Annotated in this window: 45 protein-coding genes (1 of these 45 running past the window's edge); 22 read left to right on the forward strand and 23 right to left on the reverse strand. The window is 49.0% G+C overall.

What is annotated here, in order from left to right; all coding sequences use genetic code 11:
• Positions 1–512 precede the first annotated feature (512 nt).
• Positions 513–812, forward strand: coding sequence for an IS1 family transposase (locus H6F88_RS21315; RefSeq protein WP_190644742.1), 300 nt, complete (start codon positions 513–515; stop codon positions 810–812).
• On the opposite strand, the gene H6F88_RS21320 is transcribed toward H6F88_RS21315, so the two are convergent.
• On the reverse strand, positions 804–1,535 hold the full coding sequence (locus tag H6F88_RS21320; protein WP_190644743.1) for a GntR family transcriptional regulator: 732 nt from the start codon (positions 1,533–1,535) through the stop codon (positions 804–806). The two genes, H6F88_RS21315 and H6F88_RS21320, sit on opposite strands and share 9 nt — an antisense overlap.
• A gap of 834 nt (positions 1,536–2,369) precedes the next feature.
• Here H6F88_RS21320 and H6F88_RS21325 point away from each other — a divergent pair.
• The 4 genes from H6F88_RS21325 (at position 2,370) to H6F88_RS21340 (ending at position 6,764) form a co-directional block, all read left to right on the forward strand.
• Positions 2,370–3,569: an ABC transporter ATP-binding protein gene (locus H6F88_RS21325; RefSeq protein WP_190644744.1), complete on the forward strand. Its 1,200-nt coding sequence runs from the start codon at positions 2,370–2,372 to the stop codon at positions 3,567–3,569.
• A 71-nt stretch (positions 3,570–3,640) separates the two neighbouring features.
• Positions 3,641–4,963, forward strand: a complete 1,323-nt coding sequence (locus H6F88_RS21330; protein WP_190644745.1) for an extracellular solute-binding protein — start codon at positions 3,641–3,643, stop codon at positions 4,961–4,963.
• A 50-nt stretch (positions 4,964–5,013) separates the two neighbouring features.
• Positions 5,014–5,868: an ABC transporter permease gene (locus tag H6F88_RS21335; protein ID WP_190644746.1), complete on the forward strand. Its 855-nt coding sequence runs from the start codon at positions 5,014–5,016 to the stop codon at positions 5,866–5,868.
• A 41-nt stretch (positions 5,869–5,909) separates the two neighbouring features.
• Positions 5,910–6,764 carry an ABC transporter permease gene (locus H6F88_RS21340; RefSeq protein WP_190644747.1) on the forward strand — a complete coding sequence of 285 codons (855 nt, stop codon included), beginning with the start codon at positions 5,910–5,912 and terminating at the stop codon, positions 6,762–6,764.
• A gap of 33 nt (positions 6,765–6,797) precedes the next feature.
• On the opposite strand, the gene H6F88_RS21345 is transcribed toward H6F88_RS21340, so the two are convergent.
• From H6F88_RS21345 to H6F88_RS21380, 8 genes are all read right to left on the reverse strand, one after another.
• Positions 6,798–7,274 (reverse strand): chemotaxis protein CheW, encoded by a 477-nt coding sequence (locus H6F88_RS21345; RefSeq protein WP_190644748.1) that lies wholly within the window; start codon positions 7,272–7,274, stop codon positions 6,798–6,800.
• A gap of 20 nt (positions 7,275–7,294) precedes the next feature.
• Complete coding sequence (locus H6F88_RS21350; protein ID WP_190644749.1) at positions 7,295–11,332, reverse strand: hybrid sensor histidine kinase/response regulator; 4,038 nt, start codon at positions 11,330–11,332, stop codon at positions 7,295–7,297.
• A gap of 82 nt (positions 11,333–11,414) precedes the next feature.
• Positions 11,415–15,362, reverse strand: a complete 3,948-nt coding sequence (locus H6F88_RS21355; protein ID WP_190644750.1) for a GAF domain-containing protein — start codon at positions 15,360–15,362, stop codon at positions 11,415–11,417.
• A gap of 98 nt (positions 15,363–15,460) precedes the next feature.
• On the reverse strand, positions 15,461–16,000 hold the full coding sequence (locus tag H6F88_RS21360) for a chemotaxis protein CheW (RefSeq protein WP_190644751.1): 540 nt from the start codon (positions 15,998–16,000) through the stop codon (positions 15,461–15,463).
• Between the two features lie 16 nt (positions 16,001–16,016).
• Positions 16,017–16,382 (reverse strand): response regulator, encoded by a 366-nt coding sequence (locus H6F88_RS21365; protein ID WP_190644752.1) that lies wholly within the window; start codon positions 16,380–16,382, stop codon positions 16,017–16,019.
• A gap of 144 nt (positions 16,383–16,526) precedes the next feature.
• Positions 16,527–17,837 carry a response regulator gene (locus tag H6F88_RS21370; protein WP_190644753.1) on the reverse strand — a complete coding sequence of 437 codons (1,311 nt, stop codon included), beginning with the start codon at positions 17,835–17,837 and terminating at the stop codon, positions 16,527–16,529.
• Positions 17,838–18,684: 847 nt separating this feature from the next.
• A complete protein-coding gene (locus H6F88_RS21375) occupies positions 18,685–19,452 on the reverse strand; it encodes a proteasome-type protease (protein ID WP_190644754.1) in 768 nt (255 codons plus the stop codon).
• Positions 19,453–19,497: 45 nt separating this feature from the next.
• Positions 19,498–20,400 (reverse strand): alpha/beta hydrolase, encoded by a 903-nt coding sequence (locus H6F88_RS21380; protein ID WP_190644755.1) that lies wholly within the window; start codon positions 20,398–20,400, stop codon positions 19,498–19,500.
• Between the two features lie 161 nt (positions 20,401–20,561).
• On the opposite strand from H6F88_RS21380, the gene H6F88_RS21385 reads away from it, so the two are divergent.
• From H6F88_RS21385 to H6F88_RS21395, 3 genes are all read left to right on the forward strand, one after another.
• Positions 20,562–21,482: an ABC transporter ATP-binding protein gene (locus H6F88_RS21385; protein WP_190644756.1), complete on the forward strand. Its 921-nt coding sequence runs from the start codon at positions 20,562–20,564 to the stop codon at positions 21,480–21,482.
• The gene (locus tag H6F88_RS21390) at positions 21,475–22,248 is read left to right on the forward strand and encodes an ABC transporter permease (protein WP_190644757.1); all 774 of its coding nucleotides are present in this window, start codon (positions 21,475–21,477) and stop codon (positions 22,246–22,248) included. Before H6F88_RS21385 ends, H6F88_RS21390 begins: the two co-directional genes overlap by 8 nt.
• A 1,152-nt stretch (positions 22,249–23,400) precedes the next feature.
• A complete protein-coding gene (locus H6F88_RS21395) occupies positions 23,401–24,051 on the forward strand; it encodes a dienelactone hydrolase family protein (protein ID WP_190644758.1) in 651 nt (216 codons plus the stop codon).
• A 6-nt stretch (positions 24,052–24,057) separates the two neighbouring features.
• Here H6F88_RS21395 and serA read toward each other — a convergent pair whose 3' ends face one another.
• Positions 24,058–25,638 (reverse strand): phosphoglycerate dehydrogenase, encoded by a 1,581-nt coding sequence (gene serA / locus H6F88_RS21400; RefSeq protein WP_190644759.1) that lies wholly within the window; start codon positions 25,636–25,638, stop codon positions 24,058–24,060.
• A gap of 388 nt (positions 25,639–26,026) precedes the next feature.
• Here serA and H6F88_RS21405 point away from each other — a divergent pair, with 388 nt between their 5' ends.
• Both H6F88_RS21405 and H6F88_RS21410 read left to right on the forward strand, forming a co-directional pair.
• Positions 26,027–26,194 (forward strand): hypothetical protein, encoded by a 168-nt coding sequence (locus H6F88_RS21405; protein WP_190644760.1) that lies wholly within the window; start codon positions 26,027–26,029, stop codon positions 26,192–26,194.
• A gap of 323 nt (positions 26,195–26,517) precedes the next feature.
• Complete coding sequence (locus H6F88_RS21410) at positions 26,518–28,731, forward strand: CHASE2 domain-containing protein (RefSeq protein WP_242050648.1); 2,214 nt, start codon at positions 26,518–26,520, stop codon at positions 28,729–28,731.
• 48 nt (positions 28,732–28,779) lie between these two features.
• Here H6F88_RS21410 and H6F88_RS21415 read toward each other — a convergent pair whose 3' ends face one another.
• Positions 28,780–30,240, reverse strand: coding sequence for a peptidoglycan-binding protein (locus H6F88_RS21415; RefSeq protein WP_199333732.1), 1,461 nt, complete (start codon positions 30,238–30,240; stop codon positions 28,780–28,782).
• A 499-nt stretch (positions 30,241–30,739) separates the two neighbouring features.
• Entirely contained in the window at positions 30,740–31,861 is a 1,122-nt protein-coding gene (locus H6F88_RS21420) for a DMT family transporter (RefSeq protein WP_190644761.1), read from the reverse strand.
• Positions 31,862–32,022: 161 nt separating this feature from the next.
• On the opposite strand from H6F88_RS21420, the gene sppA reads away from it, so the two are divergent.
• Together sppA and aroH are read left to right on the forward strand one after the other, a co-directional pair.
• A complete protein-coding gene (sppA, locus tag H6F88_RS21425; protein WP_190644762.1) occupies positions 32,023–32,844 on the forward strand; it encodes a signal peptide peptidase SppA in 822 nt (273 codons plus the stop codon).
• Between the two features lie 182 nt (positions 32,845–33,026).
• Complete coding sequence (gene aroH, locus H6F88_RS21430; protein ID WP_190644763.1) at positions 33,027–33,437, forward strand: chorismate mutase; 411 nt, start codon at positions 33,027–33,029, stop codon at positions 33,435–33,437.
• Here aroH and H6F88_RS21435 read toward each other — a convergent pair.
• Complete coding sequence (locus H6F88_RS21435; protein WP_190644764.1) at positions 33,417–34,364, reverse strand: serine hydrolase; 948 nt, start codon at positions 34,362–34,364, stop codon at positions 33,417–33,419. The genes aroH and H6F88_RS21435 overlap by 21 nt on opposite strands.
• Positions 34,365–34,403: 39 nt before the next feature.
• Here H6F88_RS21435 and H6F88_RS21440 point away from each other — a divergent pair, with 39 nt between their 5' ends.
• The 4 genes from H6F88_RS21440 to H6F88_RS21455 all read left to right on the forward strand — a co-directional run bounded on the left by H6F88_RS21440 (position 34,404) and on the right by H6F88_RS21455 (position 38,820).
• The gene (locus H6F88_RS21440) at positions 34,404–35,162 is read left to right on the forward strand and encodes a C40 family peptidase (protein ID WP_190644765.1); all 759 of its coding nucleotides are present in this window, start codon (positions 34,404–34,406) and stop codon (positions 35,160–35,162) included.
• A 245-nt stretch (positions 35,163–35,407) separates the two neighbouring features.
• Positions 35,408–36,322, forward strand: a complete 915-nt coding sequence (locus H6F88_RS21445; protein WP_190644766.1) for a YbhN family protein — start codon at positions 35,408–35,410, stop codon at positions 36,320–36,322.
• Between the two features lie 81 nt (positions 36,323–36,403).
• The gene (locus tag H6F88_RS21450) at positions 36,404–37,426 is read left to right on the forward strand and encodes a glycosyltransferase family 2 protein (protein WP_190644767.1); all 1,023 of its coding nucleotides are present in this window, start codon (positions 36,404–36,406) and stop codon (positions 37,424–37,426) included.
• Between the two features lie 443 nt (positions 37,427–37,869).
• Positions 37,870–38,820 (forward strand): hypothetical protein, encoded by a 951-nt coding sequence (locus H6F88_RS21455; protein WP_190644768.1) that lies wholly within the window; start codon positions 37,870–37,872, stop codon positions 38,818–38,820.
• A 93-nt stretch (positions 38,821–38,913) separates the two neighbouring features.
• Here the strand turns inward: H6F88_RS21455 and proB are convergent, their stop codons facing one another.
• The 8 genes from proB to H6F88_RS21495 form a co-directional block, all read right to left on the reverse strand.
• Entirely contained in the window at positions 38,914–40,032 is a 1,119-nt protein-coding gene (gene proB / locus H6F88_RS21460) for a glutamate 5-kinase (protein ID WP_190644769.1), read from the reverse strand.
• Positions 40,033–40,330: 298 nt separating this feature from the next.
• A complete protein-coding gene (locus H6F88_RS21465) occupies positions 40,331–40,876 on the reverse strand; it encodes a YqeG family HAD IIIA-type phosphatase (RefSeq protein WP_190644770.1) in 546 nt (181 codons plus the stop codon).
• A gap of 146 nt (positions 40,877–41,022) precedes the next feature.
• Entirely contained in the window at positions 41,023–42,183 is a 1,161-nt protein-coding gene (gene mltG, locus H6F88_RS21470; RefSeq protein ID WP_190644771.1) for an endolytic transglycosylase MltG, read from the reverse strand.
• A 192-nt stretch (positions 42,184–42,375) separates the two neighbouring features.
• A complete protein-coding gene (locus H6F88_RS21475) occupies positions 42,376–42,975 on the reverse strand; it encodes a DUF3727 domain-containing protein (RefSeq protein ID WP_190644772.1) in 600 nt (199 codons plus the stop codon).
• 274 nt (positions 42,976–43,249) lie between these two features.
• Positions 43,250–43,900, reverse strand: coding sequence for a DJ-1/PfpI family protein (locus H6F88_RS21480; protein ID WP_190644773.1), 651 nt, complete (start codon positions 43,898–43,900; stop codon positions 43,250–43,252).
• A 49-nt stretch (positions 43,901–43,949) separates the two neighbouring features.
• The gene (gene ruvX / locus H6F88_RS21485; protein WP_190644774.1) at positions 43,950–44,372 is read right to left on the reverse strand and encodes a Holliday junction resolvase RuvX; all 423 of its coding nucleotides are present in this window, start codon (positions 44,370–44,372) and stop codon (positions 43,950–43,952) included.
• Complete coding sequence (locus H6F88_RS21490) at positions 44,369–45,625, reverse strand: GNAT family N-acetyltransferase (RefSeq protein ID WP_199333733.1); 1,257 nt, start codon at positions 45,623–45,625, stop codon at positions 44,369–44,371. Before H6F88_RS21490 ends, ruvX begins: the two co-directional genes overlap by 4 nt.
• A gap of 147 nt (positions 45,626–45,772) precedes the next feature.
• Positions 45,773–46,993 (reverse strand): F420-0:Gamma-glutamyl ligase, encoded by a 1,221-nt coding sequence (locus tag H6F88_RS21495; protein WP_190644775.1) that lies wholly within the window; start codon positions 46,991–46,993, stop codon positions 45,773–45,775.
• A 281-nt stretch (positions 46,994–47,274) separates the two neighbouring features.
• On the opposite strand from H6F88_RS21495, the gene cruF reads away from it, so the two are divergent.
• From cruF to H6F88_RS21525, 6 genes are all read left to right on the forward strand, one after another.
• Positions 47,275–48,228, forward strand: a complete 954-nt coding sequence (cruF, locus tag H6F88_RS21500) for a gamma-carotene 1'-hydroxylase CruF (protein WP_190644776.1) — start codon at positions 47,275–47,277, stop codon at positions 48,226–48,228.
• Complete coding sequence (gene cruG / locus H6F88_RS21505) at positions 48,228–49,436, forward strand: 2'-O-glycosyltransferase CruG (protein ID WP_190644856.1); 1,209 nt, start codon at positions 48,228–48,230, stop codon at positions 49,434–49,436. Before cruF ends, cruG begins: the two co-directional genes overlap by 1 nt.
• A gap of 11 nt (positions 49,437–49,447) precedes the next feature.
• Positions 49,448–50,230: a ZIP family metal transporter gene (locus H6F88_RS21510; RefSeq protein WP_190644777.1), complete on the forward strand. Its 783-nt coding sequence runs from the start codon at positions 49,448–49,450 to the stop codon at positions 50,228–50,230.
• A 440-nt stretch (positions 50,231–50,670) separates the two neighbouring features.
• On the forward strand, positions 50,671–51,966 hold the full coding sequence (locus H6F88_RS21515) for an HhoA/HhoB/HtrA family serine endopeptidase (RefSeq protein WP_190644778.1): 1,296 nt from the start codon (positions 50,671–50,673) through the stop codon (positions 51,964–51,966).
• A gap of 168 nt (positions 51,967–52,134) precedes the next feature.
• Entirely contained in the window at positions 52,135–53,103 is a 969-nt protein-coding gene (locus tag H6F88_RS21520) for a LysR family transcriptional regulator (RefSeq protein WP_190644779.1), read from the forward strand.
• Between the two features lie 6 nt (positions 53,104–53,109).
• Positions 53,110–53,946: a GNAT family N-acetyltransferase gene (locus tag H6F88_RS21525; protein ID WP_190644780.1), complete on the forward strand. Its 837-nt coding sequence runs from the start codon at positions 53,110–53,112 to the stop codon at positions 53,944–53,946.
• Between the two features lie 104 nt (positions 53,947–54,050).
• On the opposite strand, the gene recF is transcribed toward H6F88_RS21525, so the two are convergent.
• Positions 54,051–55,250, reverse strand: a complete 1,200-nt coding sequence (recF, locus tag H6F88_RS21530; protein ID WP_190644781.1) for a DNA replication/repair protein RecF — start codon at positions 55,248–55,250, stop codon at positions 54,051–54,053.
• 22 nt (positions 55,251–55,272) lie between these two features.
• Positions 55,273–57,671 carry the 3' portion of a cation-translocating P-type ATPase gene (locus tag H6F88_RS21535; RefSeq protein WP_190644782.1) on the reverse strand. 430 nt of this gene lie beyond the right edge of the window, so only the last 2,399 of its 2,829 coding nucleotides appear in the window; its start codon lies off the right edge, out of view; it ends in the stop codon at positions 55,273–55,275.

Genomic DNA, 57,671 nt, shown 5'->3' on the forward strand with positions numbered 1-57,671 from the left:
CAGGAGGAATTGGCTCAAATGCTAGGGACATCGCAATTCACCTTTCAAGACTCAAAGGAAATTGCTCTTTAGGATAACCAATGTGATCCCAGTCAGGGTTCGCCAACAGTATCACTACCTTTGTTTTACACTACTGCCTCCGTATTGTCCGTAAGTACAAGTTTTTTGGGCGAGCGCAACCTAAACACTCTCAAAGTAGCAATTGGGGAATGAAGACGAATCAAAAGTCGCTCACTCCTTTGATGAAGCAAAACGTAACACTTAACACAGATTCTGCATACAAGCTTTGTATACAATCCTAGTAGACAAAAAACGTATACAAATTGAGGTAGTCTCAACTCCTAAAAATCTTGAGCTGAATTTAACTTTTTTCCAAAATTTAGCTTGAAGCCCTAATTCAACAACTGTTTAACTCTTGTCTGTAAATGCAGGGGTTAAAGGTTTACTGTATTCACGGAATTGTACAACTAATGGTTTTATCTCAGTGCATCCTTGAATCAAAGCCGATTTCAATGAAATGCCCTCACTGTGGGTCAGAGCAATCTCAAAAAAATGGACATCGACGGGGTAAACAAAACTATCGATGCAAAAATTGTAGTCGCCAATTTATCGAGACTTATGTGCATCGGGGCTACTCTGACGACACCAGGCAAATTTGTACTCGCATGTATCACTCTGGGTTAACTCTGCGTGAAATTGAGGGACTAACGGGAATTAGCCACAGCACAATCTATAACTGGGCAAAACAGGAAGGACTTTTACCCAACGTGCCCAAAGAAAATCTCACTTCTGACGATTCAGATTCAGGATAGTGAGGGCACTCTCAATTTCAACTTATCCACGAGAGACGCTTGTTGATCGAGAGAGGCTTGGGCATTCAGTGCCGCTTCAATGCCATCCAGATGTCGTTTAGCCGCAGCAACGGCAGCTTCCTCATCACCGGACTCGATTAGATCAAGAATTTCACCATGTTCATCCTTCATGCAGACTGGCATCTTTTTCACTTCATAGAAGTAAGCCAGTGCGGTCTGAGGAATTAACTCTTTGAGGAAACGACTAAGGAATTGATTACTACATAAGTTAGCCAGTTGCGTGTGAAACTGCATCGACAAGCGGGTTAGCAAAGGATAATCTTCTGCGTCACAGGCTTTTCGCTCGGCTGTAATGAGTTTTCGTAGAGATGCGATCTGCTCTGGCGTGATGGTTTTAACGACTTCACGAATAATGGCTGCTTCTACTAATCGCCACGCTTCATAAATTTGCTGTGCTTCTTTCAACGTGAGATGGGCTACGAATGCTCCCCGATTGGGTTCTAGTTTGACCAGGCGATCGCCCGCCAATCTTTGTAACACCTGTCGAATAATGGTGCGGCTCACGCCATAATGTTCTGCCAACATCGCTTCTCCTAATTTGGTTTTGGGAAGCAACTGTCGTTCACAAATAGTGTTATAAAGCTCAGTGTAAATAAACTCTTCGGTTGGCTTCTCAATTGCTTTTGACTGGGATGTTTGAGCCGCTTTGGAGGTACGAACCATGGTCAGAAATCTTTGGCTATGAAAGCATTTGTGAGAATACTGGGTGATTGCAGGACAATTTACCAGTAGAGTTTAATCGGTCAGGGAAGAGCAATATTTCTCATGCAATGTTTTCTGGATAATGCCCCGAGATTTATGTATACAGGTATTGTATACAAGCTTAGTGCGTTTGTGTAGCGATCGCCCTTTCCCTAGAGAGTGTTGCTGATTTGATGTATGAATTTCGTAGGGTCATGGCATTGCCATGACCCTACAGAGGGGCTTGAAATCCGTAAATCATACCCGCATCCATCAACGCTCCTAAATTAATGGGATTAAATGATGTTGCCTGTTAATTCCATACATCGAGGCGGTTCAACACGCAATCTTACAATTTTACAAATCCTTACATTTATTTTGCGAACTAGCACAATTCATTTTGTGTAATGTTGGGATGAATATATTTCAGGTCAGGTGTAAGAATTTTTCCTCTACTTCTCTAGATAACAATCTACTGCTCGACTTATCTAAAATCATCTCTTTGATCAACAAGTATGCGATCGCTCCCACCCTGCTACCCCTAATACCCTAGAGGTATCTAAACAAAACTGTTTTCAGTAATACAAATTTGCTTGAGATGAAACGATTAACTAAACTCAATTGTTTTTTCTTAGCAGCAGCTAAACCGCTGTTGCTATTGGTGAATTTTTTGAAAAAAGATAGGAACTGTTTGCTTTCCTCGCACTTAAAGTGTTGCCCTGAGGTTCTCACAATTAAAGCATGAACGGGTTAATCCTCCAGCAGGTTAATGCGGCAGCTTCTTGTGTCTATCTTATTGTTTTGTAGGAGAAGGCTATGACGATCGACGCACGAAAGACCCTGGTTAATGGAGCCACCGCATTACAGGCAACTGATATTCAACACGCTTTAGCTAATGCGGCTGCAGGGGTGTCACTTCGACAGGTAACTAAAAAATACGGCCCTGTAACGGCAGTTGAAAACGTCACGCTAGACATTCCGGCAGGCTCTTACTGTTGTTTGCTAGGTCCAAGCGGCTGTGGCAAAACAACGGTATTGCGGATGATCGCCGGACATGAGGAGATTACCAGTGGAGATGTTTTAATTGGCGATCGCCGAGTCAACAACATTCCTGCCGCCAAGCGCAATACATCCATGATGTTTCAAAGCTATGCGCTGTTTCCCCATATGACGGTTTGGCAGAACATTGAGTTTGGCTTGGAAATGCAAAACATTTCAGCACAGGAGCGCAAAGCCCGTGTCGGCGAAATGCTGGAGTTGGTGGGGCTAAGTCATTTGGGCGATCGCAAATCTAGCCAACTGAGCGGCGGGCAACAACAGCGAATTGCTTTGGCGCGATCGCTAGTCACTCGTCCACAAGTGTTGATGCTAGACGAACCCCTGAGCGCACTGGATGAAAACCTGCGAGTCCAAATGCGAACCGAACTGCGCCGGATTCAAAAGCAATTTGGCATGACCTTTGTGCAAGTCACACACCATACCGAAGAAGCATTCTCCCTCTCAGATAGGGTTGTGGTCATGAGTCAGGGACGGTTAGATCAAGTGGCAACTCCAGCAGAAATGTTTAGATTGCCTGCCTCTCAGTTTGTCGCAAAATTTATGGGCGACAACAACATCTTTCAGGGCAAAGTCCTTCACTGCGCTCCCGATCCAGGTACCGGTATGGATGTGATTGAGCTAGGCGTAGAAGGCATTGGCTCACTTTATTCTCGTGGATATGCGGTTCCAGTGGGTTCAATGGCAGCTTGCTCGATTCGTCCTGATTTGATGCAAATCGAACCTTACCCTAATGCAGCCAGTGAAAAACCCACTCCTCGTGCAAATCACATTACTGCTCGAATTGTCTCCATTGAGATGACAGGCTACGTTACACGGGTTGTTCTGATGGAAGAAAAGACAGGCAAAGAACTGCTCTACAAATCTCCTACCACAGCTTGGGAAACAGGTTCCTACGCTGAAGGACAACTGGTGACATTGCGTTGGTCAGAAGGAAATTGTGTATTTCTTCCCCACTAATTTGTTATGAACTCGTCATTTGCTTGTCATATCGGTCAATTACTAATCACCCATTATCAAGCACCCACTCCATGTCTAAGATTAATCGACGCACCTTCATTCAAGGAGGATTAGCGACGGGAGCCGCATTAGCAGCTGCACGCTGTTCGTCTCCCCAAGCTCAGGCTCCCAGCGGCACACCTAACAACCCAGCGCAAGGCCCGACCATCAATACTAATCAGATCAAAGATGTCATCTTACGTTTGATTGGTACAGGAGCCGCACAAATCAATGATATCCGGGTCAAAGCTGAAGAAGACTTAGGATTTAAGATTCAAATGCGGGCGCTGAGTACGGCAGAAAATGTACAAATTGCCGTGACTCAACCAAAACAGTACGACATTTATGATGGTGAGTATTTTAGTTTGCCGCTGGTGGTGCCGTCTGGAAACCTTCAGCCGATTGAGGTGAGCCGCATTCAAGAATTTGATGCAATTACCCCAATTTTTACCACCGGAGAACTGTATTCTGGTGCGAGAGTAAACACCTCTCAAGGCACGGCTCCCCGTAAGGTGATGTATGTCACCGGACAAGATTCTACAGAATTTGCTCCAGAGCCTACCAACTGGGCAACGATGATTCCTTTTCAGTACAACGCTGACACGCTGGGCTACCGTCCTGATCTGGTAGGTCGAAAAATTGAGTCCTGGGCAGAGCTGTTTAACCCAGAATTTAGAGGGAAAACATCACTGTTGGATATTCCCTCCATTGGCATTATGGATGCGGCAATGGTGCTTGAGGCACAGGGGTTGATGACCTTTGAAGATAAAGGCAACATGACTCCAGAAGAATTGAATCAAGTCACCAAACTCTTGATTGAGCAAAAGCGAGCAGGGCAATTCCGTGCTTTCTGGAAGAGTTTTGATGAGTCGGTTAACTTCATGACCTCCGGTGAAGTCGTGCTGCAATCGATGTGGTCGCCTGCGGTCACGGCTGTGAAAGCGAGAGGATTTGAATGCATCTATGCTCCTTTGAAGGAGGGCTATCGCGGTTGGGGGGGTGGTTTAGGATTATCCAAAAATCTCTCTGGCATTGCCTTAGATGCAGCTTACGACTACCTCAACTGGATGCTAGATGGCTGGGTAGGCGGATTCTTGAGTCGACAGGGGTATTACAGTGCCGCGCCTGAGAAAGCTCGCAACTTTATGCAACCTGAAGAATGGGATTTTTGGTATGAAGGAAAACCAGCGGCGATCGACATGATTGATCCCTTCGGTAAAAAGATTGAATCAGCGGGTGCCGTGCGTGATGGCGGTTCCTTCACCGAACGAATGGGCAACGTCGTCTGCTGGAACTCATTTATGCAGCAACAGGAATATCTCGTCTACAAGTGGACAGAATTCATCGTCGCCTAATCCTCATCGCCTACTCCTCATCCCTCATCCCTCATCCCTTCATCCTTCCCATGACTCAATCAAAAGCCTTACGCCCCTACCTCCTGGCGGCACCCCAAACCCTGGTCTTTTTGTTTGGATTGGTGCTACCCATTGCCGTTATTTTGATCGTGAGTTTTTGGAACTTTAACGGCATTGCCACTACTCCCGGTTTCACACTGAGGCATTACATCGGAATTTTTACCTCTCCAGCGTATTTATCGACCTACGTTAACACTCTCAAGTTTGCGTTTCTGGTGTGGCTGGTCTGCGTTTTAATTAGTTATCCGGTTGCCTATTACCTGGCATTTCGGATCAAGAGTACAAAGTGGCAAACGATCTTGTTTCTGATTTGTACAGTTCCGTTTCTCACTTCCAACATCATTCGCATGATCTCCTGGATTCCTTTTCTAGGAAGAGAAGGCTTGATCAACAAAGCACTCATGGGTTTACAGATTGTCGATCGCCCTGTTGAGATGTTCCTTTTCTCTGATTTTGCGGTGATTTTGGCGATGGTGCATCTCTATTGTTTGTTTATGATCGCTCCCATTTTCAACAGCATGATGAAGATCGATCGCGCTCTGATTTCAGCCGCAGAAGATTTAGGTGCCTCTGCTTTTAATATCCAAAAGCGAATTATTTTACCTTTATCAGCTCCCGGAATTGCGATCGGTACCATCTTTGTGGTGACGCTAGTGATGGGAGAGTTTGCCACGATGCGGCTCATGAGTGGCGGCAAATCTTCCTCAGTGGGTTACTTGATTAAAAACCAAATTGATAGCTTGCAGTATCCTGCTGCTGCCGCCAATGCGATCGTGCTATTAACGCTGACCCTGCTCATCGTGTTTGCAATTTTGCGAGTTGTAGATATTCGTAAGCAGCTTTAAGTAGCCACTTTATCCCTCATCCTTCACCCCTCATCCTTCCTATGGCACAAGCAACTCAATCCCTCTCTTCAAGCTCAGAAAAGAAGAAGCGATCGCTCTCTGATTACTTACTTCCAGGCTTCTTTGGACTGTTTGTTTTGTTTCTCTACGGACCCATGTTTGCAGTATTTCTGCTATCGTTTCAGGGCCCAGAGGGACAGCTTTTCTTCCCTATGCGTGGATTTAGCTTTCACTGGATTATGGCGGTGTTTGGTCCGCAGCGAGTGGGTGATTTTGTCACCGCTTTTCAGCGATCGCTTCTGCTGGGGTTATCCATCATGGTAATCACAGTTGTGTTTAGCGTCATGGCAGGACTAGCCTTTCGCTACCGATTTAGAGGATCAAATCTGATTTTTTATCTCACCATATCGAGTCTGATCGTTCCCAGCATTTTGGTTTCCCTCGGTTTAGGAATTGTATTCAACTTATTGAATCTGCCGATTCAATGGTATTCCTCAGCACTGGTCGGACATCTGACCTGGACATTGCCTTTCGCCTTCCTAATCATGTTGGGTATCTTTGGACGCTTTAACCCTGCCTATGAAGAAGCTGCACGAGACTTGGGAGCAAGCGATCGCACAACCTTTTGGCGAGTTGTTTTTCCGTTGATTGCCTCCAGTGTGATTGGCGTTGGATTACTTGGCTTTACCCTTTCCTACGACGAATTTACCCGCACCTCTCTCATCTCTGGAGAAACTAACACGCTGCCTCTAGAGATCTTTGGAATGACCACAAACGTTACATCCCCAGCCCTGTACGCGCTAGGAACTCTAACAACAATTTTCTCCTTTGTCTTGATTGGGGTCGCTCTGTTTGCCATGCAGAAGCTTGAACAGAAGCAAAAGCAAGCAAAGTAGCCTTTATGATAGAGATGACAAGGGAAGGCTAGCTCAAGCTATAGATGCACCTAGTAGTTTTTGTGTTGAGTCAGCTAGCACTTGATACAGATCAAGCAAAAGGATAGATAGGGTTTCGTCCGTTTGCTTGACGACAGCAGTATGGCTGACTACTTTGAGCAACGGGGATGTGGTAGAAGTCCATTCGAGCGGCTGTAGTGCCTCAATAGAAATTTCAATCACATCGGGTGGAGCGGAGACTGGAATGCCACACAGTTCTTGATCTATCCCTCGAACTAACATCAGAAATGGCAAAGACTGGGCATCAGGGGTTTCGAGCTGAAGCTGCTGAGATAAATTCACTGCTCTAATCGTGTGGCGACCGCATTGAATCAACCCGATTTTTTCGAGTGATTTGCTTGTATCAAGGGGATAGTTGATTACCCGCAGCACTTGATCAATGGGCAGCGCTAGATCATAGTTGGCGATCGCAAAAACAATCAGCTTCTCTAATTTTGAATCGTCATGCATAGTTCTGCTCAGTAATGAACTCAGTCCGCGGCCACTTCTATCTCTTTTGGTTCAAACAGGTCTGCCACCATTCCTAGCAGCTTGTGCTCGATGTAGGGTTTTGTGATGTAAGCCGTTGCACCCAGTTCCATTGCCAACAGACGATGCTTTTCGCCACTGCGCGAGGTTAAAACAATCACGGGAATTTTTGCCATCGCCGGAAACTGCTGTCGCTGTTTAAGAAATTCAAAGCCATTCATTCGAGGCATTTCCAGATCGCAAAACATTAACCGAACATTATTGGGTTGTTGCAGTTGCTCGATCGCTTCTTGTCCATCTTTGGCTTGTAACACTTGATAGCCTGCTTTTTGTAGCGTTAGGGTGAGTGTTTGTCGCACTGTGATCGAGTCTTCTGCAATCAAAATTGTTTTATCATCCTCCCACTCCTTAGAGTTAGAGGTGGGAATGAGAGTAGCCGTTGTTTGTAGTGGAGGTTGCTCCATGATTGGAGAACTCATGGGAGCAACGCTTGAAGAACGAGGGGCTAGCGGTTGATTGAGGACTTGCCGTAATAATGTCCCTCCATCCACGACTAAAGTGAGCCGTCCATCGGCTAAAACACTTGCCCCTTGGACATAATTGGGCGAGTCCAGTCTGGTTCCCAACGGACGAATCACCAGTTCTTGCTCTCCAATCAGGTGATCGACTTCCAAGCCGATGAGTTCTCCCTGATGGCGAATCAAGAGGACGTGTTTGTCTGAGGGTGAAGTGACAGATGCGGGTTGAGGTGATAAAGACGTAATGGATGAACGGTAGTTTAGCAGTTTTGCAATGGAATGAATCCGGATTAGTTGTGAAGTGCCTGCTTTCTGCCAGTGCAAGATTTTGCGACCTTGCCGCTCTTGAATCTGTTCAGATGTGGGAATTAGAATCTGCTCGATCGCGTCGGTGGTGAGTGCGTAAGTTCCAGTACCCGCCTGACAAATCAACAGTTTGGCGATCGCCAAACTCAGCGGAATCTGAAGTGTAAAAGTAGTTCCCTGATTGATCGCCGATTGTACGCTGACTGCCCCCTGCAATCCCAGAATTTGCTCTCGCACAACATCTAGACCCACTCCTCGTCCTGAAGTGGTGTTGACCTGGGTAACCGTGGAAAAGCCTGGTTCAAACAGGAAATCGATTAGCTGAGACTGAGTAAGAGTACTTGCCTGGTTGGATGAAACCAATTGACGCTCAACCAGTCGCTGCCGAATTCGCTCATAGTCCAATCCTTTGCCATCATCTCGCACCGCAATAATCAAATATTTGCCCTGGTGATAGGCGCTAATTCCAATTTGCCCGACATCTGGCTTGCCCTGTTGGCGGCGAATTACAACTGGCTCAATGGCATGATCAAACGCATTGCGAATTAGGTGCAGCAACGGCTCGTAGAGTTTCTCGGCGATCGCCTTGTCAACCAATACTTCCGTTCCGTGCAGTTCCAGGTGAGCTTGCTTGTCGCTTGAGGTTTTTAACTTTTGCAAAACACGTGGAATACGGTTGAATACCTCACTCAAGGGCAGCATTCTAGCTTGCATCAATGCATCACGAGTTCCGGCTAACAGTCGCTGCTGTTTCTCGAAAATTTGATTAGACTCTTGAGAGAATAGGTCAATCGCTTCAGCCGCTTCAGCAATTTGCATCGTGTCATCTAGCAAAGATTGAACCAGCAAATGAGAATCACTATAGCGAGACAGTTCTAAAGTATCGAAGCGATCGCCAAACGTTGAAGGCAAAGCCTGAAGGGGAGACATTGTGCGCTTGGCGGCTACCAGTTTTCGCTCAACAGATAACGATCGCGAAGGCTGGCGATCGACCTGATCTTGAAGCTGGCTCAGCACTTGCTGGTGCTGGTTTAGCCGCTTTAATAGCAGTTTCACTTCCGCTTGCAGGCGTTCATTTTGGAGCGACTGACGATTTTGTTGAGTCAGCAATTCCCCAATTGAATAATTTAGCTGGTCGAGATGTTCTACATTGACCCGCACCTGATTAGATCGAAAATGTTTTTTGGAAGCGATTGAGTCGGCTACTTTAGACGTAGTTTGAGATCTAGTTTGAGATTGGGATTGCAGGGAAGGCGAATCTTCTTCTTGCAGGGGCCATAACTGAAATGGTTCCCTAGTTGTGGTTATCGAAGAGCCGGGAGCGAGTGATTGGGAGAGTGTAGAAGGTGAATCGGCGATCGCCCCCTCTGGCTGGACGATGAGTTCATCCAGGACAAAGGGTGCCCAGACGGTTTCCATCAATAAAGCGGCAGATTGTTCATGCTGCGTTTCTGCTGGGGCAACCTTTTGATCTTCCGCTTTTAGATTTACCTTTTTTGAGGGTATTTCTTTGGGGCTTACCTCTTTTGGATCTGCTTCCTCTAATGGTTGCTCAGCAGAACTTTGCATTAGAGTCGCAGTTGCAGGAACCTCTGCTGAGTCTCCGATTTGCTCAGAAAACTGGTTGTCGGGGTGCAGTCCAGCTTGAATCAGGAAGGAATCTCGAATCCATTGAAATACCTTACACAATCCTCGATGTTTTTGATGGTGAGTTTTTAGGGAAGGAGTAGAGTGCTCAATATCATTGGTGGCTGTAGTTTCCGTTGTATTGGCGATCGCTTCAACAGTGGATTGATCGGAAGCATGAATAACCTCATGGGTTGTATTGCGATCGCCACTCGTGTCTTCTAATAGAGAATCTGACGAAGCAATTGAAACAACAGGCTCCTCTAACGTGTCCGTTGTATCCGTGATGGAATCAGGCGAAGTCTGGGTCGCTGTAGAATGGTTGGTTTCTATTTCATGGTAGTTAATAGGGGCAATATCAATGTCATTTGTAATGTCTCTTGTAATGTCTCCTGTTGTAATGTCTTCTATAAAGTTATTTGTAATGTCATCTGTAATAGTTTCTGTAGCGGCTTCAATCGTTGCCTCAGTATCCGCTTCAAGCTCGGTTTCAGTATCTGGAAGAATGACTGCCGAGTCTTCTGGGAAGCCGATTGGGTAGATTGGGGCTTCTAGGGGAAGCTCCAATTCAACTGGGATGAATTCATCCTTAACCCTTGTTTCTAACTCAGAAGAGCGGATTGTAGGATCTTCCAAGTCTTCCAGATTTTCTAAAACTACATCTGTTAAGGCTGCATCAGATGTAGTTTCTAAATTGAGTTCGTCGCTCCACTCCTGCTGCTGAAGTTCCTGTGCGCAAGCGTTGTCAAATTCGGTTAACCAGTCCGGTTGCAACGTCTCCGTCACATTAGCTGGAATAATTTGCGCTGGCTCTATAAACTGTTGCAGGGCAAGGGAGGGATGTCCTCCTTGAGTGCGATCGCCTGCTAGCACGGCCGCGCATCCTGCCTGAAAATCAGCTAAAGCTAATTGAGCGATGGTGACAGCCTGATCAGGATGTTGGTCTAGGGCTGCAAGTGTAATTGCGGCGATCGCTCCAAATCCGTGCAAGCCCAAGGATTCGGCCAAACCAAAAAACACTTCGGCATGAATTTGGAGAGTCGCCGCAACTTTATGAGGAGGAGCCTGGGCAACTGTTTGATCCAGGTCGTTTAACCGTTGGGTAACGCCCACTTCAAACATGGACTGTGTGATATCAAACCCTAGCTCCTCTGAGGTAGGCAGGTAATCCTCTTGGTTAAAACAGTCTCCTAACCGGGCCTCAAGCTGAGCAAAAATGGCAGCCGAGCGGTCAAGAATTTCGGCAGTATTGATCGAGCTACCTGTAATTTCAGCCCTTAGCGGTCGTGCCAGACAGTCGTATCCTTCAAACAACAAAGCCGCTACATCTGGATCGATGATGACTTCAGGTCTGCAAAGCACCTTAAAGATATCTTCTAAAGAGTGGGCAATGTTGGCGATCGTTTCTAGCCCCACACTTGCTGCTGCCCCTTTGAGCGTGTGGGTCGTTCGCATCAAAGCATTAATTTGATTGATGCTGCAACCGTCTTGCAAATCCAGCAAACCTTGTTCCAGAGCTTGCAACAGTTCTGGTGCCTCTTGCAAAAAGTAGGGATAGGTTTCCTCGCGAATGTCCGGATCTAAGGGCATGGTGGGTGGGTGTGAATGCTACGAAGTAAACATGAGGTAGGGGCAAACATCCGTTCGCCCCTAACAGAAAAATGAGTGAAGCTTACTTGACTTTGAACTGATTGGCTTGAACTTGCAGGTCTTGAGACATCGCCAACAGCTCCTTAAATGATTGCGAGATTTCGACAGAATCTTTTGAGGTTTTCTGAGCAATCTCTGCGACCTCAGCAACGGTCAGCTTCATCGATTTAAACTGCTGCGTTTGTTCTTGTGTTGCGCCAGTGATGCTAGCCACAAGCTGACTGATTTGGTCGGTGGCTGCAACGATCGCATTCAGGTTTTGACGGGCCTCGCTGACCACGGTGGTTCCTGATGCAACTTGTTGAATGCCTGTCTCCATTGCGGTGGATACTTCGGCTGTATTTGCCTGAATTTCCTGCACCAGTTGCTCGATTTCGGTTGCCGCGTTGGCAGACTGACGGGCCAGCGATCGCACCTCATCGGCGACTACTACAAAGCCGCGTCCATATTCCCCGGCTCTCGTCGCTTCAATCGAAGCGTTTAGCGCTAACAGTTGGGTTTGAGTGGTGAAATTGCTAATCAGACTCACCACTTTAGAAATCTTCTGTGAAGATTCGCTCAGTCGCTTCAGTCGCTTATTCGTTTCTGCCACCGTCTCACGAATGTTTTGCATCTCATCTACGGTGCGATCCATTGCAGCATCACCTGCGAGAACAATTTGATTAGCCTGCTGTACAGCAACCTCTACCTGTTGGGCGCTTGCCTCCACTGCTTCTGTGGAACTGGCCACAAGCTGTACCCGCTCTAAAGTTTGACTCAGCGTTTGAAACTGGTGTTTTGCCTGGTTAGTCAGACTGGCGATCGAGGACTCACTGATCTGAGAAGTTTGGGCAACTTGTTGAGAGGCAATCTGCATTTGAGTCACAATCTGTCGCAGACTGCCCAGCGTGTTGTTGTAAGCATCGGCGATCGTGCCCACTTCATCCTCGGTCATGGGAGCCCGAACCGTCAGATCGCCATCCAACGCCGGACGAACTGCCGACAACAGTTGCATTACTTCTTGCTGAAGCTGCTCCTTTGCCATTTTTTCTCGCTGGGCGGCAGTGGCAAGCTGTTCTGTCTTTTGCTGCAATTGTTCCAGGTACTCCCCTTGCTGAATGGCGACGTTGAGCTGAGCCGCAATTCGTTTTGCAAAGTCGATTTCAGAGTCTTGCCATTCTCGTGGGCCGCTGCACTGGTGAATGCAGAATAGACCCCATAGTTCTTCTCCTTTGAGCAAAGGCACCACTAAATTTGCCCTGACCTGAAATTGAGAAAGGACTTCAATGTAACAGTCTGCTAGTCCTGCCTCGTAAATATCTGAAACTTTGCTTACCCAACCCTGCTTATACTTCCGTCCGAAGTTTTCGGTAAAACAATGATCGGTAACTTTAACAGAGAGTGCAGCGGTGTAAGCAGAACGAACGTCTTCTGCAACGGTTTTGCCATCCCGGCCGCCTGGGTCAAATTTGAAAATAGCGACTCGATCAGCGTTTAAGAAATTGCGGATTTCTCTAGCGGTTGTTTTAAAGGCTTGCTGAGTGTCGAGTGATTGCCGAATGCGATCCACAATTTTGGTGACTAGCTGCTCTTGTTCGGCAACCTTTGCTAATTGCTCAGACTTTTGCTGCACTTGCTCCAGGTATTCCCCTTGCTGAATCGCGACGTTTAGCTGAGCTGCGATTCGCTTGGCAAATTCAATTTCAGAGTCTTGCCACTCTCGTGGTCCGCTGCACTGGTGAATGGAGAACAATCCCCATAGTTCCTCTCCTTTGAGTAAGGGCACGACTAGATTTGCTCTGACCTGAAATTGGGAAAGAACTTCAATGTAACAGTCTGCTAGACCTGCCTGATAGATATCTGGAATGGTGCTCACCCAGCCCTGTTTATACTTTCGTCCAAAGTTTTCGCTAAAACAATGATCGGTGACTTTAACAGAAAGTGCAGCCGTGTAGGCAGAATTAACATCTTCTGCAACGGTTCTGCCATCTCGACCATCTGGGTCAAACTTGAAGATGGCAACCCGATCAGCCTTTAAGAAATTGCGGATTTCTCGGGTGGTTGTTTTAAAGGCTTGCTGCATGTCAAGCGATCGCCGGATGCGGTTAACAACTTCTGTAATCAACCGCTCCTGCTCTGCAACCTTGCTTAATTGCTCTGATCGCTGCTGTAACTGCTCCAAATATTCTCCCTGTTGGAGTGCTAGCCCAATCTGTACACCTACTTGAGATAAAAGATTTACGTCCAGTTCATTCCAATGCCGAGAGTGGCTGTTTTGATAGGCTCCGATCAGCCCCCACAGTTTTTTACCCTGGAAGATGGGAGCGATCGCATAAGCTTTCACCTCAAATTGCTCCAGCACCTCGATGTGGCATTCTGCGTGTCCCGCTTGATAAATGTCATCTACCGCAAAGGTTTCATTGTTGCGATATCGTCCCCCCTGGGTTTCTTGAAGGTAACTATCTTCCCAAATGGTATTCATTTCTGGAGTTACCAATCTTACCCAGCCTTCAGCAACCGATTCCGCCACAAACTCACCGCCCCAATCTGGGTAGAAGCGATAAACAGCAACGCGATCGCTCTTTAACTGTTTGCGAAGCTCTCTCACCACAAAGTCTAAAAGACTGTCAGGCGAGTATTTTTCTTGAACTAGAGCCAGTCCAATTCTGGAAATGAGTTTGTTGTGGGCTACTCCTTGCTCTACCGATTCTGTAAGCTGTTGAGATTGGATTTGGAGCTGGTCTGTTTTTTCTTGCAGTCGCGCTAGATATTTCAACTGCGTCAACATCATGCTCAGCCGCTCACCTAAGACTAACAACAGTGCAGCTTCCTGCTCCTGCCATTGCCGAGGTGCAGTGTTTTGATAGATGGCGAGCAGTCCCCAAAGTTCGTTGCCTTCATAGATAGGAGCAATAAGATAGGCTTTAGCCTGATATTTTTCCAGCGTGTCTAGGTAGCAAGCGGAGAAACCAGCCTTGGAGATATCGTTGACTTGCTTCACATCCATCCGTTTTACATAGCTGCCGCCCTGAGTATCTTTGAGGATTTTGATATTGTCATTGGGCTGGGGGGGAGAACCCATCCGCTTTGTAGTGCAGCGATCGTGGTTGATGATATCGGCTGATCTGAGACTAGGATCTATTTCCTGTTCTTGAATCACCGAAATCCAGCCGGCCCCAACTGACTCAGCCACAAACTCACCGCTCCAGTCAGAATGAAATCGGTAAACGACTGCTCGATCGGCTCGGTAAAACAGTCTTAACTCCTGGCACAAGTTTGCAAGTGCTGTGTTGGTATCTGAGGAGGGCTGCGTTCTCTCTAGAATTTGGGCGAAAGCATCCTCTACCTTAACTTGTCGCCGTTGCTGTGCGTGTAGCGCTAAAGGCTGAAGGTGTAATTGAAGTTCAGTCCTGACTTGATGCAACACCAGCTTTTCGGTTTCACTCCAGGGGCGCAGAATCGCACATCGTTGGGCGACCAGCAGACCCCATACGCCGCCCCGTAGCAAAACAGGAAGGCTGAGGCTGCTCGCGACCTGAAACCGATCTAACAGTTGGCGCTGATGAGGCGTGAGATATTTTGCGCCGTTTTCGATCGCAATCATCTGCTGCTGCTGATAAAGGGTTGAGTGAGCTGCTCCAAAGGCGATCGCTGGCAACGCTTCATTAATAGTGGGAGTAAAACCTGAGACAATGGCTTCCGCCAAAACAGCACCATTGTTCTCATTGTGAAACTGGTAAACCAAAACCCGATCTAGCTGGAAGTATCGTTGAACTTCTGTCACCACGGTCATTAACAGAAGATCAATGGTTTCTGTTTGGCTCATCTGATTGGACAGGTTGAGCAGCCATTGAAGTACATCTTCTTCAGTCGTGTTAGTCATGGTGCCATTCACAACAGAGTTAGAAGTAGAACCAGATGCTGAGTTGGGGGGTAGCCCATTTGAAGGGTGAGCATCTAGAAATTGTTGAAATTGATCAAGTTTTTGCACGACTGGTTCTCCTTGCTGACTGGTGCGGATGATCTAAGATTGAGCTGCTAGCTTTTAACGAATAACTCATTGAGTTATTCAATGAGTTACTCAGTGAGTTATTCAAAGTGATGCTGAGCGATCGCCAAAACATCTAAAACAGGAGTGCCACTATTTGGCAAAACCCCTAACACAAATGGCATTAACCCCGGCGAAAGCAAGCCTAATGTGGGTGCCTGGAGGTTTTCTAAGGAATGGAACTCAACCTCTTCAACCTGCATCACTAGCAGTCCTAATGCCTGTTCATCACTTTCAGTTACAACTACAAAGGGTGTTGCCGTCCCTTGTTTTCGCCAGGATAGGGGAGAAAGCCCCACCAAATGACTCACGTCAATTAGCCAAAGCATTTCTCCTCGCCAGTTACAAATGCCTAAGACACAATCAGGCATTTCAGGAATGGGCAAAATATCCTCTCCATTTACCCTGATTACTTCTGTTGTGTGTTTCAGCGGTAATAAGGCGCTATCTTGTAAACTCAAATGTACGCGGAGTAACCGCTCCCGGTTGTCCGGTGGCGGCAATTCGGGCGATAGAAAATCAAGACTCGCCGCTGCCAGCATTGAACTCACTGGCAGCTTTGGATCAAGTGAAGTTGCCATAAAATTTTGTTCTACGTCACACTGTCATTAACCGCTTTACGGTATGGATTAATTCATCTTGCTCAACAGGTTTAGGCATATAGGCATCTGCCCCAAGCAGCAAGCCCCAAAGTTTATCGACTTCAGTTCCTTTGGTTGAACAAATTACAACTGGAATTCCTTGCGTGTTGGCATTGGTTTTTAACTCGCGACAGAATTCAAACCCGCTTTGTCCTGGCAAAATTACATCAATTAACACCAGATCAGGCTTATACAACTGAAGCTTAAGCCGAGCATCTTCACTAGACGCAACGCTGATTACCTCTAACCCTGCTTGTTTAAGAAATCGAGTAAGCACCTCGGTTTCTGTGCGACTATCTTCAACTAAAAGAACTGTACTCATGTGCCGTGTTTACAAAATAGAACTTATAAGTGGTATCTGCTTTTACCCTTGAATTTGCTTGCTTCTCCGGATACTTTCCTGATTCCGGCTATTGGGCTGTAAAACTCTTCTTGCCATTGACCCAGCAGAGTCTTGTTAGGGAAGTTAGAGTTGCTTTACAGGGCTTCCCAATTTTTTTTGCCAATCAATCAGGTTTCTGTTTAACGTTTGAGGCTGAGGAGAAGGATGATCAGCCTGAACCGTTGGTAGATGCTCCAGCAAAGTTGTGAGTACTTTTTCTGATTCAATCGGCTTAGCAATAAAGCCAGTTGCGTCCACCAGCTTGGCGCGTACTCGATCAACGATTCCATCTCGGCTAGTCACCATGATGATTGGGGTATTTTTAAGTGCCGAGACACGGCGAATCTGGGCACATACCTCATATCCATTGGTGACTGGCATAAGTAAGTCTAAAAAAATGAGATCAGGTTTCTGCTCAATCAGCGTTGGCAATGCCTGTAATGGGTCTTGAATATTGATGAATCGGTAGCCTGCTTTGAGCAAAATCTGTCCCATTGTGATTCGGTCAAAGCGGCTGTCATCAATGTAAACCACTAGAGGTTTTGCTGGCTCTTGCTGATTAGCTGTCGATGTAGAGGGAGCAGCACTAGAGTTAGGTAAGGCTGAAGTGTTAAAGTCCTCAACTTCAATTAGCCCCATGATGCCTCGGTTAACGTAGGGCATGATGGAACGGGTTAAAGATACCAAGGGCTGTTTTAGTCGAATTGCCAAATCTCGTAGAGTGCGATCGCCATCCACTAACGCAGTCACATTCTGATATGCCGCAGGTGAAGTATGTTTGCGTAATTCCTCTTTACTCCAAATAACAGGAGCTAGATTTGGAGAATATTGATCAAAACCCGCCTGCTGCCACAGTTTCCAGTCGTGTGAAGCCTTGAGCCAAACCTGCTGAGTTGAAATGGGAATTTGCAGCAAATCTTGAAATTTAGGAGGAACCCGACGATAACTTAACTGGATCGGCAAGCGCTCAACCTGTTGCTGATCTTGCTGAAAAATATCAAACAAAATCTCAGTGACACAGCCCTCAATCGCACTCTCTAACTGCTTCTGTGGAATTTTTCCCTGCTTCAACAAATTTTGGATGGAGAAATAACTCCATTGCGGTTGGTCTAGCTTGCGCTCATAGGTAGCCTGCTTGAATTGGGGACAAGCTTGAGCCATTTGGCGATACCAGCATCGAACTGAATGCATCTCACTGGCGGCTCCAACCAACTTTCCTGCATAAAAGAACAAACTCCACAGTGAGTTTGAGGCTTCTTTAATATCTAAATCTAGTCGTCCTGTAAACTGTTGCAGTTCACAGGATTGAATATGTTTAATCAATTCGCTGAGGTTTTCTATCTCACAAGTCTTTACAGGAGGTTCCAATGAGCTAATAGATGTTGGAGTAAGCATGGGAATGAGATATCCGATCCGATTGGTGTGCTGCGCGTCTTTGGGCAGATTTTGAAGAGGTTTAACTTAAAAATTGGTAGTTGAAGCAAATCCCTTCACTTCTATTGAGTTGAAGTGTCAGAGGCTGGTTTAAGAAATGATCCTGATCTCTCAATCTGAAAATGTAAGCTTTTGCTTTTAGCGCAATTCCTCAAGATCCCACTTGAGGGCTAAAAGCAGCATTTTGAGTTCAGGCAAGACTGTGTCTACCCTAGCCTGTGTCAAAAGAGAGTAAGGGAGGAGAGTCGTTTGGAGCGTCAAATTAGATGTTGTCAGGCTAACACTGGGTTCCCTTCTTACACGCAAATAAACTTCTACTGGTATTGGTAAAAACTATGCCAACTAGGACACCGCTTGAGACTAAAAAACGGTGCAGCTAAAACTGCGGTAGATAAATCTGTAGGTAGAACGAACTGAAATGAACCTGGTAGATGAAAATCAGTTCGGAAGGACCGCTCTGAACAATCTATAGAAACAGTCCATGCAACAACCTACTCTAATATGCAACACAACCTTGACTTTCTGCAACACAACTCTGACTTTCTGCAACACAGCTTTAATTTTCTGCACCCCTTAGAGCTTGTGCGTCGTTTGCTAGTACGTGTTTTTACTGTAGCTAGCACCTCAGAGCCTCGACGAGTTAGTGACCTTAAGTATTTTCACTGTAATGATCCATGATTGTCTTGCAGATGCAGTCCTGTCAAGCGCATAACTTGAAGTTCACAGAAGCTTATTGGTCAGTCTATATAGTCGTAGATCCAGCTTTTAGGGCAGCTTGAAAATCAGGCAAATCTCTTCACATTAGCCACTAATCTGTGAAAATATCTTCCTGTAAGTTTCCTAAATCGTGATCCCACTCGATATCGGGCATTTGGTCAAACGCTTGACGAAGCGACGTTTCCCAAAGCTTGCGAATTTTGGCTAAGTACGGATCTCCAATTCGGAGCCGCAGCTGATGCTTAACATTAAAGCTGTTAGCAGCATAGCTAATGAGATTAATCGGTGGCCCAACCGAGATATTGGATTTCATGGTTGAGTCGATTGATAAAAGCGCACATTTTGTGGCGGCTTCTAGGGGCGTTTCAAAAGTTAAGGTGCGATCGAGAATCGGCTTTCCATACTTAGTTTCACCGATTTGCAGAAAAGGTGTTTCTCGAGTCGCCTGAACAAAATTGCCCTGGCTATAGATTAAATAGAGTGCTGGCTCTTCCCCTGGAAGTTGTCCGCCCAGGAGGCAGCTACAGTGATGGTCAATCTTGTCGCGCTCTAGCCACGAGCGGTCTTGCTCTTGCACTTGACGAATTTTAGCGCCTACGTAACGAGCCGTGTCAAATAGGGTAGGCAAACTGTGCAGAGTGTCCCCTTCCCCTAGTTTAAGGTCACGCCGCAGGGCATGGAGAACAGCCTGAGTCATCGACAGATTGCCAGACGTGCAGAGCAAAAGCACCCGCTGGTCAGGCAAGGAAAAGTCAAATAGCTTTTGGTAGGTAGAGATGTAGTCTACGCCCGCATTAGTGCGAGAGTCAGCAGCAATCACGAGTCCATGTTGAGTAATAATGCCCAGGCAGTAGGTCATAGCCGTAGTTTGTTGTCCTCTGTAGTTGCTCGCTATGCTGATGCTCTATTCTGCTGGCTCTAGCGGGGGTAGAAACTTTTGAATCAAACCAATAGTGACAGCAGGAATTTCGAGTTGGGGAGTTAGCCCAACATCAGTCAGCTGATGAAATTGAACCACAGTAGGATTCATTTCAGCTAGACGGCGACCAATTTCTGGACCCGTAAATTGAGATTTTTCACCCCAAAGGATTACGGTTGGCACGGTAAGCCGGGTCATGTATTCCGATAGGTCAAAGCACAGGTCGCCCCGCACAAAAGAAAGGGCGGCATATTCAGCATTGGGCTGGGTTGCCGACTCCAGGTATGCCTCGACAATTTCGTCAGAAATTCGCTCTGGGCGGGCAAATTGACGCTGTTCTAGAAAGCTGCGAATGCCAAAGCTGGTAGCGACTCCAGCAGTGTAAAACAGGCGATCGACTACAGGAATATTCACTAATTGAGTGAAGAAGCTGCGAGTGTAGTTTTCACCAAAGTCAGATAGCCCTGCGGCGGTAGTGAGGATGAGGGATTTGAACAATTCGGGACGGGCGATCGCCGCTCGGATCGCAAAAGCAGCCGTCAAAGACGACGCAATCACCGTTGTCGGTCCACTGCACGTCTTTTCCATGAATTCAATCAGCGTGTTTACATAGTCCTCAACTTTATAGTCGCGGGCGGGATGGTCAGACTGCCCCCAGCCGATCAGGTCAGGTGCCAGGATGCGATATTGGGCGGCAAAGGCAGGATAAACCTTAGACCACTCATAGGAAGAAGAGCCGCCACCAAAGCCGTGAAAGAAGACGAGTGTAGGGACATCGGCATGGGGCACTTCTTGAGTCACCCAAGGCTGACCCTCAGCCGTGTAGTAGACCATCTTCCCCAATGAGGTCATGACAGAGTGTTGATAAAATCCCGGTGGAATAAACATACGTACACCTCATTCACACGGATCAACCGATCAGGCTAGCGTGAGTTAGATAAAAGCACATCTACCATTTTGCAGCTTACCTTACCCCTTTCAAATTTGTGAGAATACAGGTTAAGAGGTGCTTCTTCTGGCTCTCTACTTCAGTCAATCTTAGAAATACTATGAGAGTCCTCGAAGCTCAACGTCTGCGAAAAACTTATCGATCTCAGGGCAAGGTGCTAGAAGCAGTTCAGGATGTTTCCCTGGAATTGTCGGTGGGTGAGGTTCTGGCATTTTTAGGGCCAAATGGAGCCGGAAAAACAACCACGATCAAGATGATTGCTGGGCTGATTTTGCCCGATCAGGGGTGGGTCAGCATTGCTGGACGCAATCCTCATCGCGACTCACGTGCCTTGCGATCGCTTGGTGCTGTTTTGGAGGGCAACCGCAACCTCTACTGGCGACTCACGCCCCAGGAAAATTTGGAATATTTTGGCGTGCTGCGCGGTCTAACTCGTCGTACTGCTCGGCAGCGTGGGCAAGAATTATTGGAACGATTTGGGCTAGCCGACAAAAGAAGTACGACCGTGCAAACGCTCTCACGCGGGATGCAGCAAAAACTGGCGATCGCCGTTTCCCTAATTCACGATCCGCAACTGTTGTTGTTGGATGAGCCCACTTTAGGACTGGATGTAGAAGCTACCCAAACCGTAAAACAGTTGATTCGTGAAATTGCTGCTGAGGGGCGAGCCATCTTACTCACTACACATCAACTCGACATTGCAGAAGAACTTTCAGATCGGGTCGCAATTATCCAACAGGGCAAAATTGCAATTGAAGAACCTACTTCAGAACTGATTCGCCAGTTCTCAGGAACCGCTTACACGATTGAGCTAGAGCATCCTTTAGACTCAGAAAAAGTGAGTAAAGTGAAAGAGTTGGGTGGCACCTTTCAAGGACAGTTGATTTATGTGCGTGAGTCAGACGAGCTATATCAAATCCTTGATGTGCTGAAGCCTCTACCACTGGTCAGAGTCTACCGAGATCAAGCGAACTTGACGGATATTTTTCTAAAACTGGTGCGGGAGAAAACCCTTGGTTGAGCTATTTTTGGCAGAACTCAGGCGCAGTTGGATTCAACTGATTCGCTATTCTACAGAGGCAATTGGTGGCATCATTATCACAACCTCCATTTTTTATGGGCTCTTTCTCAGTGCCCAATATATTGCAGGACCAGGGCTTCAGTTTGGCGATCGCCTAGATGCCGTTGTAATTGGCTATGTCCTGTGGACACTAGTATTGTTTATCCTGAGTGACATTGCCGGAGGCTTGCAAAATGAGGCGCAAACCGGAACCTTGGAGCAGCTTTTTCTCTCACCTTTTAATGCATCAAAGGTTTTTTTGGTGAGAGCGATCGCCAGTCTCACCATTCAAATCACACTTAATATCAGCATTTTACTCATCATCATTGCGATCACGGGCAGTCAGCTTTCCTTTCCGCCCAGTCTGCTATTACCCTTCATCACCGTGCTGCTAGGAGCCTACGGGCTAGCGTTTGCAATGGGGTCCCTAGCCCTATTGTTGAAGCGAGTCCAACAATTACTCGGTATTTTTCAATTTGCTTTGCTATTTTTACTATCCGTTCCTACTGAAACCTGGGTTGGGTCAGGCAGAATATTTGCGCTGCTGCTGCCGATGACACCCGGAGCAGGACTACTGCGAGATCTGATGGCGCGGGAATTGGGACTGAACTGGGGACAGTGGGCGATCGCCCTCGCCAATGGAGTCGTCTATTTTTCTCTGGGACTGTTCCTCTTTCGTCAAGCCGAACGCGAGACCAAACGCAGAGGCAGACTGGGTGGATATTGAGACTTTGGCTGAGGCTTTTGTTCACAGCACCAAAAAAATTGCTTCGTCTGCAATCCAAATGGATGAAGTCTACTTGTATTGACCCCAACTCAGCGATCGCTCTCACCACGTCAGGGTTTGTAGGATATACAGTTGGTGGAGTACTGCTGGCGATTTGAACCTACTCATGCAGCGCTTTAACATAAACCGATTATTGAAAGAACTTTTTCCATAACATAAGCGGCTTATCCCAATTCAAAGACATAGTGAGTGTGAGGGTTTCCCTATCCATAGCCATACTCATGCTCACGATCAGGTACATGATTTAGTTGTTGCTTAGCGCGATCGCTTTAGGTAATGTGGCTGTTGGACTGGTGTTGGTGCTGGCGTTTAGTACAGGTTTAGCGATCGTGCTGACTGGATTGGAGTGATTGCTCGTTTACACTAAGCGACTGTTAAAACAAGTTCTCAGTCAACGGCGATTGCTGAAAATATTACCCGTCGTAAGTGCGTTAAGCATTGTGCTAACTAGCGTTAGCATTTCCACACAAGCATTTATGCAAGTGATAGATTTTGAGTTTTGAGTTGTAAGTGAGTTCTCCAATTGTATCGAAGTAATCCTATGCTGAAGTTTTTGAGTTTGACAGGTGTTTTGACGGTTACTTTCTTATGGTTGGCGATCGCCTCTCTTACCTAGATTGCTGCTGGCGACACTCTTATTTTTCCATCGATCTCTCCGCTGTTGAGCGAATCTAACTTGGACGATACTTTCTTTTGCTACATATGAACCGAAGATGGCAGAGTAGTGAATTTAACCCGAATCTGTGCTATCCATCCCAACAGTCGCAGCAGTAGTCAAAACCAGAGGGCTATTCCAGATGTTACCGTGAGTTCTAGCAGCCAGGATGTCATTAACTTAGAGAACAGCTTGGACGTGAACGGATGCTACGTTTTTGATGAGAATCTCCGTCCCTGTTTACCTGTTCAATAAGTATTTAATAAGTAACCGTTTCTACGGCCTAACTGTGTTTGGGGTAACCTTTCATCTTAATGGAATCGCAGACCTATCCTGGGCTTCAGGTAGAGGATATTTATCCCCGCCACGTTGAAACTGAATCTATACAAGATAGGAGAAAGCGTGTGCTATCTAGCAACAGTAAGCCTTTCAGAACGATGTTTCAAGATTTTGGGGGCGAACCCCGTCAGCACAGCTACTATCCAATTGAACTGGCAACACCCCAAGGAGTTGTTCATTGCCAGTATTACCGAATAGAAGCAACTAAACAAGCTGCGATTTGGGTTGGTGGAATTGGTGGAAATTGGGATACCCCCGCGCAAGGGCTTTATCCTCGGCTTTGCCAAGACTTAATGAGTGATGGCATTGCTGCACTACGCCTTCAGTTTCGCAACTCCACGCACCTGCAAGAGTCCGTTCTAGACGTGTTAGCGGGCATCAATTATCTAGAGAATGAAGGAATTGAGGCGATCGCCTTAATTGGTCATTCTTTTGGCGGTGCGGTTGTGATTCAGGCAGCAGCTCAAGCAGAGGTGGTTCGCACGGTGGTGACTCTAGCAACACAATCCTACGGCACAGATTCTGTTTCAGCAATAGCAAGCCACTGCTCGCTATTGCTGCTGCATGGTACACACGATTCCGTTTTGTCGTCACTCTGCTCACGCTACGTCTACAACAGGGCACTTGAGCCTAAACGGCTGGTGCTTTACCCCAACGCAGGTCATGGATTAGATGAGGTTGCTGGAGAAGTGCACCAAACCATTCGGGCTTGGCTAAGCGAACAGATGGATCAAGATAGAATTTTTTGATCGTAGCTAAAGCGTCACGGTATAAGCATCGCGAATGCCTGGAACTTTGACGATTTCTGCCAAAATGCCTTCGGGCAGTGGGTCATCGATGCTTAGCACCATGACTGCATCACCTCTGACAATCTTGCGCCCAACCTGCATACTGGCAATATTGACATTGAAGCTGCCTAGCAGAGAACCGATTTTACCGATGATTCCTGGCATGTCACGGTGCAACGTAAACAGCATATAGCGGTTAGGCGGAACGTTGATCGGAAACTCGTCAATGCTGGTGATCCGAATTTCGCTATCGCCCAACAGCGCTCCTGTCACTGAATGTTCGCCGAGAGAGCCTTTAGCCATCAGGTGCAGCGATCCTGTATAGTCTTTGACCGCAGCATCACGGGTTTCGATCACCCTAATTCCCCGTTCTTTTGCCTCAATGCTGGCGTTGACGTAATTGACTCGCTCTTGCAGGGCGTGAGAGAGCAGTCCTTTCAGCGCAGCGACTACAACAGGTTGACTTTCGCTATTGGCTAACTCGCCTTGCAGCCTGACGTTGAATGACTCGACCCGTCCTCCTGTCAGTTGGCTAACCAGGTTGCCCAAGGTTTCTGCCAGTTGCAAGTAAGGACGCAGTTTTTCCAACAAGTCAGGTCGTAGACCAGGAATGTTAACCGCAGAACGAGCGGGCAATCCTAACAGCACATCACGGATTTGCTCGGCGACATCAATAGCGACGTTAACCTGAGCTTCTTCTGTGGATGCACCCAAGTGCGGAGTCAGGATGACCTCTTTACCCAGCGATCGCAAAGGAGAATCACCCAGCGGCTCTGTCTCGTATACATCCAGCGCAGCCCCAGCAATTTTGCCCTGCGCGATCGCCTCTGCTAATGCCTGCTCGTCAATAATGCCACCTCTGGCACAGTTGATGATTCGAGCGGTGGGCTTCATTTTTGCCAGAGATTCACTATTAATCAAGTGATAGGTCTCTGGCGTTTTGGGCAAGTGCAGTGTGATGTAGTCCGATTCTTGGAACAGCAAGTCTAGCTCAACTAACTGGCAGCCAATTTGGTCGGCGCGTTCGGTAGAGAGAAACGGATCGAAGGCCAGCAGGCGCATTCCCATTGAACGGGCGATCGCCGCCACATGAGAGCCAATTTTGCCTAGCCCTACGATCCCCAATGTTTTCTTATAAACTTCTACCCCTGTGAAGCTTTTGCGATCCCACTTGCCGCTTTTAACGGACTGGTTAGCATCAGGAATATGCCGCGACATCGACAGCATCATTGCCACCGCATGTTCGGCTGCGGCAACCGTGTTTCCTTCGGGCGAGTTGACGACAACAATACCGCGACGGGTCGCCGCAGGCACGTCAACATTGTCAACCCCAACGCCCGCACGTCCGATAATTTTGAGCTGAGTCCCAGCCTCAATCACCTCTTGCGTCACACGGGTGCCAGAGCGGATCATGAGTGCGTCATAGTCTGGAATGATCTGAACCAGCTCTTCTACTGGTAGACCTGTTTTGACATCGACCTGGGCAACTTGAGAGAGAATATCGATTCCAACTTGGTCAATTGGATCTGAGACGAGAACCTTTGGCATGATCGGCAGGCGAGTTCAACAAGAGTGTCTGAGCAATGAGCTGGAAAATTTGTATGGGGAAGTCAACACCGTTGCTTGCACCCTAGCCATCAATTCAGATTTTCCACAGAAGGTCATTCTACTGCAAAGGTGGGACGGACCTCTCAAGCAACTAAAAAATTTTGGCTTTCCCAAAAATTTTAGGAAGGTGACTTGTTATAACGTTTCTCTCAAAAGAGGCTATAGGTGGAGGGGCATCCCACAAAGCGGGATGCCCCTCCACCTATAGCCCTAATTTTAGGAATTGGTGTTAGTTGTGATGAAGATCTCACCAAGAAGGGCGTTGAAGTCACTTCTATTTCTCTAAATAGGCACGATAACGAATAATATCCTGATCAGAGAATTCGTCATGGCACGCTCCCTTAGCTACAAAGCTGTCTCCGTTATTCAGGCGATCGCCATCACCGCGGCGATCGCAGTGATCTCAGGGCAGATTCAGCTTGACTTTGCAGGCATTAACGAAGTTTTGTCCAATTCATCCTTCCGTATCCAAATTCCCCTTCTAAATAAAGGTTAGAACTTAGCCAAAATCAAACCCAATGTTGATTGGATTTGGAGAGATGAGGCTTGAAGGTGCGATGGATTTCTGCAAGGAGTTGTCAACCCCAGGACTTTTCTAGAGGGAGGTGACAAATTTTACTCTCTAGAAAAGATAAAAAAGTTCAACTGAGGGAGATATTATTCAGCTTCCACCGGGCACTCTAGGCAAAAAAGTTACAGGGGCAGCTCAGTTAGCGTCAGAAGAAAGGATGAGCTTGAGGGACTGCATTCCTCCAAACCATTTCTTTCCATCTTGTTTACGTTGCTGCATGAGCTGTAGCTGAAATAGAGGGCATAGACTTGAACCCACCCACACAGCCAGACGAAGAAGCAACCCGTCCGCGAGCAAGTTTTAAGCAATGGCTGAAGGGCGATCGCCGAGTTTGGCTAACTGCTACAAGTGTTGCAGGATGCGTCGTTCTACTGCGAATGTTTGGGCTATTGCAATCAGCAGAACTTTCAGCCCTTGATCAGCTTTCGTGTTTGCGTCCTGCAGAAGCGAGTGACAATCGAATCGTAATTGTCGGCATTGATGAGCAAGATTTGCGGCAAATTCAGGAATGGCCGCTGCCCGACCAAAGAATGGCAGAATTGCTGCAAAAGCTAGCTTCCTATCAGCCTCGTGCAATTGGGCTGGACATCTACCGAGACTTTTCGGTTGGGGCAGGTCAGGCTGAGCTAGAGCAGGTCTTTGAGACAACCTCTAACCTGGTCGGAATTGAAAAAATTGAGGACGAAAACAGTTTTGCAGTTGCTCCACCTGCCGCGCTAAGCAACAGAAATCAAATCGGTTTTAACAACGTTGTCGTAGATGACGATGGCAGAATCCGTCGCTCTTTGCTGTATTGGACGGTAGATGGGCAAAGTCATACCAGTTTTGCGCTAAAGCTCGCCCTAATCTATTTGCAGGCAGAACACATTGAGCCAAAACCAGCCAATGTCAATCCTAAGTATCTTCAGTTAGGGCAGGCAGTCTTCCATCCGTTTGAGCCCAGTGATGGCGGCTATATACGCATGAGAAATAGCGGCGGGTATCAGGTGTTGGTCAACTTTTACAATGCTCCGTCTGGGTTCGAGATGATCTCCCTGAGCGATGTGATGACCGGAAATGTGCCGCCCGATTTGCTGCGCGATCGCATTGTTTTAATTGGCTCTACGGCAGTCAGCCTTAAAGATTTTTTCTATACCTCTAACAGTAGCGGCTTAGGGAAAGAAATTCGCCAGATGTCAGGGGTTGAGCTTCATGCCAATTTTATTCATCAAATTTTAGGGGCAGCGCTAGAGGGGCGATCGCTCCTTAGAGTGTGGTCCGATCCACTGGAACTTGGCTGGATCTTGGTCTGGTCTTGGGTCGGGGCTAGCGTAATCTGGGAGCTTCGATCTCCCCGCAAATCTGCACTTAGCGTTCTGGTTGCCAGCGCCGGCCTAACCGGGATTTGCTACCTTGCCTTACTTCAAGGATGGTGGATTCCGCTAGTTCCTGCTGCAATAGCTTTGGTCGGTTCTGCGGTTGCCGTTACGGGTTACATTGCTCACCTCCAGGAAGAGTTGAAAAAGTCAAAAGAATTTCTGCAATCTGTCATTAACACCATTCCCGATCCGATATTTGTGAAGGACAATCACCATCGCTGGATCGTACTTAACGAGGCTTACTGTCGGTTAATTGGGCAACCGCTGCAAGCACTTTTAGAACGATCAGACAGCGACTTTTTCTCAGAGAAACAAGCGATCGCGTTTCGGCAGCAAGACGAACTGACTTTCGCAACGGGAACCGATCAAGAAAGTGAAGAAGAATTCACCGATGCTCACGGAATCACTCACCTGATTGCAACCAAGCGATCGCTCCACCGAGATGCAGCAGGCAACCAGTTTCTGGTCGGCATCATTCGCGACATCACTCAGCGCAAAAAAGTAGAAGAAGAATTGAGACGTACCGCTGCCGAATTGGTGCGCTCTAACGCTGAGCTAATGCAAGCTGAAACCCACCTGCGGCAAATGGCCTATCACGATCCGCTGACCGGGTTACCTAATCGAAAACTGCTGCAAGACCGTTTGCAAGAGGCTTTAGTTTGGGCTAGTGACCACGGACAGCTAGCCGCATTGCTGTTTCTTGATCTGGATGGGTTTAAAGCCATCAATGACACGCTTGGGCATCAGGTCGGTGACCTGCTGCTCAAGGCAGTCGCCCAACGGTTAACAGGATGCCTCAGAGGCAGCGACCTGGTAGCGCGTTTGGGTGGGGATGAATTTGTTGTGTTGCTTCCAGCAATTCCTGGTGTTCAAGATGTTGCCAGAGTGGCTGAAAAGATTTTGGAGACGCTCGCGAAAAAGTTTGTCCTGGAAGAACAGCCCATTCTGATCACGACCAGCCTTGGCATCAGCATCTATCCCCTCGATGGAACGGACATGGATGATTTGATGGTCAAAGCAGACCGAGCCATGTACAGCGCTAAAGAGCTAGGCAAAAATCGCTACAAGTTTTTTGCACCAGAAACACCTTGCCTGGACCAGTAGGTTGGGTGAAGCAAAGCGGAACCCAACCTACACCTAACAAGCGCAGCGCTACCAGAAAGTTTCGTTAGTTGAATTTGAATTTGAGTTCGAATTTGAGTTCGAATCGCTTGTCCCTGAAACGGGAGCATCCTCTGAGTAGTAATTCGAGCCAGAATTTTCTGAGTAATAATTTGAGCTAGGCGAATCGGATTCCTCTGTATGGCGATCGGAGCTAGTCGAGGAATCTTGCGGCAGTTGCTCTTGTTTTACAGAATTCGGGAGAGCCGTTGAGTTTGCCCCTGACTCTGGCAAAGAGTCGGTCAAAGTTTTAATGCGATTAAGCTGACCCAAGGCCCAACGGGCTGTTTCCCGCACCTCGTCGTCCCCATCTTCAGCCGCATGGCGCAGCAGATGACTAACTTGCGCGACTTGATCGTAGATCCGGGTCAAATCTCGAATCGCGTTTTTGCGAACGTCAGGGCTATTGTCTTGCAGCGAGATCAGCAGGGCACGGTTAACGGGTTTGAGCGATCGCACGCCAATTTCTGAGATAGCTGCCAAGATCAAGTTTCGTTGGCTGGAATCCGCATCAATCATCATATCCACTAGTGGCTGAAGTGATTGCGAATCTCCCCGCTGTCCCAATTCCCAAATTGCTTTGCGTCGCTTACTGGGGTCAGGGCTGTGCAAATCTCTGACTAGCTCCTGAACGATGTCTATCTTGGAGAGTCGAGAAGTCCCCTCCATATCTGAAGCATCTTCCATGTGTCCGGAAACTACCTCAGAACGAACTAAATCACGCTTGCTGCTGCCATTTGGGAAATACGGGCGGGTGGGGGTTTCCAGCGTCGGCGACTGGTCAGCTAATCCACCTTTTAATGAGGAACTAGGACGCTTTGCATCAAGCTTTTCCATCCGTAGGAAGTAAAACAGTCCACCTGCAACCCCCAGGACTACCAAAAAGCTCAAGATCCACCAGGTTAGACCACTGCCGGATGCATTGGTTGTCTCAGCAGATTCAGTTTCGGCGGTTGATTCTGTAGCTCCTGAAGCATCGGTTGAAGTATTTGTTGCTTCTATTGCCTCTGTTGCTTGGGCTGCTATCAGTTTTTCCCAAGTTTCAGCGTTAACTCGACCATCTGCCGTTAGACCTGCTGCTTGCTGAAATTTGGAGACTGCCTCAGCGGTGCTGTCTCCATACTTTCCATCAACTGCTGCGGTGTAGTGACCTAGCTCCTGCAAAATGGTTTGCAGTTGAGTCACAGCTTGCCCCTGGCTACCAGGCAAGAGATTCGGTAATTCTGGCGTAGGAGACGGCGGCGCGGATGGAGAAGGCGAAGACTCGGACTGAGCTAGCTCCATCATGAAAGCGTTAGTGCCAGACCGTTGACCCGGAGCAAAAGCATCCGTGGAGTTTGTAATTTCTTGAAGCGTTACAGCTGCATCGACTCGCAATCCCAGAGGTAAGACGGGGATTACACCAAGGCCCGTAAGGCAGGTAACTAACAATAAACTTAAACGATAGGACATGGTAGTTCGAGTTTGGGATCGAAGATCTAGTCCGGGTATTCGAGCAGATGTCAACTCAAGCTAACTCAATCCTGATGGTTATTCCACAAAACGATTCCCGATTGTTTAGGAGTAAAAATCTAGCTGGGCTACAGGAGTGCGGCTTTTGCCAGGGTAAATGCTAAAGACATGAGTTGAGAATAGATGTTACTCATAAAACGAAACATCAGAGTTAGATTTTGGCAACCAACACAGAAAAAACACAGGAATATTAAGTCAAGACATAATATTCATATTCAGCTTGTCAAACTCGGACATAGTTAGATAAGCAGCTATAACTAACAAGACTTGATGCTAGTCCAATTCTTAGCTTGTGTAGACAGACTCAATTATAGAAATCAATCATCTCAAACGCCGCAATAGGGCGATCGCTCTCTCAATTTTAGATATTGCTAATTCTCAATACAAAATTGACAGCCGGACCGAGTTTCTTTTTGTCTGTCTATATTTCCTGTTAAAGCTATTCTGATTCTGAGTCACGCATCCCTATGTTTACCGATGATACCTCAGTAGGATCACTGTTCGGTAAAGGTAGCGAATTTGAAAAGGCAGATTTGCCTTCAGTGCTACTTGCTGCCTGATATGTGAGCGATCGCTCCCTCTGCCGCTGCATCAAACCTTGAAGCTTCTCAGCCAAATTCTCCCGCTGATTGATCAAATAGATACTGACCAGGGTAAAGCCGACCCCAATCCATTGAATTGGGCTAAGCACCTCCGCTAGAAATAGATTGCCAAACAGTAGCGCAAAGACAGGCGTGAGAAAGGTCAATGAACTGAGGCTGGTCAAGTTGCCGCTAGAAGCAAAGTAGAAAAACAAGCCGTAGGCGATCGCACTGCCAAAAATCGTTGAATAGCTCAAAGCCATCCAGTCAGGAAGTTGAAGCTGTACCCACTGCTGCGCCTCTGCCGTTGCAGAGAGTGCAAACAAGGGCATTCCCCCCAAGATCATGTGCCAGCCCGTTGCCACAACCGGATCGACATAGCGGCAAACAAACCGCACCATTACCGTACCTGCCGCCATCGATAGTGCTGCCAGCAGCATCAGCCATTCGCCACTCTGAAAAAGCCGCTGCACTGCCTCTACCCCGATTTGCCCGCTGACAGATACCTCACCGTGTAAAAAAGCCAAAATCCAGGCATCCGGTAAGCCCAGCAGACTAATTCCAAATACACCAAACGCCAACCCCAGCCAACCCCACAGTCCCACCTGTTCCGCAAACAAAAACCGTGCCATCACCGCGACTGCGAGTGGCTGTGAGTCAATCATGACTGAACCCAAACCAGCCCCGGTTCTAGCTAACCCTTCTGCCAGAAAACCCTGAAATAAGGTCGCATCTACAAGCCCAAATAAGCCGATCCAGAGCCAGGCAAGCCAACCTTTGGGTTGGGACCTGCCCATGAGTGCAGCAACAATCAGAATTAACACGCCTGCGGGCACTAGCCGAATGCCTGCCAAAAACAGCGGAGTTGTGTGAGGCATCACCCCTTTCATCGCCACCATTGCAGTGCCCCAAAGGAAGAAGGGGGCAATCAGCAGAAGTGATGCAAAGGGTAGTCGGGACTCGGTTAGTTTTAGATGCATGATTCTGGCTCAGGCTTTTACATATATTAACTGAATATGTACTTATATTAAGAATTGCTGTGGCGGTGGTGCTGGATCGCTCCGCCAAATTTCTCTAGATAAGGCACACTATAATTTAGCCTTGCTTAATAAACTTAACTGTCTAATCGCTTCACTACATTATGATCTGGCCCTTTAAGCCGAGTTCTCGGAAACAAATTGCCCGCATTGAAATTACCGGAGCGATCGCTGGATCAACCCGCAAACGAGTTTTAGAAGCTCTCAAAACAGTTGAAGAAAGAAAATTTCCGGTGCTGCTGCTGAGAATTGACAGCCCCGGTGGAACAGTTGGCGATTCGCAGGAAATTTACAGCGCTCTCAGAAAGCTGCGAGAAAAGGTCAAGATCGTTGCTAGCTTTGGCAACATATCAGCTTCGGGAGGGGTTTACATCGGCATGGGAGCTGACCACATTGTTGCCAATCCCGGGACGATTACCGGCAGCATTGGTGTGATCCTGCGGGGTAACAACTTGGAACGCCTGCTTGATAAAATTGGCGTTTCCTTTAAGGTGATCAAGTCTGGACCCTACAAAGACATCCTCGCTTTTGATCGAGAGTTGACTGAGCCGGAGCAGCACATTTTGCAGGAATTGATCGATGTCAGCTACCAGCAATTTGTACAAACAGTTGCCGAAGCTAGAAATCTTGCTGTAGATACGGTTAAGAGCTTTGCAGATGGACGTATCTTTACCGGACAGCAGGCACTAGCGTTAGGCGTAGTCGATCGCTTGGGGACCGAAGAAGATGCTCGCCGCTGGGCCGCAGAGTTGGCTGGACTTGACCCCGACAAAACACAGTGCTATACCCTGGAGGAGCGAAAAAGCCTGCTAAATCGGGTCCTGTCGGGTAGTGTTCAGTTGCATACGGGACTGTCAACCGGAGTTGACTGGGTAGAGTTTGAATTAGCTACAAGCGGTTTACCCCTGTGGCTATACCGTCCCTAGGGGCATTGATTCTAGGTCGTTTGGCAAATAGGCGCTGGAAGTGACCTAAACTGAATTAAACTCAATTTCTTCCCTCAGAGTTAATCCTGCATTGATTCAGGCTATAGGCTAGACTTCTCAAACGTCCGCTTGGGGGCGCAAACTAAATATAGCTTCTAGTCATTTAATGGGAGGGCTTTAACGTGGGCTGGAAAGTTCGGGCAATTCGAGGGGCAACGACAGTCTCAGAAAATTCGGTTGAGGCAATTCGCGATGCGGTGAGGGAACTGCTAGATGAATTGGAAAGCCTCAACCCAATTGACCCGGACGATATTGTCAGCGCTACGTTTTCGGTGACTCGTGATTTGGATGCGATTTTTCCAGCGGCGATCGCCCGTGAACGGGTTCACTGGCAAAATGTACCGCTGCTGGATGTCCAGCAAATGCATGTCGAGGGCAGTCTAGAGCGCTGTATTCGTCTGCTGATCCACGTCAACATGCTAGACCCGTTAGCTGAGATTCATCATCCCTATTTGCGCCAGGCAAAAAGCCTTAGACCTGATTGGAGCATCGATTCTCAGAAAACGGTTCGGCTAGGTCGAGGCGCTTATTGAGTCAATCGCGGCGGTTACCTGTTGAGCCACGAATGGAAGGATGGCTTCATTTTTGCTATGCGCTTCGCCTTCAGTGAAAACGACCAGCAAAAAGGGCGATCGCTCCGGCAATTCTACATAGGCGGCATCGTGGCGAACTTTGCTGGTCAGCCCTGCCTTAGACCATACCCTGGCAGTCTGAGGCAGTCCTGCACCCAAAAAGCCCGTCACCTGATTTTCAGAATCGGCAGCCAGAGCTTCCGGGTCAAGACGACGCTGCATCAGCGCCATCATCGTTTGCGATCGCCCCGATGACACTGCCACACCGCCTATAATGCTGTGCAGCAATCGCGCTACGGCGTTTGTTGTCAGCATATTGCGGTTTTCCATTAGCTCTCCCAGAAATGCTCGTTCACGCCCGTAAGCGCCGTCACACCAGGTTTTTTGATTAATATTGACTGTTTCCAATTCAGTCCAGTTGAGTGACTGAAAATAACGGTTGATCAGGTTGCGCTGATTTTTCCAGGTTTCAAACGGAGCGGCAGGGAGTTCTGGTCCGCTGGTTGTGCCTGTCAATATATCTACTACCAGGCTAGTTGCGTCGTTGCTTGAATCTACGATCATGTCGCGAATCGCCCGGTCTAATTCGCCAGATGGGGCTATCATGCCGCGCTCCAGCCATTCATAGACGGCGACCAGGTAAAACAGCTTTACGACACTGGCTGGATAAATTCGCTCAACCCCACGATAGGCAAAGCCGCGTACCGAGTGCTGCCAAAATTCGGCGGGGCTCAGCGCTCCTCCGGTATTTACAGGAACCGGATCATCGTAGACGATCCAGGTCAGGGCAATTTGGTTTTGGGCTAAGCCCGGAAATTCTGCCCGGGTCGTAGCGAGAATGCGATCGCCCCACTGTTCTAACGATTCATCTCGACGAAAAAATGTCATACCCAGTTGAGAAATAGTTTTGAATTTTGAGTTTTAGATATGGTTTCTTTCTCAGAATTGCAGTCGGCTCTGATTGCGGGACGACCAGTTGAATATCAGTGTCAAACAAACCTCAACTTGTATGATTCGCCTGAACTCAAAGACCTGGCAACTCAAGCAGTAGCGGGTCGTCAGTTGCGTATTGTATCACTCTCAGATCAAGCCGCTTTAGAGCCTCAAGACAGTCTAGGAGCAGTTCAAAACAGTACAGGTGCGGTTAAAGTTTGCCTCTGTGAAGATGACTATCCAGGCTGGCTGCCCTTAGAAGACCTGGATTTGCTGAGCGTAGCAGAAGAAAATTATCGGGCGATCGCCATCTCCCCATCCAAAATCCAAGCCCGTTTACCCAGGGTGATTACTTTTGCCCGCAAAGCGATGACCCAACCTAACCATTATCTCTGGGGCGGCACGGTTGGTCCGAACTATGACTGTTCTGGATTAGTTCAAACGGCTTTTGCTGCGGTTGGCATCTGGCTACCCAGAGATGCCTATCAGCAGGAGGCATTTGTTCAACCGATTGCTGTAGAGGAGTTGCAGCCAGGAGATTTAGTTTTCTTTGGCAGTCGCGATCGCTGTACTCACGTTGGACTTTATCTGGGCGAAGAAGGCTACATCCACAGCTCTGGTAAGGCGATCGGGCGCAATGGTATTGGTATCGACCCGCTGTCTGCTGAGGGGGGAGCGATCGCCGAAGCTTACTATCATCAGCTACGGGGTGCAGGTCGTGTGATCGCCAGCTATAAAAGTCCTGATACCTAAAACTCTAATTGCACAAGTCTTTAAAGGCATCCCCCATTTCTTCCTAAATAGGCGGTACCAAATTTGTCTGTAGGATAGCGGCATCTATAGGGGCGAAGCATTCGGTGACAATCTCTGCCACTGAAGCACAATTCTTCTGCCGAATCCTTCGCTCGTACACTCAATAGTTCTTCTTTACGAAACGGATTCTGCATAAAGTACTCCGCACCCCCTAATCCCTAACCTCCCTCTTTCTCCCTCCCCTCATGCAAAAACTAAAACCTTACCTCCGCTGGTTCATCCTGGGTGGGACGCTATTTTTCATTGCTAAAACCCTGAGGGATCATTGGCAGGAGGTTGCATCCATTCGGGTAGGAGCAGAAGCTTGGGGATATTTGGCGATCGCTCTCACTATCACGCTGCTAGCGCATGTTTGGACGGGTTGGGTATGGGGATGGATTTTAGCAGGGTTAAATCATCCAGTGTCTGGCTTTTGGAGCAGCCGAGTTTACCTGCAAACGAACGTTGCCAAATATTTACCGGGGAACGTCTGGCACTTTTATGGACGCGCCTGGGCTGCTAAAGCCGCAGGCATTCCTTTAGAAATTGCTAGCTTGAGCGTCTTGCTAGAACCGCTGCTGATGGCGGCAGCGGCACTGATTGTTGCGCTGGTCAGCAGTTCGGCAGCCTACAAAGGTTTGCAATTACTTGGTTTAGGCGTGGTGCTAGTTGCGGTGCATCCCCGAAGCTTGAATCCGGCAATTCGGTTAGTCGGTCGGTTGAAAAAGCCCAAGACAAAAGTTGATGCTGATAGCACTGAAAATCCTGCTCCGGCTATTCCTCCGATTCAGCATTATCCTTTCTTGCCACTCCTGGGAGAGTTAATATTTCTGGGGCTTCGAGGCGCAGGCTTTTGTTTCACGGTGATGGCGCTGACTGCGATCGCTTGGGAGCAAGTTCCGTTATTGCTAGGTGCTTTTAGCGTTGCATGGCTGCTAGGATTGATAATTCCTGGCGCACCCGGTGGCATTGGCGTTTTTGAAGCAACGGCGATCGCCCTTCTGGATAACCACTTTCCACCTGCAATGGTCGTCAGTGCAGTCGCAGTCTACCGCTTGGTGAGCCTCTTAGCAGAACTAGCAGGTGCAGGAATAGCCTGGCTCTACAGCCGTAGAATATAGCTTAGCCATACGGCGACACTTCTAGAGAACGATTGCAAGCGATCAAGTGTGAGTATTCAGTTTGAGTGTGAGTGAGTGTCCATGAAAACAGTGCTGCATCCCGACTACCATAGCGACCGATCTGCGTCAGCGCTACAGCTTGACCTGTCTATCATCGTGCCGATTTACAACGAGGTAGAGTGTGTTCCCCATTTGCTGGATCAGGTCTCGCAAATTCTCAAAGACCATCATTTTTCCTATGAGATTATCTGTGTAGACGATGGCTCTACCGACGGCACGACGGAGTTGCTTTACCAGCAGGCAAAGTTGCGAAAAGATTTACGCGTGGTGGTTTTGCGGCGAAATTATGGACAAACCGCAGCTATGGCGGCTGGCTTTAATTACGCTAGGGGTGCCGTGTTAATTACGCTGGATGGAGATTTGCAGAATGATCCAGCAGACATTCCGCAACTGGTGGCGAAATTAGAGGAAGGCTATGACTTGGTTAGCGGTTGGCGCAAAAACAGGCAGGATGCAGCCCTAACTCGCTTGCTGCCCTCCAAAATAGCAAATTGGTTGATTGGGCAAGTGACTGGCGTAAAGCTGCATGACTATGGCTGCTCGCTCAAAGCCTACCGCTCAGAATTGGTCGCCGATTTGAACCTGTATGGGGAACTGCATCGCTTTTTGCCCGCGCTGGCTTTTATCGAAGGAGCCAGGATCACAGAAATGCCTGTGCGCCATCATGCTCGTCGCTTTGGCCAAAGTAAATATGGCTTGGGGAGAACGTTTCGCGTGTTGATGGATCTGTTTACGATCTTCTTCATGAAAAAATTCCTCACCCGCCCAATGCATGTGTTTGGCTGGTTTGGTTTGGTTTCGATGGCGTTAGGAATTCTGTTGGGTGTGTACCTCAGTTTTCTCAAGCTGGGGCTAGATCAAAGCATTGGCGATCGCCCCCTCCTAATTTTGGCGGTTGTGCTGTTCCTCACTGGAGTTCAGCTATTTAGCTTTGGGCTGTTGGCGGAGTTGTCTATGCGAACCTACCATGAGTCTCAGGGTCGCCCGATTTATCGGGTCAGAGAAGTTATCGAACCCGTCGGCAACTCCAAAAGTACTGTGTAGAAAAAAGTACTGGATAGAAAAGTGATCAAAAAGCGATCAGATTTTTAGTAAGTCTTAAAAATCCAGAGTAATTTGCAAAGAATTGGACTTTTGCGACCGAAATTTGCATATATGCCTCAAGACTGGTGGCATATACCGCCATAATTTCCTAAATTGGCGGATAGAGTCTGTTCCATTCTCTGGCGTTTGCCCCAGGTTATACCAGTGCTTATTGTTTGCTACTGAGTGTCTGAATAATATCAAATTTGTACATAAAGGCTCAAAAACTGGCTTTTTACGTCCAAACTACCAGGTGGTTCACCGATGGGTTTACCTGAGTATTTTTTGATCTTGACTACTCTGTTTCCGAGGCACTTGTGTAAGTCGAAGACGGCAACCTACCTGAGATTGGACTGCATCGACATTTAATTTCTAAGAACCATTGAGGAGTGAGTGTAAACATCATGCTATTTAGACATGTTTCTGTCTCGCTGAGTCTTGCTGCTTTAGCCCTTGTTTCCAATGCACTGGTTGCGCAGGCTAATACTGTAGATTCTGCATCGGTTGATGTTGTGAGTGAGCAGCCTGCAAGCGAAGTAGAGGCAGTAGAAACTCAACCTGGGTTGGCGATCGCCCCCGTTCAACCTGAGCAGACTGTGACTGCTGACAGCGAAAGTCTGACTGCACCAGATGTAACTGCACTAGATGTAACGACTGAAGCGCAAGTTCAACTGGCAGACATTCAAGAACTGCCAGTAATCACGGCGACTCCTGAAACGGAGCAAGCTAATTCCACTGCAACTCCGGCTGAATCTGTGACTGTAGCCGAAGAGTATGTAGAAGACAGTACAGCTTCAACTTCTGCGGCAGCTTTGACCGAACAGCCCGAGATGGTTGACGGTCAGACCGTTGAAGAACAAGAAACTAGCGTTGAACCCGCTGCTGAGCAAGTTGCTCAGAGTGTTACACCCGGTCGCTCAACTCGGTCTGGTCCTAGCTACCTTGGTGTTGGTGGTAACATCGGGCTTGGTGATGGAGACACAGCCCTCGGTGAAGGTAGTTTTGCCGTCTTCAGCAAAATTGGTTTAACCAGCTTTTTGTCTGTACGTCCGGCTGTCCTGTTCTCCGATGATCCAACCATTTTGGTTCCCGTCACGTTTGACTTTATCCCTGGTGTAACCGACGTAACAGAGGATGTATCAGGAGAACTAGGTCTTCGAGTTTCTCCTTATGTTGGAGGTGGCGTTGCAATCTCTACCGGAGATGATGGTAGCGTTGACTTCCTACTTTCAGGCGGGGTAGATGTGCCTATCACATCCCGGATTACTGCAACGGCTGCTGTGAATGCAACTGTGTTTGACAATCCGGCTGTAGGCTTGATGCTAGGTGTTGGCTACAACTTTGGCGCGTTCTAAAGATCGGTAGGCACTTAATTCAGTAACAGAAACGGAGGGAGGGCTTAGCCCTCCCTCCGTTTCTGTTAAAAAGGTAACCGGATTGAAGCTGCATTAGGTATTCAAAACTAAGTTGTCCCGATGAACTACTGTTTCTGCGCCTGAATAACCCAAAATCCCTGAAATTTTATCGGAGTGAACTCCTCTAATTTTTTGTAGCTCACTGCTGCTGTAATTAACGATGCCTCTAGCGACCTCCTGTCCGCTGCGATCGCACAATTGCACAGCATCCTGGCTCTGAAACTCTCCCTCGACTTCAGCAATCCCGGCTGCCAAGAGTGATTTGCCTGCCTGAGAAATGGCAGTGACCGCACCCGGATCGAGATACAGCTTTCCGGCAGGCACCAGTCCGTGAGCAATCCAGCGCTTTCGAGCGTTGAATGGCTGTGGCTGTGGCTGAAACTGGGTTCCCAAGGCTTCTCCTTGAAGGATTTTCTCGATGTTGTGGGGCGATCGCCCTTCTGTAATCACCGTGCGAACTCCAGCATTTGCGGCAATTCGGGCGGCTGCAATCTTTGTCACCATGCCACCTGTGCCCCACGCAGAGCCGCGATCGCCCACTTCCACATTGAGTGCTTCCAGTTGGTCAAATTTGTCTATCAGACTAATCGGTTTAGCGTCAGGATTGGATCGAGGATCAGCAGAATAGAGGCGATCAACATCCGTAAGCAAAAACAGCCAGTCTGCCTCCACTAAACTCGCCACCATCGCTGAAAGCGTGTCGTTGTCGCCAAACTTTAGCTCATCGACAGCTAGCGTATCGTTCTCATTGACAATCGGCACCACTCCCAACTTTAGCAATTGGCGGAACGTGCGATAAGCGTTGACATAGCGGCTGCGCTGCACCAGGTCGCTGCGAGTTAACAACACCTGGGCGATCGGCTGCTGGAGCGAGGTAAATAAATCGTCATAGACCCGCATCAGTCTTCCCTGACCGACAGCAGCGACAGCTTGCTTCATCGCTATGGTGCGGGGGCGCTCGCTCATGCCGAGTCGAGCACAGCCAATGCCAACGGCACCCGATGATACCAAAATCACCTGGTGCCCCTGGCGACGCAGTTGGCTGAGCGTTTCTACTAAAGCCGCAATCGTAGAGAGTGCGAGATAGCCGCTATCCGCTTGAGTCAAGCTAGAAGTACCGATTTTGATGACTAAAGTCTGGGCTGCCTTCATGAGAGTGGAGTAAAACTTTTGTAACGAACACTTAACGATCTGCTATTCATTTTTCACTAACCTCTGACACTTTGGGAATTTAGCCCTCTGCTCAGTCCTAGTCCCTTAGTACAGCGTTAAGTCTCCCAATGTGCAAAGCGCCAGCCCTACAAAAGCCGGACTGGCGCTCTACAGAGTATTCATAGGGATTTATGGGCTAGGGTCTTTATATTTGCTGACCCCATTTAATCTATTAGTAGAATGCCAGAAAAATTGGATTGTCCTGCTTGCTTTAAGGTTTTCTTTATATTTATATTCTTTAGAATTCATCAGGTTTTGTAAAGTTATGTTGCTGAGTCAGAGAAGCTCCTAAGATTTGCGAAAGCCAAACTTCTACAGTTCGCACTGGGTGCCGCCGGGCAACTTTAGCCGGGTTGACCATTGGCTCAACCAGAACCGTAAACATCCCCAGCCGATTTCCTGCCAGAACATCGGTGAAGAGGCGATCGCCCACCATTGCCACATGCTCGACTGGAATATCCATTGCCTCGACGGCTTGCCTCAGCTTGCGACGAGAAGGCTTACGTGCGCCCAAAATGTAGGGCAGGTTAAGCGACTGAGCAATGCGGCTAATCCGGTTTTGACTCAGGTTATTGCTGACCAGCCACAGCGCTACCGATGGGCGAATTTCCTCGACCCACTGCCGTAGTTCTTCTGAAACTTCGGCAGCACTCATGGGTACCAGGGTTTCGTCTACGTCCAACACCAACCCCTTCAGGTTGTAATGCTGTAACAGCTTAGGAGACAAACTCAAAATCGAGTCTCCCAAAATTAGATCAGGTTGTAACAGTTTGCCCCAGGACATAAAAGGATTGAAGTTCAGATAACGTTTGCCCTCTTGGTTGAAGATGCCCTAAGCGATACCAGGGCTACTCCGTCTCAATCTTAGATGGGTTTGGATACACTTGGTTGTTGATCCCTGCAGTTGGCCCCCACAGATTCCTGCGGTAGCTAGTTTTCACTGCCTTGTTGCTGAGCTGCTATATCGTCTTGAATGGCAGCTTGGGCAGCTTCATGTTCTGCCAGAGTACGGCTAAAGACGTGAGTCCCATCATAGCGGGCGACAAAAAAGAGATATTCCGTATCGGCTGGGTTTAGAGAAGCTTCCAGACTAGACACACCTGGACTGGCAATCGGCGTAGGGGGCAACCCTGTGTTGACATAGGTGTTGTAGGGAGATGGCGTGTTGACCTCGTCCAAGGTTAAAGGTTGCTCTGGAGTTTGGCGAATGCCAAGGGCATATTCAACCGTGGGGTCAGCTCCTAGGGGAATATTCTCTCGCAAGCGACGGACGAATACGCTGGCAATCTGAGGACGCTCTTCGCTGATTACTGCTTCTCGTTCGACGATGCTAGCGAGTGTCACCCATTCCAGCAAGGAAAATTGCGTTTGCCCCTGCTGATAAACCGGTAGGGCAACCTGCTCAAAGCGGTCTAGCATCTGGTTAATCACAGATTCAGGTGTTACCTCATCCTCAACCTGGTAGGTGTCGGGATAAAGGAACCCTTCTAGAAGGGGAAGCTGCCGGGGTAGCCAGGGATATTGGTCACGCGGAACTTGCCGAGTCGCAGCTAGAAACTCCTGAGCAGTGAAAAAGCCTTGCTCTTCAAAGTATTCCGCCATTTCCTTAGTTGACCATCCTTCAGGAATGGTAAAGCTGAGCTGGACGACTTCTCCCCGCCAGATTTTGTTGGCGATCGCCTCCATCGGTTCACTGGGTGATAGTGCGTAAGTGCCAGCTAAAAAGCCACCCTCACGATTTTGCAACGTTTGCCAGCGAGTCCACAAATTCCAGGCCGTTGTAGAACGAATCAAGCCTGCAGCTTCAAGGTCTTGCCCAATCTGTTGAGCTGACGTGCCTTCTGGAATTTGAAACTGAACTGTTTTGGCTTCAGTTGTGGCAGGCTGTTCGGCTGTAGCAGGCTGTTCAGTTGTAGCAGGCTGTTCAGCTGTAGCAGGCTGTTCAGCTGTAGCAGGCTGTTCGGTTGCAGCATCTGCGGGCGCGTTTGCCCAACTCCACCAAACCCAACCTTGCCATCCACACAGACCGAGCGTCGCAGGAAAAACAATCAGGTAAAAGAACCACTTGGAGATGCGCTGGGTGACTGTCATGAGATCTTGTGGTTTGAGAATGGGTAGATCAATCGTTCATCGTAAAGCCTAGTGAAGAATGACGTGAGTGAGGGGGGGTGAAGTTGCTATGAGCCATCACCCCAAAAGAGCGCTTACCCCAATTTGGGAAATAGGATATAGAAAATAGAGGGAGTGGCGATCGCCACTCATTTCTGCGCTTAAAGGAAAAACTTACTCCAAATCGTCAAATAGCTGATCTTCTAACTGCGATCGCATCAGTTGAAATTCTTCGGGCGAAAGCAGTTCAGGATTGCCCTCCGAATTCATCCGAGCAAAAAATAAAAGCGGATCAAGCGGCGTGCAAACAGCGTATTCTTGCTCTTCGTAATAAAAGTTTGCTAAAAGCTGAAACTGCTCAGAGTCCAGGTTGGCTTCATCTTCACCAATGTCTAAGGTAATGATGTCATCTTCGGTGGCCGCTGGCAGCTCGCCGCTAGCGGTCAAAGTTAGCGCTGAGCGGTTGAGGGTGAGGTCATGCTCCGCCAAAACTGCTCGTGCAGTTGGGAAGATGTCATCAATTTCCTCATCTTCGATATCGATCAGAGTTTCTTCATCCTCATCTTCTTCGTCTGCTTCCCAAGCAAAAATCTCAATGGGGTTGTCAACGGGCATCAGCAGCACGTACTCTTTACCCTCAACTTCCAAAGAGCGTTCGACATAGCAAAGCAGCGATCGCCCCTGTTCATCGGTCAAGCTGACGGTTGGTGCGTCGATGTCTGCCTCGTCTGCATCCATTCCCGGATTCTCTCTGCTCATATCTGAATCGGTCATGCTATTCCTCTGATCACAACTTGCGTCTTGCTGTATGCTGCTCCCTGAATTTCAGGATGAGAGCGATCGGCAAGGAGTATTACTACAGCCCCGCCACAAAAAACTTTACAGCATGACTAGATCCGTTTCACTCCCTGAACAATTCTAATTGGGCTGATTTGACTCGCCCTCTCCCAGAAGTTATCTCCACTCATGCGTTTCAGCAAGAAGGTTAAAACAAGTTTGTCGTGATTTTGGGTAATTTGCTGGGTGACTAGGCTCTAGCGTAGGAAGGCTAGTTTGGAAGCTCCAGTTTCCCTTTAGAGGGCGTTTTGGAGGGCGTTTTTAACTGTTGCCATACGACACCCCGACGCTCATACTCTAGTTCTTGCTCTACCTCATAAGCGATTTGAGGGCTAAGATATCGTTCCAATAACCACAGCGACAGATCTATGCCAGAAGTGACGCCTCCTGCTGTGACGATGTCGCCATCATCTACAACACGAGCATTGACGATTTCTGCACCCATGGCTTTCAACTCTTCTATCGCCACATGGTGAGTAATGGCTGGACGTCCTCTTAGCAGTCCTGCGCTGGCAACTAACATCCCACCTGTACACACTGAAGCAATTGTTGTGCCGCTCTGGTGCAACTGAGAAATTGCTGCGGGTATCTTGCCGCTCTGGGCTTCTGCCCATGCTCCTTGCTTGGCCCGGTCTCCCCAACCTCCACCTGGCACAATCAAAATGTCTAGTTGATCCCTGAGCTTTGCCCCCGGTTGAACTCGTAAGCCGTGGGCTGCAACAATTTCCGTGGATCCGTCTAGAGTAACCAGTTTTGCCTGCACGTCAGCCCCCATTGCTGCCGCAGTCTGCAAAACTTCAAAGGGAGCGATCGCATCAAGCTCATCAAATCCATCAAAGACAATGATTTGTATTTGAACCATAACTAGCCTGATTGAATTTTGTTTGTACCCTAACTATACCGAAACGGTCCTATTGAGAATTGCGTCTCGCATCAAGCCATTGCTGCAAAATAATGGCGGCGGCTTTACGGTCGATTAAAGCTTTGTTGCGCGAAGGGGAGCGATTTTCTGCCAGCAAAGCCTGTTCTGCCTCAAAGGAAGTCAGCCGCTCGTCTACGTATTCCACAGGAAGCTGAAGTGCTGTACTCAGCCGACTGGCAAACTTCTGCACCTGTTTTGCCTGAAACCCTATAGAGCCATCCATCGTGTAGGGCAAGCCAACAACGAGCAGTTGCACCTCACGTTCCTCAACGATGCAGCGAAACTGCTCTACGTCTTGCAGGAAAGAACGGCGTTCGATGGTGATTAGTCCGGTAGCGATTAGCCCTGTGCGATCGCAGCCTGCAACCCCAATTCGCTTTTTGCCGACATCTAGTCCCAGCGCTGAGATCATCCTAGATTAGGACTATCGGGTAGATCGGGCAGAGTATTGTCTGCCGAGTTTGAGGATGGGGAATCAGCAGGTGAGGCTGATGGAGGTTGCCCAGATCCAGGCTGCGGCAGCGGCGGAATTGACTTAATCAAAGAAATGCGACTGGGAACAGGCTTGCGAGCAGGCTGGAAGCCTTGCAGTACCTCGGAGAGGTGTAGCCCTTCGAGAGAGACAGGCTTTGCCTCGCGCAGTTTATGCCAGACGGAGCGCGACATCATCAAGGTGTGCTCAGTGCGGCTGGCCCCAATTTGCTGCAGATATTCTTCCCGTTCTGGCTGGTAGTCTGCTGAAGCTAGCCGCAACGTTTGAGCTGGGAATTCCTGAGCAATTCGCGCCATCTGTGACAGCAGCTCTGGGTAGAGCCAGGTGTAAGCCGGGTGAACCGTAAGCTGCGCCACGTGAGGACGGCTTCCATCACGGCAAAGCTTAATCTGGAAGTAGCCAATAGCGGCCTTGCGCTGCGGCTCAAACACATAGCTGCTAATCACTTCGGTGTGGCTAACCCAGTTGGTCATGCCGTAGTAGAAGGAACCCAGTAGGCTCGTCTTGAAGTCTGAAATTTGGCGGTCGAATACCTGACGCACCAGAGGCGGCATGGAGGCCGTATCAAGCTGGTGCAACAGAGACGCATCCGCATTGCTGACAGGCAGCAAGTTAGGCAGGTCAGGTTCGCGCTCTGCCAGAGCTTCGAGTAGCTCTGGGGCGATCGCCCAATAGGTCATCTCTGCCAAAGACTGAAATCCGTTTTGGCGATAGAGCGCTAGGGCAGACTTATCATTCACATCTACCTCAATCAGCCAGGTTCGCGCTTCCCAAATTGCCTGGAAGCAGTAGCGCAATAGCTGTGAGCCAATGTCTGAGGAAAGCGGTTGGTCGCCCTTAGCGGGAGCGATCGCCTCAACCGCGACCTGATCAACTTTCCAGGTGCTGCGCGTGCGGTTAAATGGCGAAACTTGAATAATTCCCTGGATTCGGTTCCCTTGCTCAGCAACGTAGGCTGAGAAGAGATGCTGAAGTGGGTTGGGAAATAGGCTGAGAAACTTGAGTAGTCCATACCAGCGACGAAGGTGCTGGAGGCGTTGCCCCAACTTGAGGGAGACGCTTTGCTGCTCGACCTCGGCCCCTTCCAACGAGAAATGCGCGATCGCCTCCAAATCCCGGAATTGGAATGGGCGAACGGTAATGTTTGTGGTTTGAGGAAGCGCTGAAGTCATGGGATATAAGGTCCAACTTGCATCTACGCCGTCTATCGCTAATAAAACGATCGGTGAGCGATCGCCTTTAGCCAGGGTTAACTATTCAGTCGTCATTACTATCTTGACAGCAATTCCAAAATCTATCAGCCCCAGAATTGATCTTGCTCAAGTCGTTGGCTTTGAATGTTGGGCAGACTTTGGGTTAACGGCTGTTTCAGTTGGGCGAATTAACACCACTGGCGTTTGTTGGTCATCGTTGCCAGCCGGGTTGCTGACCAAAGCTTGCTCTAGTAAACCTTTTGGAATACCAGAAGTGGATGCCACTATATTAACTGCTTTGAGATCATTCACATCTACGATCGCAGCAGACAGACCTGTCTCAGCTTTGATCTGATCCACCACTTGCTGCGGGTTTTCCGGTCCCAACACAATGAACTGATCGTAGGGAGGCAAAGTACCCGTTACGTCGTCAATTAGTCGTGCCTGTTCGCCTGCAAGTTGATAGAACATCCCCGGTTGGTTAAGGAATTTTTTGGCGATCGCCCCCGCTACAAACGCAAACACCACCCGCACTGGACCAACAATATCCACCAGCGTCTGCATTCCGCAGGCAGAAGACAGCGTGGAAGTCGTCATGAAGTAGAAACACAGCCGCTTTGCCACCCATCCCGGACGCACTTCACTAGGATGGTGAAACCGTCCCTGCATCACGGCTACAGGCGTTTCGCCAATCGTGACAATATCTCCAGGTTGAGCATGGGGCATCACATACCGCTTCACAATTTCAACTGGATTGTCCAGCTGAGTCAGCAGGTGAGTTTTAACTGGCAGCACATCGGCATGAAGCGTAGGCCGCCAACGTTGTGAATCTTCCGTTGCCGGAAACTTGAGGGGCACGATCACATGGCAAACTTTGGGAATTCTGCCGCGTGGACCGTAGGTCAAATAGCGAATTCGTACCCAGGCTGCCTGAAGCTGGTTTAGCTCTTTTCCACGAACGTCGAGCGACACTTCTAGACGGGTGGTCTTGTGGCGCTTAATGATGTAGCCAAACCAGTAACCATCCGGTCGGGCTGGCGTATCGGGATGGCGGGGTGTGACTTTAATCGTGTGAGTAATCTCGTCCAAGCTTCCCTTTGAAAGCAGCGTCACATCGGCTTCAACTTCCAACACCATGATTTCGACTCTGGGGCTACGGCTGGGCAGCTCGGGTTCGCCTACCAGCAGGTAGCGATGAGGTTCGTATACCTCCAGATTCCAGTCGCCCGAGGTCATCACCAGATCGTTTCCGGGGTGACGACGATACCGAATTTCTAGCGCCAGGGCACCCAGTACCAGCAGCAGCGCAACAATTCCTAACCCAATCAAGATAGTTTCTAAAAACACCGTAATCCCTAGCTAAATGCAATAAGAAGAAACTGTACTTGCAAAGATGTACCCAATTGCACATCATGTTTCTCTAGCAAGTCTATAGAATCCGGGATACTTATACCAACTAAGGCAGAGTATTTTGAAGCGGGGTCTGTTCCAAAATATTCAACCTAATATAGGAAGTGAAATTTACAAATCTGCTGATTTTGCGGTACTATTCTGTCACCAGATTTTTCTTAAACATTTGTAAACTAATAGGAAGCTCACGTTAAGCATCCTACTTTGGAGAGTTTGTAATGAAGCAACTGGTTACTGCTGAACGCTTCTGTCTGATTGGTCACCTCGGAGCAATGGCTTTCGGGTTGGCAGGGCTGCTGCTGGTGATGCCGCATCCTGAATTTCTCTCACTGCTGCCTGCGGGACAAACTCTCTTTCAGTGGAGTATGGCTGGCGGTGGTGTGGTTTATATTTTGCTGGGGACGATTGCCGTTGCGGTTTATGCCTATCGCACGCTGGGTCTACGCAACTGGCTAGTCTTTATGCTGCCAGCAATTCTAATTTCTTTAAGCAGTGAGCTACTGGGAACTAGCACTGGCTTTCCTTTTAGCGACTATAGCTACTTGAGTGGCTTGGGGTACAAAATTGCAGGTCTGGTGCCATTTACTATCCCTCTGTCCTGGTTCTACCTGGGTTTAGCCTCTTACCTCCTAGCTCGTGCCGGGTTGGGAATTGGTCAGGTGAATGCGGCAGGTGAGCTGCCCAAGTTTGGCTGGTTGAGACAAATTGTGGCGATCGCCCTGGGCGCTTTGCTACTCACCTCTTGGGACTTTGTGCTTGATCCAGCTATGAGCCAAACGGCAATGCCCTTCTGGTACTGGCATCAGCCCGGAGCTTTCTTTGGAATGCCCTACCAAAACTTTGCTGGATGGATGGGTACAGGTGCAGTGTTTATGACGGTAGCGGCTCTATTTTGGCGCACGCGACAGCCCGTCTTGCAGCGTTCTCAACTGAATCTGCCGATCGTCATCTACCTGGGCAATTTTGTTTTCGCCACGGTGATGAGTTTGGCTGCTGGAATCTGGATTCCGGTTGTTCTGGGAGTTGTTTTAGGGGTGGTTCCTGCTGTGATCTGCTGGCGCACATCACAAACTGCCGACCTTGAAGCAATTTCTGTTACCGGATTTGTTAGTGAGACGGAATCGCTAAAGCCCAAGCAGCCTCCCGCTGCTGTTGGAGTTAGTGCCAAGTGATGATTGTTGGAAATGTATGGGCTACTGCTGCTGACCTTTGGGTTGGGGCCGTAGCCTTTTTTTTCGTTTTGGTGCAGTTTCCGGCGATCGCCATTCTACTTTCTCGCTTACTTCAAGGGCCAGGGCGGCAGCCGCCTCTTTCCCCTTGCCAACCTACGCCCGATTTGCTGGGTCAGGTGAGCGTTGTGGTTCCAACTTTGAATGAAGCTGAGCGAATTGGTCCCTGTCTTGACGGGCTTAGCCACCAAGGATACGAAGTGCGGGAAATAATTATTGTTGATAGCTGCTCCCAGGACGGTACGGTCGATCTGGTGAAGGCAGCACAGCAGCACGATCCCCGTTTTCGGCTAATGACCGATGATCCTCTGCCGTCTGGCTGGGTGGGTCGTCCTTGGGCGCTGCACAACGGATTCTTGTCTAGCTCCGAGGGCAGCGAGTGGATTTTGGGAATTGATGCAGACACGCGCCCGCAAAAAGGTTTGGTTGCCAGTCTAGTTTCAACGGCAACCGAGCAAGGCTATGACCTGGTTTCGCTGTCGCCTCAGTTTATTCTCAAAAGCTCGGGTGAATTTTGGCTTCAGCCTGCTTTGCTGATGACGCTGGTGTATCGGTTTGGCCCGGCGGGAGCAGCGACAGACAGTTCAGAGCGAGTCATGGCTAATGGGCAATGTTTTCTCTGTCGGCGATCGCTCCTCACCGATTTAGGCGGCTACACCAGCGCCCGCAGTTCATTTTGCGATGATGTCACTCTGGCTCGATATGCTGCCAGCCGGGGCGCAAAAGTTGGCTTCTTGGATGGCGCAAAGCTGTTGCAGGTGCGGATGTATGAAGGGGTTGCGGAAACTTGGCGTGAATGGGGGCGATCGCTCGACCTCAAAGATGCCTCCTCCGTTGCTCAGAAGTGGGGTGACTTAGCATTTCTATTGGCTGTCCAAGGTTTGCCCCTGATTAACCTGCTGGGACTTGCAGCACTCATGGCGGCAGGCTTTCATTCCTTGCCCGTGTTGGTGGCGTTGACGCTAAACGCGGCTCTGGTAATCATGCGAGTTGCTTTGCTTTGGGCGATCGCGCCTTCCTATGCCCGCACCTCAGCCCAAGGAAAGTGGGCTTTCTGGTTGTCTCCTCTCGCTGATCCGGCAGCAGTTCTGCGGATCTTGCTTTCTTCTCTCCGCACTCCAACTCAGTGGCGCGGTCGGAGCTATTCTTAGCCATAAAACTCATGCTAGAACTTCCCACCCTCTATCTTGGATTGTTGGGCAGTGCGATTGCAGGTCTGGCAACAGGCGTAGGAGCACTGCCCATCCTGTTTTTCACCCGAATCACCCAAAATGCTCAAGGTGTCCTGTTGGGGTTTGGTGCGGGCGTGATGTTAGCAGCGACAGCCTTTTCGCTAGTGGTTCCAGGGTTAGAAGCTGCCACTGTTCAGATTAACAGCTCCGTTTATGCCGCAACGATTGTGGCTTTTGGCATTGTCTTAGGTGGCGTGTTTCTGTGGTTGAGCAACCGCTATTTCCCGCATGAACACTTCTTTAAAGGACAAGAGGGTAGCAAACAGGCAAACCTGAAGCGAGCCTGGTTGTTTGTGATTGCGATCGCCATTCACAACTTCCCAGAAGGGTTGGCAGTTGGGGTTGGCTTTGGTGGAGATGACATTTCCAATGCGATTGCCCTGACTGTGGGCATCGGTCTACAAAACATTCCAGAAGGATTAGTCGTAGCGATCTCGCTTCTGGGTGAGGCCTATTCCAAACGAGACGCAATCTTGATTAGCTTGATAACGGGCTTAGTTGAACCCGTGGGTGGCGTTATTGGCGCTGGTGCAGTTTCAATTGCTCAACCCTTCCTTCCTGTGGCGATGGGTTTTGCGGCTGGAGCAATGCTGTTTGTGATCAGCGATGAAATTATTCCTGAATCCCATCGCCTCGGCTGTGAAAAGTCTGCGACTGCCGGAGTGATGGTCGGATTCGTGATCATGATGTTTCTAGATGTGACGCTAGGATGAGCTTCCTTCGATCGGGAAAAAAAGGAGTGGGCGATCGCTGAAGGTATTGCTATCAAGACTAGGCTTCTTGAGAGCCAGCAGCGGTCGCCTCCCTCCCTAGCATTCATTCACCTGTGATTAAAAACTACCAGGCAGACTTGTCATCGAGATGTTGCAGAGATGAAGTTGAGATGACAAACTTCAAGATTCCTTTATATCTCTCAGACGGCTCAAAGTCCCATCGGTAGCCCTACCGCTTTACGCCAAATCTTCACCCACTTGCGGTAAGGTCGCCATGCCAATGTCACAAAGGCTATCTAAGATTTAGATACTAGTAGCAGAGATATCTAAATTAGCCCACGACATGAACTGCCTTACATCTCGGTTCAGCAAGCGCAACAAACTGAACGAGACATTCAACATCCAATTATTCACGCTAGCATCTCACACTCCGGAGGACTATGAAAATAAGCCGTCGCAACGACTCTGACCATCAAGACACTGATCTGCAAGATTCAATTCCTGCTTCTGACTTTGTTGCAACGGATGCACCTAGCGATCGCAAGAGACGCAATCCCTTCAGACAGGCACCCGTCTACTTGGCGCTGATCTTAGCAGGTACAGGAGTTGGCATCATCGGCAATCGTTTGGTGGGGTCTGAGCTGCCCATTCCGGCTCAGCCGTCCCTTGAGACTCAAACAAGCGAACTACCCATCAGCTCGGCGGCTCCCAGTGCATCGCTAATCCCAGTCAACCAAAACTTCATCGCAGCAGCGGTTGAGCAAGTTGGTCCCGCTGTGGTTAGAATCGATTCTTCGCGTACCGTCAGTACTCGTATACCTGAAATTTTTGGACGCAGATTCTTTGGTGAATCGGGCGATCCCAATTCACCTCCAACTCGGGTCGAGGAGGGAACAGGGTCAGGATTTGTAATTGATGCAGACGGACTGATCTTAACGAATGCCCATGTTGTAGATGGTGCTGACCAGGTGACAGTAACGCTTAAAGACGGGCGCGAGTTTAGCGGTGAAGTATTGGGAACTGATCCCGTGACAGACGTTGCGGTCATCAGAATTGAGGCGAACGGGCTACCCGCCGTTAAAGTGGGCGATTCGGAGCAGATTCGACCGGGAGAATGGGCGATCGCCATTGGCAACCCCCTTGGACTCGACAACACTGTCACTGCCGGGATCATCAGTGCCACAGGACGCAGCAGCGCAGACGTGCGTGTACCCGACAAACGAGTAGACTTCATCCAAACGGATGCTGCTATCAATCCTGGTAACTCTGGTGGGCCATTGCTGAATGAGCGGGGTGAAGTAATCGGGATGAACACCGCCATCATCGGTGGTGCACAGGGTTTAGGCTTTGCCATTCCCATCAACACGGCTCAAGACATTGCCAACCAGCTCATTGAAACGGGCCGAGCTGAACACGCTTATCTGGGCATTCAGATGGCGACCATTACTCCAGAGTTAAAAGAGCGCCTTAGCCAAGATCCCAACATTGATGTGCAGATTCCAGTAGAGGAAGGGGTTGTAATTATTGCAGTTGAACCCAACTCCCCCGCCGCTAGTTCGGGACTGCAAGCTGGCGATGTAATTCAGCAGGTTGGTGGACAGGCTGTACCCACTTCTGAGGAAGTGCAGCGCATTGTGTCAGATAGCAGCGTGGGTGAAGACCTCTCGATGCAGGTGCTTCGCAATGGAGAAACGGTGAACCTGACCGTTCAGCCCGGAGATTTTCCGACTGAATAGTCGAATTAGAGCCATAGATGAAAGGGCACCCCGCTGAGCGGGGTGCCCTTTCATCTTAAAGAGGTGATCTAACAAAGAGGTGCATAGCTTCCATTAATAAAATTCATGGAAAAGACTGGATTGATCGGGGCAGTTGCGCGAAAATCAAACCAGAATTGGGGATGTTTTATGAGAACAGGTAACCTGGACGGAATTAAGCTTTCCCAGTTGCGGGCGCTGGTTGCAGTCGCAGAAGTCAGCAATTTTAGCGAAGCTGCCCTGCGTCTGGAGGTTTCTCAGTCAGCAATCAGTCATGCGATCGCCGCTCTAGAAGAATCATTAGGTGTCGTCCTGTTTTCACGCGGACGACATGGCGCACGACTCACCCCGATTGGCGAACGGGTCAAAGATCACGCTGAAGACATGCTGAAGCTGCTGGATGTCATCGGCAAGGAAGTCAACCTGACCAAAGGGTTGAAAGGCGGACAGGTGCGCGTCGGTGTGTTTCGCAGCGTCGCAACTCGTCTCCTGCCTGAAGTGATTGTGCGGTTAAAGCACTACTTTCCTGACATCACCACTACCCCAATTGAATACCGCGATGACGATCGGGTCGAGCAAGCCCTGCGCGAAGGACGGGTAGATGTCGGCTTTACCTGTATGCCAATCACTGACGGGTTTGAGGGTTGGGAGCTAATGCGCGATGAATACGTCGTGCTGCTGCCGCCCAAATTGCAGCGTCCCGAGACCCCTCTGACTTGGGAGGAACTGGCAACTTACCCGATGATCATGACTTCTGGGCAGTCCAAGTTAGATTACTGTTCCGTTTTGACTCGTCAACACTTTGCTGAATTGGGGCAGCCGATCAACATCGCCTATGACATTCAGGAAGATTCAACTAGCGTTGGCATGGTTGAGCGCGGTTTGGGGGTAACGGTGCTGCCTCGTCTGGCGACCGAACCGCTGCCTCCAGAAATTCAAGTTTGTTCCTTGCCCGTGCCGCTCTATCGCCATATCCAGGTGGTAATGCTGGCAGATGCCCTGCATTCGCCTGCTGTGTACGCTTTCCTGGATACGCTAAAGGAACTCTATCCGCCTGAACTGCAAGCTACGCCGATTAGCTCTGAACGACGACAGAAAGTGTCGAGGGCGATCGCCTAAAGCTGTATGAAGCTTAACCACTTTCAGGCTGCCGATCGCTTCTATGAAAGAGTAAAAGATCACCTGGAGCAACACACAGCGCAGCACTGTATGCTGCTGAGAGCCTGCTATGCCCTGTTGCACAATCCTCAACCTCGCGCTCGCCCTCCTTACCTGGCAACCGTAGAAGCAGAGGATATTCTTGCTGTTGCCGTATGGATTTCGCCCCGCTATTTAATTTTGTCCCAAGTGCGGGATTTTGCAGCATTAGATTTGATTGCTCAAGACCTGAGTACTCATCAGGAACCGCTACCGGGTGTCAGCAGTTTGCCAGACATTGCTACTGCCTTTGCCCAAAAGTGGCAGGCCTTAACACAGCAATCTTACAAACTGAGCCTGAAACTGTGGGCAAATCAGCTTGTGCAGGTACAGTCCATTCCTCAGGCGAGTGGATACTTGCAGCTTGCTGAGGAAGGCGATCGCTCCCTCCTAATCAACTGGTTGAAAGCGTTCGACATTGAAGCATTAGGTCAAATTGAAAATAATGCCGAAGCTTCAGTTGATCGTGCTCTAGCCCAAAAAACGCTGTATCTTTGGCACGATGGAGTGCCCGTCTCAATGGCTGGCGGCAGAAAGTCTTTACCCAATGGCGGTTGGATTTCACCTGTCTACACGCCGCCTGAATATCGCCGCAAAGGCTATGCCAGTTCTTGCGTAGCGGCACTCAGCCAGAGGTTGCTAGACCAGGGCTGTGATTACTGCATGTTGTTTACGGATCAGACGAATTCTACATCCAATCACGTTTATCAGGCGATCGGCTATCAACCGGTGTGTGATTGGTATGACTACTCGTTTTATCAATAGACCTCCTGCGTGAATGTTAGTGCAGCGCAGCCACATTACCATTCACGCCTCAAAAAGTAATTCATGCAGGATGTCTAATCATCCAGTGGTTGAAATCGCTGGTTTCACGATTGGCAAATTTTTCCTGCCTCAACCGTAAGAATTTGAGAAGATTTAAGCCACTGTGCATCAAAGGAACCGAGATGCGTTGTAGTAATCAGAGTTTGGAATCGATCCTGAATGGTTTCCAGGAGTTTGTTTTGGCGGTTCAGATCTAGCTCTGCCAATACATCGTCTAGCAGCAACAAGGGCGCTTCACCAACAACGGATTCGATTAGTTTTAATTCTGCTAGCTTCAGCGACAGTACCAGGGTTCGCTGCTGTCCCTGGGAGCCGTACTGCCGTGCAGGGGTTTGGTTGATGGTGAATTCCACTTCGTCGCGGTGCGGTCCGACTAAGCTTGTGCCCTGATAGTGTTCAGCGATCGCCCGCTGCTGAATTTTTGCTAGAAACGCCTGCTGCACCACAGCGGGATCATCCTGCTCCAATCCAACATTGGGAGCGTAGTTTACTTCAAGCAGTTCCTTGTTGTCGCTGATCGCCTGATGCCAGGATTGGGCGATCGGAGCCAGCCGTTCTATCACTCTGGCACGACGACGAATCACGCGGGAGCCAATTGCCGCAAGTTGAGCATCCCAGATGGCAAGCTGGGTTGCATCGGGTGGGATCACCTCACTACCAGCCGATTCAGCCAACGATTCAACTGCTGGGACTGCCTCATCTACAAAGCTAACTGGAACTGGGCGATCGCCATCTTTCCGCTGCTGTTTGAGGAATGCATTGCGCTGGCGTAAAACGTGATTGTACTGCTGCAAGATGTAGGCATAGACGGGTTCCAGTTGGGTGAGCAGAGCATCCAGCCAACTACGTCGTTGTCCAGGTCCGCCCCGCACCAGATCCAGATCCAGGCTAGAAAACTGGACGGCATTCATGACGCCTAAAAAGTCGAGCTGTCTTCGCAGCGTTTCACCGTTTAGAGCAACGGTGCGGCGACCGTTAGCGCGGAGGGCGATCGCCAAGTCGGTTAAGCCTGTGTCTTTTTCGAGCGTGGCAGTAATTTGACCAATAGCTTCCCCCTCTTGCACGAGTTCGCGATCGCGAGTTGCCCGGTGCGAGCGCAAGGTTGCCAGCAGTTCGGCAGCTTCCAAAAGATTGGATTTACCTTGAGCATTGTCTCCTAACAGGATGGTTTTAGGTGCAAAAAACTCCACCTGCTGATCTCGGTAGTTGCGAAATTGGCGCAGGTGGAGAGTTTTCAAATACATTTTTACAAGGTGTACGGTGCGTTTAGCCCATGCGTCTGCTTAAGAATAGGCGAATGAACAGCTTTTCTAGCTCAACCCAAACAAACATGAGTGAGCTAAAGCCGATGCAAACTGCAAGTTCAAACGGGCTGAGGTAGTGCGTTCCAAAGAAGTTCCGCAATGGCTCAACATAGACTAGCAGCAGTTGCAGGATCGTCGTTAAGCCAACCGCCATTAAGATAAAGGGATTTGAGAAGGGATTTAGCTCTATGGTGAGACGGCTGTTTGAGCGAATGGCCATCGCGTGTCCCATCTGCGCTAAACAAAGGGTCGTGAAGACCATTGTTTTCCACCGCTCAGGGTCACCAGACTGCTGGCTGTAGTTGTATGACCACACCATCAGGGCGATCGCCAGGATTGCCAAAATAATACCAATTCGCACCATGTAAAGTCCCAAGCCCCGCGCAAAGATATTTTCCTCTGGGTCGTGGGGTGGACGGTTCATCACGTTGGGTTCTGCTGGTTCTACAGCTAGCGCTAGGGCGGGTAAGCCGTCTGTCACCAGGTTCATCCATAGAATTTGCAGTGGAGTGAGCGGTACGCCCCCCATCGGCAACAAAATTGGGGAAGCTGCAATCGTCAACACTTCGCCAATATTTGAGCCGAGGATGTATTTGATGAAGCGACGAATGTTGGTGTAGACGACTCGTCCTTCTTCCGTAGCGGCGACAATCGTGGCAAAGTTGTCATCTAACAGCACCATATCGCTTGCCTCTTTGCTCACGTCTGTGCCCGTTATGCCCATCGCGATACCGATGTCTGCTTGTTTCAAAGCAGGCGCATCGTTCACGCCATCGCCGGTCATCGCTACGACTTTGCCCTGACGCTGGAGGGCCTGCACGATTCGCAGTTTGTGTTCTGGAGCAACCCGCGCATACACGCTGACGTGATCGATTTCTTGCTCTAAGCCTGCTGCGTCTAGTCTTTCTAACTCGCGGCCAGTGAGGACGCGATCGCCTGGTTTGGCAATGCCCAAGTCTTCGGCGATTGCCTGTGCGGTCAACTGATGGTCGCCCGTGATCATAATTGGACGAATTCCAGCGGTGCGGCATTTGGCAACCGCATCACGCACTTCAGGTCGGGGTGCGTCCAGCATGTCCACCAAGCCCAGCCAAACCAATTCTTGCTCCGTCGTTTCATCGGAACCTTCTGCTGGTACTTGATTAAGCAGCTTGTAGGCAAAGCCTAATACCCGCAAACCTCGCGATGCCAAATTATTGTTTGTCTGTAAAACCTGGTTGCGATGCGCCTCCGTTAGGGGCTGCACCTGTCCACCCACGCGAATCTGCTGGCACCGCTCCAGCACCAGTTCAGGCGATCCTTTACAGAATAAAACGAGCGATTCTGCCCCAGGAATAAAGCTAGCCAATTCATCCTTCGCCCCTCTTCCTTCATCCTTCACGATTACGCTCATGCGTTTGCGCTCAGACGAGAAGGGAAACTCAGCTGCACGAGGCAAATGCTCTGTCCAATAGTGACGGTCGAGTCCAGCTTTACTGGCAACGACTAGCAGGGCGCCTTCAGTCGGGTCACCTAGAATTGTCCAGACTCCATTCTCTTTCTGCAAAATCGAATCGTTGCAGATTATGCACGCTAGCAACAGCGCCTTTAAGTCCGGTCTGTCTTGGGGAGACGCAACTTCGTTGTCATGGTAAAACTCACCCGTGGGGTCATAGCCTTCTCCAGTGACGCGCAGGGAAGCATCTACCGTATGGAGCGACTGCACCACCATCTTATTTTGGGTGAGGGTGCCCGTTTTGTCAGAGCAGATGTTGGTGACAGAACCGAGCGTTTCTACCGCAGGTAGCCGGCGAATCAGCGCATGACGGCGCACCATCCGTTGTGTTCCTAGTGCCAGGGTGACAGTAATAACGGCAGGCAAGCCCTCTGGCACAACTGCCACCGCCATGCTGAGTGAGACTTCTAGTAAATCTTCTAAAGGTTCCCAGCTTCCGGCTCGGAGCAAGCCGCCAATCACGACCAGCGCAACCAGGGCAAGCGAACCTGAAACCAGGACATTGCCCAGTTGCGTCATTCTTTGCTGCAGCGGGGTTGGCTCGCTTTCGACGGACTGGAGCAGTTCGGCAATGCGGCCTAGCTCCGTTTTCATGCCCGTACCCGTGACTAACACGGTGCCGCGCCCCTGAATAACTTCAGTTCCTTGATAGACCAGGTTGATGCGATCGCCTAACTGTGTATCATCAGGCAACTCAATTTCAGCCCGTTTATTGGCGGCGTGCGCCTCTCCGGTGAGGGCAGCTTCTCGCACTTGCAGATTTGAAGACTCTAATAGACGACCATCCGCTGAAACCTGTACTCCTGCCTCTAGCAGCATCAAGTCACCGGGTACCAACTCTTTAGAGTCAATATCCATGGTTCTGC

Source organism: Oculatella sp. FACHB-28 (genome assembly GCF_014696015.1).
GTDB lineage: Bacteria > Cyanobacteriota > Cyanobacteriia > Elainellales > Elainellaceae > JAAUTN01.

Coding starts and splice junctions, on each gene's coding strand:
- H6F88_RS21315 (WP_190644742.1), top strand. CDS start 513: ATGAAATGCCCTCACTGTGGGTCAGAGCAATCTCAAAAAAATGGACAT.
- H6F88_RS21320 (WP_190644743.1), bottom strand. CDS start 1,535: ATGGTTCGTACCTCCAAAGCGGCTCAAACATCCCAGTCAAAAGCAATT.
- H6F88_RS21325 (WP_190644744.1), top strand. CDS start 2,370: ATGACGATCGACGCACGAAAGACCCTGGTTAATGGAGCCACCGCATTA.
- H6F88_RS21330 (WP_190644745.1), top strand. CDS start 3,641: ATGTCTAAGATTAATCGACGCACCTTCATTCAAGGAGGATTAGCGACG.
- H6F88_RS21335 (WP_190644746.1), top strand. CDS start 5,014: ATGACTCAATCAAAAGCCTTACGCCCCTACCTCCTGGCGGCACCCCAA.
- H6F88_RS21340 (WP_190644747.1), top strand. CDS start 5,910: ATGGCACAAGCAACTCAATCCCTCTCTTCAAGCTCAGAAAAGAAGAAG.
- H6F88_RS21345 (WP_190644748.1), bottom strand. CDS start 7,274: ATGCATGACGATTCAAAATTAGAGAAGCTGATTGTTTTTGCGATCGCC.
- H6F88_RS21350 (WP_190644749.1), bottom strand. CDS start 11,332: ATGCCCTTAGATCCGGACATTCGCGAGGAAACCTATCCCTACTTTTTG.
- H6F88_RS21360 (WP_190644751.1), bottom strand. CDS start 16,000: ATGGCAACTTCACTTGATCCAAAGCTGCCAGTGAGTTCAATGCTGGCA.
- H6F88_RS21365 (WP_190644752.1), bottom strand. CDS start 16,382: ATGAGTACAGTTCTTTTAGTTGAAGATAGTCGCACAGAAACCGAGGTG.
- H6F88_RS21370 (WP_190644753.1), bottom strand. CDS start 17,837: ATGCTTACTCCAACATCTATTAGCTCATTGGAACCTCCTGTAAAGACT.
- H6F88_RS21375 (WP_190644754.1), bottom strand. CDS start 19,452: ATGACCTACTGCCTGGGCATTATTACTCAACATGGACTCGTGATTGCT.
- H6F88_RS21380 (WP_190644755.1), bottom strand. CDS start 20,400: ATGTTTATTCCACCGGGATTTTATCAACACTCTGTCATGACCTCATTG.
- H6F88_RS21385 (WP_190644756.1), top strand. CDS start 20,562: ATGAGAGTCCTCGAAGCTCAACGTCTGCGAAAAACTTATCGATCTCAG.
- H6F88_RS21395 (WP_190644758.1), top strand. CDS start 23,401: ATGTTTCAAGATTTTGGGGGCGAACCCCGTCAGCACAGCTACTATCCA.
- serA (WP_190644759.1), bottom strand. CDS start 25,638: ATGCCAAAGGTTCTCGTCTCAGATCCAATTGACCAAGTTGGAATCGAT.
- H6F88_RS21405 (WP_190644760.1), top strand. CDS start 26,027: ATGGCACGCTCCCTTAGCTACAAAGCTGTCTCCGTTATTCAGGCGATC.
- H6F88_RS21415 (WP_199333732.1), bottom strand. CDS start 30,240: ATGTCCTATCGTTTAAGTTTATTGTTAGTTACCTGCCTTACGGGCCTT.
- H6F88_RS21420 (WP_190644761.1), bottom strand. CDS start 31,861: ATGCATCTAAAACTAACCGAGTCCCGACTACCCTTTGCATCACTTCTG.
- sppA (WP_190644762.1), top strand. CDS start 32,023: ATGATCTGGCCCTTTAAGCCGAGTTCTCGGAAACAAATTGCCCGCATT.
- H6F88_RS21435 (WP_190644764.1), bottom strand. CDS start 34,364: ATGACATTTTTTCGTCGAGATGAATCGTTAGAACAGTGGGGCGATCGC.
- H6F88_RS21440 (WP_190644765.1), top strand. CDS start 34,404: ATGGTTTCTTTCTCAGAATTGCAGTCGGCTCTGATTGCGGGACGACCA.
- H6F88_RS21445 (WP_190644766.1), top strand. CDS start 35,408: ATGCAAAAACTAAAACCTTACCTCCGCTGGTTCATCCTGGGTGGGACG.
- H6F88_RS21450 (WP_190644767.1), top strand. CDS start 36,404: ATGAAAACAGTGCTGCATCCCGACTACCATAGCGACCGATCTGCGTCA.
- H6F88_RS21455 (WP_190644768.1), top strand. CDS start 37,870: ATGCTATTTAGACATGTTTCTGTCTCGCTGAGTCTTGCTGCTTTAGCC.
- proB (WP_190644769.1), bottom strand. CDS start 40,032: ATGAAGGCAGCCCAGACTTTAGTCATCAAAATCGGTACTTCTAGCTTG.
- H6F88_RS21465 (WP_190644770.1), bottom strand. CDS start 40,876: ATGTCCTGGGGCAAACTGTTACAACCTGATCTAATTTTGGGAGACTCG.
- mltG (WP_190644771.1), bottom strand. CDS start 42,183: ATGACAGTCACCCAGCGCATCTCCAAGTGGTTCTTTTACCTGATTGTT.
- H6F88_RS21475 (WP_190644772.1), bottom strand. CDS start 42,975: ATGACCGATTCAGATATGAGCAGAGAGAATCCGGGAATGGATGCAGAC.
- H6F88_RS21480 (WP_190644773.1), bottom strand. CDS start 43,900: ATGGTTCAAATACAAATCATTGTCTTTGATGGATTTGATGAGCTTGAT.
- ruvX (WP_190644774.1), bottom strand. CDS start 44,372: ATGATCTCAGCGCTGGGACTAGATGTCGGCAAAAAGCGAATTGGGGTT.
- H6F88_RS21490 (WP_199333733.1), bottom strand. CDS start 45,625: ATGACTTCAGCGCTTCCTCAAACCACAAACATTACCGTTCGCCCATTC.
- cruF (WP_190644776.1), top strand. CDS start 47,275: ATGAAGCAACTGGTTACTGCTGAACGCTTCTGTCTGATTGGTCACCTC.
- cruG (WP_190644856.1), top strand. CDS start 48,228: ATGATTGTTGGAAATGTATGGGCTACTGCTGCTGACCTTTGGGTTGGG.
- H6F88_RS21510 (WP_190644777.1), top strand. CDS start 49,448: ATGCTAGAACTTCCCACCCTCTATCTTGGATTGTTGGGCAGTGCGATT.
- H6F88_RS21515 (WP_190644778.1), top strand. CDS start 50,671: ATGAAAATAAGCCGTCGCAACGACTCTGACCATCAAGACACTGATCTG.
- H6F88_RS21520 (WP_190644779.1), top strand. CDS start 52,135: ATGAGAACAGGTAACCTGGACGGAATTAAGCTTTCCCAGTTGCGGGCG.
- H6F88_RS21525 (WP_190644780.1), top strand. CDS start 53,110: ATGAAGCTTAACCACTTTCAGGCTGCCGATCGCTTCTATGAAAGAGTA.
- recF (WP_190644781.1), bottom strand. CDS start 55,250: ATGTATTTGAAAACTCTCCACCTGCGCCAATTTCGCAACTACCGAGAT.